Source organism: Bartonella sp. HY406 (assembly GCF_025449315.1).
In the GTDB taxonomy this organism is placed as follows: domain Bacteria; phylum Pseudomonadota; class Alphaproteobacteria; order Rhizobiales; family Rhizobiaceae; genus HY038.
In genome coordinates, this window is the sequence record NZ_CP104893.1 from 3,150,514 (window position 1) to 3,200,000 (window position 49,487).

General features: G+C 40.2%; 37 protein-coding genes, 2 tRNA genes and 1 pseudogene (1 of these 40 running past the window's edge). 19 read left to right on the forward strand and 21 right to left on the reverse strand.

The features are described 5' to 3' along the window. Positions 1-288, reverse strand: the 5' portion of a protein-coding gene (gene trxA, locus N6B01_RS13275) for a thioredoxin (RefSeq protein WP_182418220.1). 36 nt of this gene lie to the left of the window's left edge; 288 of the gene's 324 nt are visible here — the first part of the coding sequence; it begins with the start codon at positions 286-288; its stop codon lies off the left edge, out of view. Positions 289-1,033: 745 nt separating this feature from the next. On the opposite strand from trxA, the gene N6B01_RS13280 reads away from it, so the two are divergent. Continuing rightward, positions 1,034-3,130, forward strand: coding sequence for a transglycosylase domain-containing protein (locus tag N6B01_RS13280; protein WP_262079200.1), 2,097 nt, complete (start codon positions 1,034-1,036; stop codon positions 3,128-3,130). A gap of 149 nt (positions 3,131-3,279) precedes the next feature. Here the strand turns inward: N6B01_RS13280 and N6B01_RS13285 are convergent, their stop codons facing one another. Both N6B01_RS13285 and N6B01_RS13290 read right to left on the reverse strand, forming a co-directional pair. Beyond that, positions 3,280-3,945 carry an aspartate/glutamate racemase family protein gene (locus N6B01_RS13285; RefSeq protein ID WP_262079202.1) on the reverse strand — a complete coding sequence of 222 codons (666 nt, stop codon included), beginning with the start codon at positions 3,943-3,945 and terminating at the stop codon, positions 3,280-3,282. Positions 3,946-4,047: 102 nt separating this feature from the next. Beyond that, entirely contained in the window at positions 4,048-4,581 is a 534-nt protein-coding gene (locus tag N6B01_RS13290) for an AprI/Inh family metalloprotease inhibitor (RefSeq protein ID WP_182418223.1), read from the reverse strand. A gap of 307 nt (positions 4,582-4,888) precedes the next feature. Between N6B01_RS13290 and dapF the strand changes: the two genes are divergently transcribed. From dapF to N6B01_RS13315, 5 genes and pseudogenes are all read left to right on the forward strand, one after another. Continuing rightward, positions 4,889-5,764 (forward strand): diaminopimelate epimerase, encoded by an 876-nt coding sequence (gene dapF / locus N6B01_RS13295; protein WP_262080677.1) that lies wholly within the window; start codon positions 4,889-4,891, stop codon positions 5,762-5,764. Beyond that, entirely contained in the window at positions 5,764-7,038 is a 1,275-nt protein-coding gene (mtaB, locus tag N6B01_RS13300; protein ID WP_262079204.1) for a tRNA (N(6)-L-threonylcarbamoyladenosine(37)-C(2))-methylthiotransferase MtaB, read from the forward strand. Before dapF ends, mtaB begins: the two co-directional genes overlap by 1 nt. Positions 7,039-7,590: 552 nt before the next feature. Then, positions 7,591-8,511, forward strand: a pseudogene (gene ftsY, locus N6B01_RS13305) (signal recognition particle-docking protein FtsY); the annotation flags it as partial. Positions 8,512-8,652: 141 nt separating this feature from the next. Continuing rightward, positions 8,653-9,258, forward strand: coding sequence for a septation protein A (locus tag N6B01_RS13310; protein ID WP_410007268.1), 606 nt, complete (start codon positions 8,653-8,655; stop codon positions 9,256-9,258). A 50-nt stretch (positions 9,259-9,308) separates the two neighbouring features. Continuing rightward, the gene (locus N6B01_RS13315) at positions 9,309-9,683 is read left to right on the forward strand and encodes a DUF4259 domain-containing protein (RefSeq protein ID WP_262079210.1); all 375 of its coding nucleotides are present in this window, start codon (positions 9,309-9,311) and stop codon (positions 9,681-9,683) included. A gap of 4 nt (positions 9,684-9,687) precedes the next feature. Here the strand turns inward: N6B01_RS13315 and N6B01_RS13320 are convergent, their stop codons facing one another. From N6B01_RS13320 to mgtA, 4 genes are all read right to left on the reverse strand, one after another. After that, a complete protein-coding gene (locus N6B01_RS13320) occupies positions 9,688-11,556 on the reverse strand; it encodes an SEL1-like repeat protein (RefSeq protein ID WP_262079212.1) in 1,869 nt (622 codons plus the stop codon). A 334-nt stretch (positions 11,557-11,890) separates the two neighbouring features. After that, positions 11,891-13,039 (reverse strand): hypothetical protein, encoded by a 1,149-nt coding sequence (locus N6B01_RS13325; RefSeq protein WP_262079214.1) that lies wholly within the window; start codon positions 13,037-13,039, stop codon positions 11,891-11,893. A gap of 128 nt (positions 13,040-13,167) precedes the next feature. Next, entirely contained in the window at positions 13,168-13,560 is a 393-nt protein-coding gene (locus N6B01_RS13330) for a VOC family protein (protein ID WP_182418230.1), read from the reverse strand. A gap of 123 nt (positions 13,561-13,683) precedes the next feature. Next, on the reverse strand, positions 13,684-16,419 hold the full coding sequence (gene mgtA / locus N6B01_RS13335) for a magnesium-translocating P-type ATPase (RefSeq protein ID WP_182418231.1): 2,736 nt from the start codon (positions 16,417-16,419) through the stop codon (positions 13,684-13,686). Positions 16,420-17,133: 714 nt separating this feature from the next. On the opposite strand from mgtA, the gene N6B01_RS13340 reads away from it, so the two are divergent. The 4 genes from N6B01_RS13340 (at position 17,134) to N6B01_RS13355 (ending at position 19,567) form a co-directional block, all read left to right on the forward strand. Further along, entirely contained in the window at positions 17,134-17,394 is a 261-nt protein-coding gene (locus N6B01_RS13340) for a hypothetical protein (RefSeq protein ID WP_182418232.1), read from the forward strand. Continuing rightward, complete coding sequence (locus tag N6B01_RS13345; RefSeq protein ID WP_262079217.1) at positions 17,387-17,602, forward strand: hypothetical protein; 216 nt, start codon at positions 17,387-17,389, stop codon at positions 17,600-17,602. Before N6B01_RS13340 ends, N6B01_RS13345 begins: the two co-directional genes overlap by 8 nt. Before the next feature lie 280 nt (positions 17,603-17,882). Beyond that, complete coding sequence (locus tag N6B01_RS13350) at positions 17,883-18,950, forward strand: sensor histidine kinase (protein WP_262079219.1); 1,068 nt, start codon at positions 17,883-17,885, stop codon at positions 18,948-18,950. Further along, positions 18,947-19,567, forward strand: a complete 621-nt coding sequence (locus N6B01_RS13355) for a response regulator transcription factor (protein ID WP_262079221.1) — start codon at positions 18,947-18,949, stop codon at positions 19,565-19,567. The genes N6B01_RS13350 and N6B01_RS13355 overlap by 4 nt, the downstream gene beginning before the upstream one ends. A 580-nt stretch (positions 19,568-20,147) precedes the next feature. On the opposite strand, the gene N6B01_RS13360 is transcribed toward N6B01_RS13355, so the two are convergent. The 4 genes from N6B01_RS13360 to N6B01_RS13375 all read right to left on the reverse strand — a co-directional run bounded on the left by N6B01_RS13360 (position 20,148) and on the right by N6B01_RS13375 (position 24,207). Then, positions 20,148-20,957 carry an outer membrane protein gene (locus N6B01_RS13360; protein ID WP_182418236.1) on the reverse strand — a complete coding sequence of 270 codons (810 nt, stop codon included), beginning with the start codon at positions 20,955-20,957 and terminating at the stop codon, positions 20,148-20,150. Between the two features lie 461 nt (positions 20,958-21,418). Continuing rightward, the gene (locus tag N6B01_RS13365; RefSeq protein WP_262079223.1) at positions 21,419-22,177 is read right to left on the reverse strand and encodes a M48 family metallopeptidase; all 759 of its coding nucleotides are present in this window, start codon (positions 22,175-22,177) and stop codon (positions 21,419-21,421) included. A 61-nt stretch (positions 22,178-22,238) separates the two neighbouring features. After that, on the reverse strand, positions 22,239-23,135 hold the full coding sequence (locus tag N6B01_RS13370) for a DMT family transporter (RefSeq protein WP_182418238.1): 897 nt from the start codon (positions 23,133-23,135) through the stop codon (positions 22,239-22,241). A 238-nt stretch (positions 23,136-23,373) separates the two neighbouring features. After that, on the reverse strand, positions 23,374-24,207 hold the full coding sequence (locus tag N6B01_RS13375; RefSeq protein ID WP_182418239.1) for a ferredoxin--NADP reductase: 834 nt from the start codon (positions 24,205-24,207) through the stop codon (positions 23,374-23,376). A 446-nt stretch (positions 24,208-24,653) separates the two neighbouring features. On the opposite strand from N6B01_RS13375, the gene N6B01_RS13380 reads away from it, so the two are divergent. Then, the gene (locus N6B01_RS13380; protein WP_262079225.1) at positions 24,654-26,066 is read left to right on the forward strand and encodes a phosphomannomutase; all 1,413 of its coding nucleotides are present in this window, start codon (positions 24,654-24,656) and stop codon (positions 26,064-26,066) included. Positions 26,067-26,141: 75 nt separating this feature from the next. On the opposite strand, the gene tolB is transcribed toward N6B01_RS13380, so the two are convergent. The 6 genes from tolB to N6B01_RS13410 all read right to left on the reverse strand — a co-directional run bounded on the left by tolB (position 26,142) and on the right by N6B01_RS13410 (position 35,313). Then, on the reverse strand, positions 26,142-27,464 hold the full coding sequence (gene tolB, locus N6B01_RS13385; RefSeq protein WP_182418241.1) for a Tol-Pal system beta propeller repeat protein TolB: 1,323 nt from the start codon (positions 27,462-27,464) through the stop codon (positions 26,142-26,144). Positions 27,465-27,802: 338 nt separating this feature from the next. Continuing rightward, positions 27,803-28,129 carry a hypothetical protein gene (locus tag N6B01_RS13390; RefSeq protein ID WP_262079227.1) on the reverse strand — a complete coding sequence of 109 codons (327 nt, stop codon included), beginning with the start codon at positions 28,127-28,129 and terminating at the stop codon, positions 27,803-27,805. 553 nt (positions 28,130-28,682) lie between these two features. Further along, positions 28,683-29,402, reverse strand: coding sequence for a DNA helicase (locus N6B01_RS13395; protein WP_262079228.1), 720 nt, complete (start codon positions 29,400-29,402; stop codon positions 28,683-28,685). Positions 29,403-29,759: 357 nt separating this feature from the next. Beyond that, the gene (locus N6B01_RS13400; RefSeq protein ID WP_262079229.1) at positions 29,760-31,754 is read right to left on the reverse strand and encodes an SEL1-like repeat protein; all 1,995 of its coding nucleotides are present in this window, start codon (positions 31,752-31,754) and stop codon (positions 29,760-29,762) included. Between the two features lie 118 nt (positions 31,755-31,872). Beyond that, positions 31,873-33,846, reverse strand: a complete 1,974-nt coding sequence (locus N6B01_RS13405) for an SEL1-like repeat protein (RefSeq protein WP_262079230.1) — start codon at positions 33,844-33,846, stop codon at positions 31,873-31,875. Positions 33,847-33,864: 18 nt separating this feature from the next. Beyond that, a complete protein-coding gene (locus N6B01_RS13410; RefSeq protein ID WP_262079232.1) occupies positions 33,865-35,313 on the reverse strand; it encodes an SEL1-like repeat protein in 1,449 nt (482 codons plus the stop codon). A 237-nt stretch (positions 35,314-35,550) separates the two neighbouring features. Between N6B01_RS13410 and N6B01_RS13415 the strand changes: the two genes are divergently transcribed. Then, the gene (locus N6B01_RS13415; RefSeq protein ID WP_262079233.1) at positions 35,551-36,297 is read left to right on the forward strand and encodes a hypothetical protein; all 747 of its coding nucleotides are present in this window, start codon (positions 35,551-35,553) and stop codon (positions 36,295-36,297) included. Between the two features lie 105 nt (positions 36,298-36,402). Here the strand turns inward: N6B01_RS13415 and N6B01_RS13420 are convergent. Next, positions 36,403-36,477: transfer RNA gene (locus tag N6B01_RS13420), tRNA-Gly, on the reverse strand. A gap of 380 nt (positions 36,478-36,857) precedes the next feature. Here N6B01_RS13420 and holA point away from each other — a divergent pair. The 3 genes from holA to N6B01_RS13435 all read left to right on the forward strand — a co-directional run bounded on the left by holA (position 36,858) and on the right by N6B01_RS13435 (position 41,035). Continuing rightward, a complete protein-coding gene (gene holA, locus N6B01_RS13425) occupies positions 36,858-37,904 on the forward strand; it encodes a DNA polymerase III subunit delta (protein ID WP_262079235.1) in 1,047 nt (348 codons plus the stop codon). Between the two features lie 384 nt (positions 37,905-38,288). Further along, on the forward strand, positions 38,289-38,852 hold the full coding sequence (locus N6B01_RS13430) for an undecaprenyl-diphosphatase (RefSeq protein WP_262079236.1): 564 nt from the start codon (positions 38,289-38,291) through the stop codon (positions 38,850-38,852). Between the two features lie 221 nt (positions 38,853-39,073). Continuing rightward, positions 39,074-41,035 carry an ABC transporter ATP-binding protein gene (locus tag N6B01_RS13435; protein WP_262079238.1) on the forward strand — a complete coding sequence of 654 codons (1,962 nt, stop codon included), beginning with the start codon at positions 39,074-39,076 and terminating at the stop codon, positions 41,033-41,035. Between the two features lie 67 nt (positions 41,036-41,102). Here the strand turns inward: N6B01_RS13435 and nth are convergent, their stop codons facing one another. Further along, a complete protein-coding gene (gene nth, locus N6B01_RS13440) occupies positions 41,103-41,807 on the reverse strand; it encodes an endonuclease III (protein WP_262079239.1) in 705 nt (234 codons plus the stop codon). A 425-nt stretch (positions 41,808-42,232) separates the two neighbouring features. On the opposite strand from nth, the gene N6B01_RS13445 reads away from it, so the two are divergent. Continuing rightward, a tRNA-Gly gene (locus tag N6B01_RS13445) sits at positions 42,233-42,307 on the forward strand. Between the two features lie 144 nt (positions 42,308-42,451). Here N6B01_RS13445 and upp read toward each other — a convergent pair. After that, on the reverse strand, positions 42,452-43,081 hold the full coding sequence (gene upp, locus N6B01_RS13450; protein ID WP_182418252.1) for a uracil phosphoribosyltransferase: 630 nt from the start codon (positions 43,079-43,081) through the stop codon (positions 42,452-42,454). 569 nt (positions 43,082-43,650) lie between these two features. Here upp and ubiE point away from each other — a divergent pair. The 3 genes from ubiE to coaBC all read left to right on the forward strand — a co-directional run bounded on the left by ubiE (position 43,651) and on the right by coaBC (position 47,333). After that, entirely contained in the window at positions 43,651-44,448 is a 798-nt protein-coding gene (gene ubiE, locus N6B01_RS13455; RefSeq protein ID WP_262079240.1) for a bifunctional demethylmenaquinone methyltransferase/2-methoxy-6-polyprenyl-1,4-benzoquinol methylase UbiE, read from the forward strand. Beyond that, the gene (gene ubiB, locus N6B01_RS13460; RefSeq protein WP_182418254.1) at positions 44,448-46,028 is read left to right on the forward strand and encodes a 2-polyprenylphenol 6-hydroxylase; all 1,581 of its coding nucleotides are present in this window, start codon (positions 44,448-44,450) and stop codon (positions 46,026-46,028) included. The genes ubiE and ubiB overlap by 1 nt, the downstream gene beginning before the upstream one ends. A gap of 63 nt (positions 46,029-46,091) precedes the next feature. After that, a complete protein-coding gene (gene coaBC, locus N6B01_RS13465; protein ID WP_262079241.1) occupies positions 46,092-47,333 on the forward strand; it encodes a bifunctional phosphopantothenoylcysteine decarboxylase/phosphopantothenate--cysteine ligase CoaBC in 1,242 nt (413 codons plus the stop codon). Between the two features lie 109 nt (positions 47,334-47,442). Here the strand turns inward: coaBC and N6B01_RS13470 are convergent, their stop codons facing one another. Beyond that, complete coding sequence (locus N6B01_RS13470; RefSeq protein ID WP_262079243.1) at positions 47,443-49,404, reverse strand: M23 family metallopeptidase; 1,962 nt, start codon at positions 49,402-49,404, stop codon at positions 47,443-47,445. Between the last annotated feature and the right edge of the window lie 83 nt (positions 49,405-49,487).

A 49,487-nucleotide genomic window follows, 5' to 3' on the forward strand; every position in this document is an offset into this window, starting at 1 on the left:
GCTTTTAGGAGCTGCTCCAACCATATTTGATGTCACTTCACCATCCTTGAACATCAACAATGTTGGGATCGAACGAACACCAAATTGGGTTGCAAGTTCAGGATTTTCATCAATATTGATCTTGGCAATACGTACCTTGCCTTCCAATTCTTGCGAAATTTCATCAAGAGCTGGGGCAATCATTTTGCATGGCTGACACCATTCAGCCCAAAAATCCACAACAACTGGTTGATTTGACTTTAATACGTCACTTTCGAAATTTGTTGTATCCACGGTTACAGTTGTCATGTTGAAATCCTTATATAGGCCTTGATCTTTCGGAAAGGTTTAAATCAGTTCGACTTTATAAAAAAGAGCGAACGGATTTAATTTTATATTTTCATGCATTTTTGCACGGTTAAATGCATATTTAAGTCAATGCATCTAACATTGCTATAGCTTATTAATTATCATGGCTGACCTTAGGTCTTACGTCAAGAACAAGCTTGTCGCAGTGCTAAGCGAAATAGGACATTTAAAAACCTAAATTTCCTGTATGGTCATAGTATAGCATGGATTTTTATTTTCTATTAGAATTATTTTTTAATTTTAATCCTAGCTCAAGCAAATTATCATATAATTTACGCGTCTTGACCAAACAAATTTTTGTTTATCCGTGATAGAGGCAAAACCGTTCTACTAATTGGTAAATTTAACGCCAAAGCCGTTGCTAAATGAAAAGATGCTAAAAACAGAGTTTCTCGTTATATTTAGTCATTTCAATATTTGGAATCCATACGAATAGAAAACTCAAACTTTGCCATATTTTGCCGATAAATTGCCCCTAAACTATTTTAAATATGCGCAAAGTGAGATTCTTATGCTTTACGTCATACACCAACTGGTTTAGGCATTGCTTGAAGCTTTGATCAAATCCAACCTAGACTTTACGCTTTTAAAATATTTATGATCTACCATCACTTTAGGAAATTAACCACGTGACATTAGCAATAACCTTTAACTATCAAACCCTAAATTATTTAAAGGGGGCGTAATGCACATTTCTGAGGATGATCGCGTCATAAAACCGACAACTAAAAAAAGCAAAAAGTCCAAAAATAGTAGCGGACAATCGTCTTCCTCCAAACGGCGCAAGTCAAAAAAACAACGAAGTTTTTTTGGTAGGCTTTTTTATTGGAGCTTTGTTTTGGGGCTATGGGGCATTATTTTTCTTGGCGCCTATATTACCTATGTCTGGCTAAGCATGCCGCAATTATCAACTTGGACGATTCCCGACCGCCCACCCAATGTGCGTATTGTTGCGCGTGGTGGAGAGTTGATTGCCAATCGTGGTACAACCGGTGGTGAAGCAGTCACGTTAAAAAATATGAGCCCTTGGATTGGCAAAGCGGTTGTAGCTATCGAAGATCGGCGTTTTAATTCCCATTATGGTGTTGATCCAGTGGGGATTGCGCGCGCGGTCTATACTAATGTTACCAATGGTCGTGGTAAGCAAGGTGGTTCAACCCTTACACAGCAATTGGCAAAAAATCTGTTTTTATCATCCGAACGCACGCTTGATCGTAAAGTAAGGGAAGCACTTATTGCCTTGTGGCTTGAGAAAAAGCTTAATAAAGATCAAATTCTTGAGCTTTACCTCAACCGTGTTTATCTTGGCTCTGGTGCTTTTGGTGTTGAGGCTGCCTCACGGCGTTATTTCAATAAATCGGCTAAAGACGTCACTTTGCTGGAAGCCGCAACCCTTGCGGGTCTCTTAAAAGCCCCATCCAGCCTATCACCGGCGCGTAATCCCGAAGCTGCTTATGCACGCGCTAAGTTGGTACTTGCAGCAATGCGCCAAGAAAACATGATCAATGACACACAATTGCAAATTGCCCTTGCTGAACCCATGGTAAAGGCTGCATCCTATTGGTCGGGCGGCGAAAATTATGCGGCTGATTATGTGGTAAGCCAATTGCCATTTTTAATTGGTGAGGCTGACCGCGATATTATCGTGGAAACCACTCTTGACTATGGTTTTGAAAAAGCAGCTGAAAAGGCAATTAATACGCAATTATCAACATCTGGTAAAAAGAATAATGTTTCGCAAGCAGCGCTTGTCTCTATTGATAAAAGCGGTGCAATCCGCGCATTAATTGGCGGCGCCAATTATGCTGACAGCCAATTTAACCGCGCGACCGATGCTCGTCGTCAACCAGGATCAACTTTTAAACCCTTTGTATATTTGGCAGCACTTGAGCAAGGGCGCACGCCAAATTCCGTTCGTAATGATGCACCCGTAAAAATTGGCAAATGGACACCGCGCAATGCTGGCGGTAAATATATGGGGCAAGTTACACTGACCACGGCGCTTTCCCACTCGTTAAATTCGGTTGCTGCGCAATTAATTATGGAAGTTGGCACTGATGCAGTTATTGAAACAGCTCATCGTCTTGGCGTCCATTCTGGCCTCAATGATAATGCATCAATTGCCCTTGGAACGTCAGAAGTTAGCCTTATTGAAATGACTGGTGCTTTTGTACCACTAAGCAATGGTGGTTATAAGCCACAAATTCATATTATTCGCCGCATTACCGACACGAAGGGTAAAGTGCTTTATGATATTGGTGAATTAAGTGGCAGTCGCGTTATTGATCCACAAATTGTTGGCATGATGAATGCCATGCTTGAACAAACCATTTTAACCGGAACTGCAAAACGTGCTAATATTGGTAGACCTGCAGCAGGTAAAACCGGTACCAGTCAAAATTCGCGTGATGCATGGTTTATTGGCTATACAGCTGATTATGTTACTGGTGTTTGGTTTGGCAATGATGATGGCAAGCCAATGAAGGGTGTAAGCGGCGGCGGGCTTCCAGTTAATGTGTGGAAAGATTATATGGGAGCTGCTGAAAAAAATATGCCTATACGCGATCTTTTGGCGAGTTATCAAATCGAAAACGCAATTCCTGGCGGCAATGATCTCTTGCCTGATGATGATAGTACCCCATCACCTTATAATGAGAATGGCTATCATTATGATGATAGTGATGATAATTTTCCACCACCGCCACCAGCTGTTAATCCACAAGCTAACCAGAATGTTGAAATTAAGAATAAAAGCTTGATGGAAATATTAAGAACTGAATAGATTATTAAAAATGCGTGTTGGTTAAGTTTATCAGCGATCAATTAAACCAACACGCATTTAACCATAATAATTTTCAACAACAGAACTAGAAGCATTGAAGAATAATGCAATTGATTGAATCTAATGATTTTAAACAAAGGTATACATCTTTAATTTAGTTTAAGAAATTGTTGCATGACCGCCTTTAAACCAGCTTCAGGTGCAGTTAAAACCGTTGAATGATTTATGTGTTTTGCGGCCTTCATCATTGACGATTGCACAAGTACAATATTTTGATAATCGTCTTTTAATGCTTCATTCGCGACTTTGGCAATTAGTGCATTATATTCTTGCAATTGACTCGCTTTAAACAAATCCCAAGCGCCTTCGATTAAAATAATATCAAAACTATTTTCTTTGCCAAAATCTTGCGCATCAAATATTTGCTGGGTTGGTTTAATCGTTGTTTTAACACTACAAAATGCAGCTATTTTGCCTCGAAGCTTCGCCGCTTCACGGGCCAATTCTTCATCTGACCTAAAAAATATGTTTTGAGATTGTTCTTTTGCTAAAGTAACCGCAGCGCCAAGGGAAGAACAGGTTAGTAAAATAGCATCGGCATTTTTAGCTGCCACTCGCATTGCATCAGCGGTTGCTACTAAAGTGTTTGGAATATCGCAATTTTGCTCGATACGCTCGAGTAAATCAGGGCGAATAATGTGGCTTATTTCTAGGTTATAATCTGTTGCATGATCTAGTTTGCAAAGATTTAAAGCTGCTTCATCATAAAGCGCCACATTGCTTTTAGCCGTATGAAAACAACAAATTTTAACCATTTCCCCCTCCGTTCGTTGATATTAATATAAAAGAACATAAAAAAACTGGCGCATTTAACGCCAGTTCTGATCTATCCTAATATGAGCTTTTACACGTTAAACTTAGCGTGAAAGGCTAATTGGCGAACCTGACGAGGTTTGGCCACTAAAATGGGTACCATCTTGTGATGTAAGTGTTGCAACGCTTGCACCTGATGCATCAAAGAATTCAAGTTTTGAACCACTAATATTCCAAGAATTAACGCTTGAAATGGCTGAAGGGCAATTTAAAGGTGCAGAGCGGTAGCCTTGGCCAAATTTGGTCATTGGCGTTACAACTTTACAGGTCAGGCCACCAACATTGGCATTCCAAACACCTGCAATACTGGCTGCAGCAAGGTTAATACCAGTTGCTTCACTACCAAGGCTTGCAACTTGATTTTGACCATCCATGCCTGGCGCAGTTGGATAGTCGCCTGTTGGGGCTGGCAATTCAGACTGCGAAATTGATGCTGAAGGGCCAGTGCCTGTTGCTGGTGGGAATGGGCGCACATCAGCATTTTGATAATTGCCACTGCCCATACGGTCTGCCATACAGCCTGTAGTTACCAGTGCAGCCAAAGCTAACGCAACCAATGAAATTTTATTCAACGCCATGACATGCTCCATCATCCGAATCGGTCAATTTTGTTAACCATAAAAGGTTTTTTTGCTAATATTCGGTTTTCACTTATAAATGCAATGAAATTAAGCTTTTTTTTTAACAATGCGGCTTAATAGCAACACATTATAGTGCTTTTTAATAATTCTACTCAAGTTCAACTGGTATTTTTATTGCCTTTACGCCATATAAGGCACATCAATCAGATTTCATGTGATAATCTAAAATAAATCTGCCGGAATTATTAAAATGCCAGAATCTTTACTCAAGTCTGAAATGACAGCTATGCAAAAGCAAAGAGCAATGACACAACTTACCAAAATGAACGGTCTTGGTAATAAGATTCTTGTCGCTGACATGCGCGACCAAAATGTGCATATTGTTGCGGCTGCGGCGATAGAACTTGCCAGTCATGATGAAACTTCCTTTGATCAAATTATGGCAATTTATAATAGCCGCATTTCAACAACTGATTATTATATTGAAATTTGGAATAGTGATGGTTCAAAGGCCAAGGCTTGCGGCAATGGCACACGCTGCGTGGTTGAATGGCTCTACAATCAAAATGGGCAGAGCCATTTTATCCTTGAAACCGATGGTGGTATTGTGGAAGCACGCCGCCTTGAAAATGGTCTTGTTTCGGTTAATATGGGTAAGGCGCGTTTAAACTGGCAGGATATTCCAACGCAATATGCGGTTAATGATACCAACCATGTGGCAGTTGGTACTGGCCCCTTGCAGGATGCCTCGCTTGTTTCTATGGGTAATCCCCATGCAATTTATATTGTTGATAAGGATGTTTGGGATTATCCCTTGGGGGATTTAGGACCAATTATCGAGCATGATGCATTATTTCCAGAACGGATTAATATTTCCATTGTCGAAATCACCTCGCCAACATCGTTTAATATGCGCACTTTTGAGCGCGGTGCGGGCCTAACCCTTGCTTGCGGTACTGGGGCTTGTGCAGCGGCAGTTGCAGCTAATCGTCGTGGGCTTATTGATAAGCGCGCTGTGGCAACATTACCGGGTGGTGATTTAGAATTATTTTGGCAAGAGGACGGCAATGTCCTTATGACTGGGCCAACCCAATACGAGTTTTCTGGATATTTTGATCCATTATCGGGTCAATTTATCAAGAATGAAGCAAATTTGAAGATTGAAAGAGTTAATGCCTGATGGCGACTGAAATTGTTACCTTTGGTTGTAGGCTGAATGCTTATGAATCTGAAGTCATGCGCAAAGAAAGCGCAGCGGCTGGTCTTGACACCCTTGAGGGCGGCGCAATCATTTTTAATACATGCGCTGTAACCAGTGAAGCGGTACGCCAAGCCCGCCAAGCTATTCGTAAAGCACGGCGTGAAAATCCTGACGCACGTATTATCGTCACCGGCTGCGCTGCCCAAACCCTTGCCCCCGAATTTGCAGCCATGGGCGAAGTCGATTTGGTTTTAGGTAATGAAGAAAAATTGCATTCTCATTCTTATCGCCAATTGCCTGAATTTGGTGTTAATCTTTTTGAAAAAGTCCGCGTTAATGACATTATGGAGGTTAAAGAAAATGCCCCCCATATGGTTGACCTTATTGAAGGGCGCGCTCGTGCTTTTGTGCAAGTGCAAAATGGCTGCGATCATCGTTGCACCTTTTGCATCATTCCTTATGGTCGCGGTCCATCGCGCTCAGTTCCCATGGGGGCCGTGGTTGAGCAGATAAAGCGGCTTAATGGCAATGGCTATCAAGAAGTTGTATTAACGGGAGTTGACCTTACCAGCTACGGCCCAGATCTTCCAGGAAAAGCTGGGCTTGGCAAGTTGGTTGCAGCAATTTTGCGTGGTGTACCAGATCTTGAGCGGTTGCGGTTATCATCGATTGACTCGATTGAGGCGGATGACGAATTATTAGAGCTTTTAGCCTATGAAAAACGCTTAATGCCACATTTGCATTTATCGCTGCAAGCGGGCGATAATATGATTTTAAAGCGCATGAAGCGCCGCCATGCTCGTGAAGATTCAGTGCGTTTTTGCAATGATTTACGCGATAAACGTCCTGAATTTATTTTTGGCGCTGATATTATTGCTGGTTTCCCCACCGAAACGGAAGAGATGTTTGAAAATACCCGTCAGCTTATAGCCGATTGCGGTTTAACCCATACGCATATTTTCCCGTTTTCGCCGCGTGAAGGAACACCTGCCGCCCGTATGCCGCAATTAGAACGCGGCATAGTGAAAGAACGCGCTGCAATTTTACGCAGCGAAGGTGACAAAGCCTATGAAAAGCACTTGCAACAGGCAATTGGTCGCCGCCAACGAGTTTTGGTTGAACGCGATGGCATTGGCCGCAGTGAAGATTATACCTTGACCGAAATTGCTGGTGCGGTGGCTGGCACTATTATAGATTGCGATATTTCCCATGTTGAGGGTGATAAACTGATTGGTCATAGAATTGCGGCTTAACAATCTAACTTTTTTGGATTAGCAAAAACAATATTTTGATATATAGATGAGAAAAAGCCACGCCTGTGGCTTGATGTTTTTTTAAGGATTTAAAACAATATGGCTGGTTTTTTCAAAAAGGTTTTTTCTTTTGCCGATAAGACAGATGAAGAAAATGCAGGTCAAGCACCAGCATTAACCCCTTTTGAAGCCCACCAACTGGCATTAAAACAGGCGCAAGAAGAAGCGGAAGCTCAAAAAACTGCAAGTGAACACGCCACTCACCATGCCAAAGAAACCTCCCCAAAAGAGGAAACCGAAAGCCAAAGCGATTCATCAAGTCCTAAACCCGATACAACACTTGATGAAACATTTGCTGAAATTGCTCAAGATAGCATTGTACCTGCAACAATTGATACAAGCCTGCTTGTTGATGAAGCTGAGGCAGCAGATGTTGTCACGGCATTTCCGCCACAGGAATTGCCAAAAAAAACAGGGCGCATCAGTGTTGGCGCCGATATTGAAGAAGTTATTGAACCAGAAGTTGTGGTGGTAGAAGAACCTGTTGCGGTAAAGCGCTCATGGTTTGAGCGTTTGCGCAATGGCTTGTCGCGCTCATCACGTCAGCTCGGCGATTCAATTGGTGCTATTTTTACCAAACGCAAACTTGATGAAGAAACATTGCAAGATCTTGAAGATGTGTTGATTGCCTCCGATCTTGGGCTTGAAACGGCAATGCGGGTTACCGATTCCCTTGCTTCTGGCCGCTATGGTAAAGATATTTCTACCGATGAAGTGCGTGTGATTATGCGCGATGAGATTGAAAAAGTTTTGGCGCCTGTTGCCAAACCTTTAGAGCTTGATCTTTCGCATAAACCGCATGTTATTTTGGTGGTTGGCGTCAATGGCACAGGTAAAACCACCACCATTGGTAAATTGGCAGCAAAATTATCGCGTGGTGGCTTAAAAGTAATGTTGGCCGCAGGCGATACTTTTCGCGCAGCAGCAATTGAGCAATTGCATATTTGGGGTAAACGCACCAATTCACCAGTTGTTGCAACTAAGCTTGGCGCTGATGCTGCAAGCCTTGCTTTTGAAGCCTATGAAAAGGCAAGGGAAGCGGGTAGTGATGTATTGATTATTGATACAGCAGGGCGTTTACAAAATAAAACCGAATTAATGGATGAACTTGCCAAAATCGTGCGCGTTTTAGGCAAGCATGATGCTGATGCGCCGCATACGGTTTTGCAAACCCTTGATGCAACCACTGGACAAAATGCCCTTAATCAAGTCGAAATTTTCCGCAATGTTGCAGGGGTCAATGGTTTGGTGATGACAAAGCTTGATGGAACAGCGCGCGGCGGTATTTTGGTGGCTATTGCAGCAAAGCACAAATTACCTGTTTACTTTATTGGCGTTGGTGAGGATATTGATGATCTTGAACCCTTTAAAGCCAATGAATTTGCCCAAGCGATTGCTGGAAAACATGATTAAGCAAACATGATTAAGCAAGCATAAATCTCACCTGATTGAATTAAATTTAAGTAAAATCCATGACCTTAGAAAGCATGATGAATGACAAAATCAATTTTTGAACCAAATCCAGATGATGCTGCAGCGGTAAAAAAGGCGCAAATGTCGCCAATGGGTAAGTTAATATTGGAAATGGGGCCATTGGTTTTGTTCTTTTTTGCCAATTATAAAGGGCAATGGCTTATCGACAATATCAGTTTTTTTTCAAGCTTTGATAAGCCAATTTTTCCAGCCACGGCTATTTTTATGGTGGCGATTGTGGTTGCCCTTATCCTATCATGGATTTTAACCCGTACTATTCCAGTTATGCCCTTGGTATCTGGTATATTCGTGGTGTTTTTTGGCGCCTTAACTCTTTGGTTGCATAATGATATTTTCATTAAAATGAAGCCAACAATTATCAATACTTTATTTGGTATTATCTTATTTGGTGGGCTATTATTTGGTCGCTCGCTGCTTGGCTATGTCTTCGATTCAGCTTTTCGACTAGATGCTGAAGGTTGGCGCAAGCTTACTTTTCGCTGGGCATGCTTTTTCATTTTCTTAGCGGTTTTAAATGAAGTTATCTGGCGCAATTTCAGCGATGATTTTTGGGCAAATTTCAAGGTTTGGGGCACAATGCCCATCACCATCATCTTTTTAATTTTGCAAACACCGCTTTTAGCTCGCCATTCACTTGATCTTAAAGACAACCAAGATGAGTCTTAAGATTATCATATCAAAACGTATCAATAATTAATGAAATTTTGGAGAAAAAAATGGGCGCTTGGAGTGTAAAGCCTTGGGGAAATGATGAGGCGGCAGATTGGTTTGCAAATTTTTGGCAAGATAAGGATTTTTCGCCAATTATTACTCTGATTGAAAATTTTGATCCAGCCAATGAGGATTATTGCGCGTTTCGCGCTGCTTGTTATTTGCTTGAAACTTTGGGGCGGCCCTATGTTTGGCCAAGCAATAGGCTTGATGATTTGCGCCCGGTTTTAACCAAAGCTATCGAAATTTTAGAAAATATGGTCAGTCCGCCTGATGAAAACTGGTTTTTTCTTGAGGAATGGGACAATGATCCAGAAATGATTGAAGCGCTTGAGCAACAAATTGCCGCTTTAACCAAAAATCTCAATCAACTGGCCTAAAGCTTTATTCAATAATGCAATTTGTAAAAGACGATTCATAACACAATGATGCAGCCGCTTTTGCGGCTGTTATTTCTTCTTTGGTTAAGTTCTTGCCGATAGTGTTTTGTAAGTCGAGATTGCGTTGACTATAGTTGAAAGACAGTGCAAGCACGCTCCACATATAAGCTGTTTCTTTGTTTTGTTGAACGCCATTTCCCTCCATAAACATAAGTGCCAAATAATATTGTGATTCTGGCTCGCCCTTTTTAGCCGCAATGCTAAACCATTTTAGTGCTTCACTATAATTTTGCTTCACGCCATGACCGTAGTAATAAAAAAATCCAAGATTAGTTTGTGCCTTTATATAGCCCTGTTTAGCCGACAATTTAAATAAACGCGCTGATTTAGCATAATCTTGTTTAATTCCAGGATGATCGTTAAGATAGATAAGACCCAAATTATATTGAGCAGCCTTTTCCCCCTGATCTGCTGAACGGCCAAACCACTTTACTGCCTGTTCAAAATCGGGTTTAACATTGTTTTCACTGATATAAATCAAACCAAGATTATTCTGTGCAATAGCTAAGCCTTGATCAGCAGCTAATTGAAAAAGATATTTGGCTTTCGAGTAATCTTTTTTTACGCCCATGCCGTTCATATAGATTAAACCAAGCTTATTTTGAGCTTCCGGATAATTTTGCGCAACAGCACGCTCGAACCATTCAATCGCTAAGCTATAATTTTGATCGACACCAGTGCCATTTTTATAAGCGACACCCAAATTGGTTTGAGCATCCGCGAGTCCAGCTTGGGCGGCAGTGTTAATCAACGCTACACCTTTTTTGTAATCAAGCTCTACACCCCTACCATACATGTAAAGCATACCAAGATTGTTGCGAGAATTTATGTCACCTTGTTCGCTAGCCAATAAATACCATTTGGCAGCTTCCTTATAGTCTTGTTTAACCTCAATTCCTTCTTCATATATTTTGCCCAAACGATATTGCGCATTAACATTGCCCTGCTCTGCAGCACTTTTAAATAAATCGAGTGCTTTGCTTATATTTTTCTCAACTCCAACGCCGGTTTGATAAAAAACTGCAAGTTTAGTCTGGGCATATGCATCACCTTGATCAGAGGCTAATTTGTACCATTTTGCGGCTTCAATTGCACTTTGCTCGGTTCCTTTACCGGCAAAATAAAGATCGCCTAGATTTGTCTGTGCTGCAACATTGCCTTTAGCTGCCGATTGTTTGAAGAGTGATATTGCTTTAACATAATCTTGTTTAACCCCATCACCAGCACTGTAAAGACTACCAAGATTATTTTGAGCATCTGCCAAACCTTGATCTGCAGCTTTTTGAAACCACTTGGCAGCGATTGTATAATCAACAGGCATTGATTTGCCAAAATAATATAAAAGACCAATGGCATATTGGGCATTGGCATTGCCTTGCTCGGCAGATAAAAAATACCGGCGTTTTGCATCTTCAATATCTTTTTGAATACCAAGCCCATTTTCAATCATATAAGCAAGATTAAATTGCGCCATTGAATTATTTTGTTCAACTGCTAATTGAAACCATTTAAGCGCTTCTTCGTAGTTTTCGGCAACACCTTCACCTCTTAAATACATCACGCCTAAATTGCTTTGGGCATCATCTAACCCAAGTTCTGCAGCGCGGCGAAACCATTTAACGGCTTCTGTTTTATCTTTAGTGACGCCATCCCCGTTTAAATAATATACGCCCAAATTATGCTGGGCATAAGGGTCATTAAGATCGGCGCGCAGTCGTAAAGTGATATGATCGCCATAATGGATATAAAGAAAAGCAATGCTAGTAAAAGCAATGATAATAAAACCAATTACAGCAATAATAAAACGTTTCATTAAACCACCATGCAATTAAAACCCGCGGCAAAATTGCCGCATTTTAATCATTAAATGTTAATTTCAGTCGTTTTTTCACTCTGCTTTAAAGAGGAAGCAACCGCCATCCACATATAAGCTGTTTCATAATGCGTAAGCAAGACGAAACCATTGAACGGCTTAGTGATAATCAAAATAGGGGGGGATTCCCCCACTTGAAAAGTAATACAAAGGTGCGTTTCAAAAAGCAAAATAATAAGATATTTTTTCATCAATTAAGGCACTAAAAAATGGAGTTGACCTTATCCGCTTTAAACCTTTTTAGGTAAAAATGGATTGGCTATTTATGCGAAAATTATTTCAACCCTTGCGTTAACTTATTATCGATTGCATCATAAGCTTGTTGGTTTTCTTGTTGCTGAAAAAAATTAATTACAGTTTTTGTTTTTCCATCGATACACATTTTATAAAATTTGGTGGTCTTTGTAGATTTACTGTAAGTATATTCAGCCTTAATTGCTTCATTTCCTTGGTAATCAGCTTTAGCCCAGTCAAGATGGCTATTAGATTTTATAAAGGCAACGTAATCATCAAAGGTTTTATATTGGTTACAAAAGCCTAAACCATAAATATATTTAAAATTATAGCCGTCACTTATTTCAACGCGCATATTTTTTTGAGCTATTATAGTCTCAGGTCTGTCTAGTGTCTTATGATTTTCAAACTTTTGCGATAAAAAATTAAACAAATCTTCGATACCAACAAGATTTTCTTGGTTGATATGCGCCACATAAAAATTAAAATTTTCATCAATGTCAATATTCATTAACATTTTGTTAGGCTGAGGCCATAGGGCATAAAAATTGTACTCATTTTGAGCAATTTGCTCTGCAACAAATTCATTTTTAGCAAAATCGTAAAAGCCTATATTATTGAGGAGCCGCGCAATATTATCACTCTTTGTAGCCTTTCGGCGAATAATCATAATACTTTGCTCTATTTGATCTTCAAAGGAAAATCCATAAACTTCGATTAATCCAAATTTTGTACGTGTAAAAGGATGCCATTTCTCACCAATAGCAAATGTCTTACCGTCAAAAGTGAAACTTTTCTTCTCGATATAATTATTTTTAATGATTTTTATAAGATTGTTACAACTTTCATCATGGCAATCATATCTAAGTTCTGAGTAGCTTAATAAATTTTTATATTGAAAAGTGTTTTCAGCGCATGGTGATAATTTATATAAGTCAATACTTGGCTTGCATAGTAAAAGCTTATCATCACGGTCACTATTATCGTGGTCAAAAATTCTTATCGTACTCTGACCATTTGATAAATAATAAAGATTAGCCCTTTTGGCGTAGGGTATTATTTCAAAGGTCCAATCATCAGGCAGCACTAATTTTTCTATATTGGGGCCAAAAGGCATGGTAATTTCAGTTGCTTTTGATTGGCTACTAAGCGAAAGCAAAACAAATAAAACAACCAATAATCTAATCATATTTTCCCCAGTATAACTTATTAAATAATTTAAATAAAATTTTTCAAAAGATTTTAATTAATGCCAATTTAAAATTCAATTGGCATTTATTGTATTAAACTAACAAAGGTAATTATAAACCTTTAGAATTATAAAGGTTGGTCTTCGTTTTGGCAGATAGATAGAACATAACCATTACAATCTTCAAAATCGGCAGACAAACCACCTGGAACTGGCGAAACACCATTAATAATAGTAATGCCTGCCTGCTCCAAGCCATCGACAATCTTATTAATGCCACCATTGGGTAAGTTAAAAACTGTAACAGGAAAAGTTGAACCTTCAACTTCACCTTCAAAGAAAACCAACTCAACACCGTCATTTTGATTAACAATTAAAAAGGTTTCGTCTTCATCTATAAGGCGGGTGACTTTTAAACCTAAAAGATCTTCATAAAATTTTTGCGTTTCATCAAGATCATTAGCTAAAAATATCAAATTGCAAACTTTACTATCTTTCAAAAATTGTGGCTTATCACTCATGATTAATTCCCTCTTAGGTTACATATTGCCTTTTTATACAAGATGAGCCTTACAACTATATGTCAAATAAAAAATGCCCCGCAACAACTTATGCAGGGCATTTTTTAATTTAAAAATTTAATCTTAGAACCATTCACCGAATTTGCGGATATAAAATACCTTCATACCTTGTGCAACGCAGCAATAGGCAAACAATGTACCGACAAGCCATGGGAAGTAGCTCCATGGTAATGGAACAAGCCCAACATAATGACCAAGGGGTGAGAATGGAATATAAATACCAATAGCCATAATCACGCTGGTTGTTAATAGGACAGGCAAGGCAGCCGTGCTTTGAATGAACGGAATCTTACGAGTACGCAACATGTGCACAACCAAAGTCTGTGATAGCAAGCCTTCAATAAACCAACCAGATTGGAACAATGATTGCATTTCAGCCGAATTGGCGGCAAAGACAAACCACATAAGGGCAAAGGTGGTGATATCGAAGATGGACGATGTTGGCCCAATATAAAGCATGAAACGGCCAATGTTACGGGCGCTCCACTTACGGGGCTTGGCAAGATAATCCTTATCCATTTTATCCCAAGGCAAGGATAATTGTGAAATATCATAAAGCAAGTTTTGCAAGAGCAAGTGAATAGCAAGCATTGGCAAGAACGGAATAAAGGCACTTGCGACTAGAACTGAGAATACATTACCGAAATTGGAACTTGCAGTCATATTAAGATATTTCATAATATTACCAAAAGTTTCACGACCCTTGATAACACCTTCTTCCAAGATCATTAGACTTTTTTCAAGCAGAATAATATCGGCTGTTTCCTTGGCAATATCGGTAGCTGTATCAACCGAAATACCCACATCTGCATCGCGCAAGGCTGGCGCATCATTAATGCCATCACCAAGGAAACCCACTGTATGGCCATTGGCTTGCAAGGCTTTTAGTACACGAGACTTTTGCAATGGTGTCAATTTAGCAAATACAGTGCGTTCTTCAACTTTTTCGCGTAATTCATGTTCGCCCATAGCCTCAATTTCGCGGCCCAATAAAGGCACACCCGGCTCAAGACCAACTTCACGACAAACCTTGGTGGTCACAATCGCATTGTCACCAGTTAAAACTTTGACGGCAACACCATTTTCGCGCAAGGCAGCAATGGCAGGACGCGCAGTTTCCTTGGGAGGATCAAGGAAAGTTAAAAAGCCTTCAACAATAAGATCGCTTTCAATGCTAGTTTTATAAAGTTCTGCCTTTTCTTCCTCTTTCAAGCGGCGTGTTGCAACGATTAACACGCGGAAGCCATCACGATTATAAAGTTCGGCAATTTCAGTTAATTTTTGTCGTGCCATGGCATCCATGGGACGGGCTTCTTCGCCATCGCGCCAATAGGATGAAATGGAAAGCATTTCTTCAACTGCGCCCTTGGTGACAAGGATATGATCTTTTTTCATATTTTCAAGGACGATAGACAAGCGCCGGCGCATGAAATCAAAGGGAATTTCATCAACCTTGCGATATGCGCGCATAGAAGGATCATCTTGGAAAGATTGCCCAGAGTGAACAACCGCCTGATCCATCAAATTGCGCATACCACTTTGGTGGAATGAGTTAAGCCAACCAAGTTCCAACACGCGATTATCTTTGGCACCAAAATTATTGATATGGTGTTCAAGAATAATTTTATCTTGTGTCAATGTGCCTGTTTTATCGGTACATAAAACATCCATCGCACCAAAATTTTGAATGGCGTTCAACCGCTTGACCACAACTTTGCGTTTTGCCATAGATACAGCACCCTTGGCAAGGTTGGCCGACACAATCAATGGCAACATTTCAGGGGTAAGACCAACAGCAACCGCAACAGAGAACAGGAACGCCTCAAGCCAATCGCCTTTTGAAAGACCGTTAATGACAAAAACAATCGGTACCATGACCAACATAAAGCGGATAAGCAGCCAACTAACCGAATTAACGCCGCGATCAAAAGCGGTTTGTGAGCGTGTGCCCACTACCGATTTTGCCAAGGAACCAAAATAGGTTGATGGACCAGTTGCGATAACCAATGCCTTAGCATTACCACTCACCACATTCGTACCCATAAAGCACAAGTTGGGTAGATCAAGAATTTCAGTTTTTTCACTTGCTACTGCATCGGCATGTTTTTCACTGACAGCGCTCAATGTATCATATTTTTCAACCGGTAAAGCTTCACCCGTAAGAACGGCTTGAGACACGAAAAGATCACGTGAATCAATAAGACGCACATCGCCTGGAATCATGTCACCAGCTGAAAGATAAACAATGTCACCGCTGACCAGTTCTCGCATGGCAATTTCCATACGCTTTGGCTCAGATGAATTATCTGCACGGCGTAACACCGTTGCGGTTGTGCGCACCATTGCTTTTAAGGCATCTGCCGCTTTACCAGAGCGATATTCTTGCCAAAAGCGCAAAATACCGCTGATCATTACCATGGTAAGAACAATGATAACACCAGTAAGGTCTGTTTCTTCGCCAGCACGCAAGGGCAACCAATAATCAGTTACAAATTGGATTGCCGCTAGCATAAGCAGAACAAAGATGAATGGATTTTTAAAAGCAATTAAAAGCTGGATAAAGGCAGGTGGCCGCTTATCATGAGCGACTTCATTTGGGCCGTCATTGCTAAAGCGAGCTTGTGCATCGGCTGTTGTCAAGCCATCAAGGCTCGCATGGAGGTTATTTAAGGTGTTTTCAAGGCTATTTTGCGCCTCGCGTGCCGCTTGGGCATTAAAGCCACCATTCTTCCCATTAGCTTTATGCTTAGAAGAATTGGACTTTGGGTCGTTATGTGACAAATTTTTGTTGCTTGTCATGGCAAACTCCTGTCGCGCGCCTAAGCGAGCAACATTAAGGAGTTACCTTAAGGCTACTCTAACCACTTTGAGCGCGTTTTTGCATTCTTTAAATTCTTTATATTTCTGCCGACTTCGTCCTATATCGTCGGCGTCTATACTGTCGGGGTCATCCATATGACTATCTCCAGTGAAAAGCCGGGTGTTAGATATATCTGCCATTGGCAAATCCCTAAAACCAAGCTTTTACCTTGTAACTAATTCCAACTTTAAGCATTAGCGCTTTGATTTATGAATTAGTTGATCGATGTTTTTATTATTGTGCCAACAAAACTGTGATGTGTGAAACACATCACCCACTATTGTTGAAAAGAAAGGTTATTTGTTAATTAGAAAGCAAATGCTGCTGCTTAGCCTTGAGGGCCTCCATTATAAAGCCGCATCTTTTGCCTGTTGGAATTTTCATCCCAAGCTAAAACACTGATGCCACAGACTGCAGGCATAAAACAATTATCCATAATCATAGAAATGATATACCTAAGTATATGTTTTCTATGCCTATGCATGGTTGCCTTTCTTTCATGTGACAGGCAAAGTAAACAAATCCAATTTTTATGGGAAAGATGAAAATAATGCCCGACTGCGACAGTAGTTACATATTAAAAATAAGCCGTAAAAGCTTTTAAAGGTCGCAGTAAATGTGCCTTTTAAAGCTTTGGCTAGAAAGGTACTAAAATGACAATGAACACCAATCGCGGTTTTGCCCGCAATTTCTCTGCCAAAAATAATGGCCGTTTCTCAACCAATCCAGCTCAATTTATTGGTATTTACTTAAAAAGAAAATTTGCAGAAGTAGCATTGCAAAATGCAGCTCCTCAGCAGCGTCAAGTAAATGAGCTTAACATGGTTTGCAAATGGGTGCGTGATCCAGCAACTGGCCATATGGAATGCTTTTGGCAAAAAACAAGTTCCGATATGGAGACAAGATATGTTTGAAGCTATGACCCTTGCTGGTTTTGGTCAACAAATATTGGCAGCTTTAGTTGTTTTGCTCTTTGCTGGTGCAACAATTTTGAGAATCTATCTTATTTGCCCTTTGCATGCCAGCTTGAGAAAGCTTTTTTCAGATAGTGAGCAAGACCAAGAAGCTTCGAGCGGATATGGTCAATTAAGTACAATTGAAGCAACGATTGTTAAACAGTAAAGACCGACTTATTGCCTTAAAAGTGATAGGGATATTTGTCAATTTGTCCTCCCATTCCTATTCTATCCCTGCCAGGATTTTTGACCAATGAATAATTGGGTGGAGCTTGCAAATATCCCTATCACCTTTAAGGCATTTTTAGCTCTTATTTTTTTGAACATTTTTCATTTAACAAAAATCTCAATCCATATTAGCTGTATTTAGACAAGATATTACCTGGCAAAAAATTAAGACTATTTTCATTTTACAAAATGCGATAAAAAGGCATGACGACATTGGCATGAATAGGAATACAAGGCTGAAAATCAAAAATCTGTTCACCAAAGCTGCTCTTGCCCCGCTCCTTGGCATTATTTTTATTCTTGATACTATTTCAAGATTAGAAATTGCTGCGGCGGTTTTTTATATTGTTGTCATATTGATCAGCGCACGTTTTTTGAGTCAGCGCGGCATATGGATATTAAGCGTTATTTGTATTGGGCTCACGGTTTTATCCTTCTTTTTAACCCGTAGCGGCGCGCCAGAAGCAGGTCTTGTTAATTGTGTTATTGCTTTAATGGCTCTTATATTGACTAGCTATTTGGTAACGCGCGCACAAAATGCTGAAGATTTAGCATTTAAGGCAACGCAACAATTAAACCGCGTTGCCCGTATTAAAAGTCTAGGAGAATTAACCGCCTCTATTGCTCATGAAATTAATCAACCGCTTGCCGCCGCCGGATCGAGCGCTGATGCTTGTCGTAATTGGTTGAAAAAAGATCCAGTTGAGGTAGAACGAGCATTAATTGCCTTAGAACGAATAAACCGTGAAATTAGCCGTGCATCTGATGTTATTACCCGCATTCGCTCACTTGCTAAAAATGAAACGCCACATAAACAAGCCTATGATCTCAACGATATTGTTGAAGAGGCTATTGCCCTTGCGAGCCATTTAATTGAGCGCCATCTCATACACCTTGAATGGGAAAAAGATGAGCAGCCTTTGTTAATTAACGCCGATAAGGTGCAAATGTTACAAGTTATTACCAATATTATTTTGAATGCGATTGAAGCCGTACGGCAAAAAAGACCGGAAGAACGCAATATACTTGTGGTAACCGATTATTATCAACACCGTGTTCAATTATCAGTTATTGATAGCGGTTGTGGGATGAGCGACCAACAAATAACCCAAATATTCGATGCTTTTTGGACGACCAGAGAAGGGGGCACTGGCCTTGGTTTAACCTTGTGCCGTGCTATTGTTGAGGCGCATCGCGGCATTATTACAGTCGAACATAATCCGAAAGGTGGGGCAATCTTTAGCATTTCCTTACCTGAAAATAAAATTAATCGGAGTGAGCCATGACGGATACAAGAAAACTGGTTTATGTCATTGATGACGATCTTGCTGTGCGCGAAGCACTTGATGATTTATTAGCATCAGTCAATCTAGAAACAGCATCCTTTGCCGATGTGGAAACATTTTTAAGTGCCGAGCATCCCCATTGTGCATCTTGTCTTGTGCTTGATGTAAGAATGCCGGGCCAAAGTGGCATGGATTTTCACGATAAGATGAAAAATTTTGACCTCGATATTCCGGTAATTTTTATTACAGGCCATGGTGATATTGCTATGTCAGTTACCGCTATGAAGCGCGGTGCGGTTGATTTTTTGGAAAAACCGTTTCGCGATCAAGATTTATTAGAAGCAATTAACCGTGCATTGACTGTGAGCGAAGAAAACCTGCGCCATAAAGATAGTCATGTTCAATTGCAACGTCGTTATAGTCTACTAAATAGTGGTGAACGCGCTGTTATGGATTATGTGGTACAAGGCTTTTTAAACAAGCAAATTGCTGCCGAACTTAATGTGAGTGAAATTACAGTTAAAGTACGACGTGGCAATGTCATGCAAAAAATGAAGGCAAAAACCCTTGCGGATCTTATCCGTTTTGGTCAAGAGCTTCATAAGGTAGGCACTTAATGGCGATTTTATCGTGGGAGTGCATTTATTTCCAAATGCTTAAATGTAAAATACGCTCGTCATCCAAAATGAAATACCCAAAAACTGCAATTTTTTGTAAAAAAAGCACATGAAAAGCTCATGGGAAATCAGCTTTAGTTAATTGAACGGCTTTTAAAAAGCTATAACTATCGAATGACAGAGCAAAAGACGAATCATTATAGCGTCAAATGCGGCGACAAACATCAAATATGCAGCACTTCATAGCAGTGGCTTCGTTTAAATGTGCTTTAAAACATTTTTAAGAGCAATAAGTTGAACAAAGCGTCAATGTTTAACTCACCTGCAAATAAATAAATAATATCGCAATAATCTACATCAGCTAACACCAATTAAAAAAACTCAATCAAGTTTATGTTGCGAGCTCTATTTGCCTTTGGGTTATATCTAAAGACCATGAACTTTGGTGAAGAGGAAATATTTGATGAGCTTTCGATGACATCAATATTTTAACCTAAGAGGGGCAGCCCCCTAGATTATAAACGGCAATAAAAAAGCCCCGCGCAATGCACGGGGCTTTTCTAATAGAAACAAATTCAGATTAGAACTTGTAAGCTACACCAACGCGAACGTCGTTTGACTTGTAGTCAATCTTTTCTTTGAAGGTCTGGCCAGTTGTATGGGTATAAGTGTTTGTCTTATCACCATAATCAGCATAGCGGTATTCAAGACGTACAAGAACATTATCTGTTACTGCATAGTCAACGCCAGCGCCGATTGTCCAACCGGTCATTGTGTTTGAAGTGCTATAACCAAGGCTTGAGCCTGGAACTTCAGCAAGGCTTGCTGGGTTTGCACTTGTCAAATAGTTACGACCATTAGTGTCAACTTTAGTGTAAGCAACACCGCCAGCTACGTAAGGCATGAAACGATCCATTGCATAACCTACACGAACGCGAGTAGCACCAGCCCATTTTTGCTTGATGTTGCCTTCGCTGTTGTAGTTATAAGGTGACAATGGGTCAATGCCATAACGTGCAACTGAAGAGTAGCTGTCTTTTACGTCGCCCCATACGAAATCGGTTTCTGCGCCGAGTACGATGTTGTTGCCAACTTCAAAGTTGTAACCAGCATAAAGACCGCCTACGAAACCGTTGCCATCTGGGCTCCAGTTAACACCTTGAGTGTAACCAACTGGCAAGAAGCCAATGTTACGTTCAGATTTAACATTTGAATCTGACCAAGTGCCACCGATCTGACCACCAACATATGCACCAGTCCAGCTAAATGTAGGAACTGTTACAACTGGAGCTGGCTCATAAGGAGCTGGCTGAACGATATCAGCTGCGTTTGCTGCTGTTGCTGCGATAAGGGCTGCAGCTGATGCTGCGATAAGATACTTAATATTCATTTTCATTTCTCCATGCAAAGAACTGCAATTAAGTTCAATATAGTCGCTCTAGCAAAAAAGTCTGTAGTAAAAAAGCCACACCTAGCGAAATGTGCACAAACTTACCGAAAAAAGCGAAAAAGCGAAAATTCTTTAGTAAACAAAATGTTAACTCATCTCGTTTTTGACATAATTGCGCCTTTGTTCGTCCATGTTCGATGCTAAACCATGGCAAATATGCCTTATTCCTAATAAAAGATGGGCGAATCTTTCAAACTTTAAGCAGAATCGAAACGGATTCGGTCAAAAAATAAAATAATTTCTTTTTTTATTTTTTTATTTTTTTGTTTGCCAGATTGTCGGTCGTTAATTGCGAAAGAACTTTTACGCCTACTCGGTAGATTCTATCTAATGAGGGCAATTGCTGCAAATGGGCGGCTAGGGCAAATCGATTGTGAAATAAGTTACATTAAGGAATTTCCTTAGATGGATGCAAAGTCAATCGCGTGTAAACTTTGCCCATTACGTTTTAACCAAGCCCGACATTTTTTAGATTCGGGGCAAAGCTTTTCACATAGATTCCAAAAATCGCTGCTGTGGTTCATTTCAATGAGGTGAGACACTTCATGCGCTACTAGATAATCAATGACGTTGTGTGGCGCCATCATAATGCGCCATGAAAATGATAATGCCCCATCACTGGTACATGATCCCCAACGACTCGTTGTATCTTTAAAACGAATGGATTTTGGTTTGCGACCAACTTCGCTTGCATATTTTGCCACCAAAGGCGTAATCACCAATTCTGCTTGTTTTATGAGAAAATCTTTCAGCCGTCTTGGTAGATGCTTTTCTGCGCCATAAACCAAAATTTGAGGGTCGGCTTCACTATTCGGCACTAAGCTTGTTGTTCCGCGCCCTTCCAAATGACAAATGCGGTGAGGCTTGCCAAAAATCGGAATCTTGACGCCTGATTTAAGCATCGGTTCTTCAAGGCTCGGTGGTGGTAAATGGCTAAGTTTCGTCTCAAGCCAACCTTTATAGCGGTTTAAAAATTCACCAACTGCCTTTTTGCTGGTACGCGGTGGCACTGTTACCCTTAAGCCTTTGCCACCACTTACAATGCGGAGCGTTAATCTTTTGGCGCGGCTATTGGTTATAACTTTTAAGGGTAAAGTCCTATCCGACAGAACAAAGTTGTCGCTATAGGCTTCTTTAATGGTTTTAGGTTTAAAAAACATGCTTTTCATTTACTATGCAAAGAATGTGCATCATATTAAAAGGAATTGGCAATGTACAATTTTAAATTGCTGGCGCACGGTTTTTAAATGAATCAAGCTCAAGCAGTGCAACTGCAGCCAAAACGAAAATAATTGCCAAATAGCTATTTAGTCCAACATTGTGATGATATGCAAATATATCAAGGGCAAGGGCAACAATCGGTGGAACATATACAATACTGGAGGCAAAAACCGCGCCTGATTTTTCAACAATATAATAATATGCGACATAAGCCACACCGGTACTTAATAAGCCAAGGCCAATAATTAAGCCAATCCATGCTTTGGGATCGTTAAAAATTGGGGCAATATTATTTAATGGAATAAACGGTAAAAGGATAATAATTGCAAACCCTAATTGATAAGTGGTTGATGCAATGATGGGAATATTAAGCGGCATCAAAAATTTTTGTGCATAGACAAAGGAAACACCAAGGCTTAATGACGCTAGAATCATATAGCCAATACCGATCATATCAAAAGCATGGCTTTCAGCGAAGGGATTGCCAAGCAGCGCAATACCGCAAAAACCAATAAAAATAGCAAAGGCGTTGAGCCAAGTAATTTTTTGCTCTTTTAAAAATAATAAGGCACATAAAAAAGTAAAAAGTGGTGCAGTGCCACTTAAAAGACCAGCGGTGCTGACCGGTAGGCGTATCGCCCCTTCGGCATAAGCAAAATAATAAACGACCATCACCAGTAAAGCCATGATGATGAAATGGTGGCAGTATCGCAATTGCGAAACATGCAATGCTTTTTTATATAGTGCATAGAAAAAAACAGGGATAAATCCAAAAATAACGCAAAGCAAAGTTATTTGTGCAGCATCAAGATAGGGAGATGCCCATTTTATAAAAACAAAATTTGTTCCCCAAATAACCCCTAAAAAAATAAAGCTTAAAAGCGCTGTCTTATTCATGCCCTTGACCTAATTATTGCGAATATTGGATGATGGGATTAATTTTTGAACCATCCACAATACTGTTTTTTTACGATATGCGTTTTTATTAAATATTACGCAAATTCTTAACCTACAATATAAGGATAAATATCGCAAATAGGCTGTTACATTGCAATGTCAAGGCATCCCAAAGAGTTAAAGCTTTAAGCCCATTTGGGATGTCTTTTTATTGGTGTTTGACTTTCAAAGTCTTTGATTAGTCGACAAAAGCACGCTCAACGACATAAGTTGCTGGTGCATTATTAGCACCTTCCACCAAACCAAATGTTTCGCACATCGCCGCGCAATCCTTGAGCATTGCCATTGAGCCGCAAATCATCACGCGGTCTTCTTCTATATTAATTGCTGGCAAGCCAGTATCTTTGAAAAACTGTCCCGAAAGCATGGTATCGGTGATACGGCCCATATGGGGCGATTGTTCACGAGTGGTCATAGGATAAAATTTCAATTGATTAGCAAATTCACCAATGAGTGGATCTTCATTCACTTGTTTAACTAGATCACGGGCATAATCTAGCTCCGCCAATTCACGGGTTGTTTGAATAAGAATCACTTCTTGATATTTTTCATAAGTTTCTGGATCACGGATAAGGCTAGCAAAAGGAGCAACGCCAGTGCCGGTTGATAAAAGATAAAGCCGCTTGCCGGGAATTAACGCATCCAACACCAAAGTACCGGTTGGCTTTTTGCGCATTAATACTGTGTCACCTACTTTAATTTTTTGCAAATGCTCAGTAAGTGGCCCACCTGGAACCTTGATTGAGAAAAACTCAATTTCTTCGTCCCAAAAGGGGCTAGCAATAGAATAGGCGCGAAAAACTGGCTTTTCAGCATTTGGCAAGCCAATCATGATGAATTCGCCAGAGCGGAAGCGAAAACTTTCTGGCCGCGTAATACGAAATTTGAATAAGCGGTCGGTATAATGCTTAACTTCCGTCACCTTTTCAGCAAAAACATTGGCAGGAATAGGAAAAGATGGAGCAGCCTCTTCTTGTAGGGCTTCAGCAACATTACCAAGCGGCGCATTCATGGGATATATCCTTAAAATTTATAAAAAGCCTTGGCTTCATTTAATCTGGCACATAGCCTATCCACCTTATAGAAGATGTATGAGCAGTTGCCAACATTTCCATTTTATAGTGTGATATATAAAGATAAAAAACTTATCCTTCTAGCTCAAATTTAAGCAATCCTATTTCAAAATGCATTTTTTTTGGCTTTTTAACTGTATTTTATGATCTGAAAGTTTAGAAGAATTCTCAGCTAAGTCATGGATTTTACGAATCTTTAAAAGACAGGACTTATCGTAAGGCTTTATAAAAATCAAAATACTGATTTCAATCACCAAATTTATTTTTCATTTATGTGGTGACGTATGAGAAAAAGTGTCTCTTGATTTTATCAATAAAATGCAACAGCATGACAATTTAGCATAAGCAACGCATCCATTCATTCCAATTAGGGTAGATCTATATCATGGGCGATTTGAAATTTGGTACCAGCGGTTTACGTGGCTTGGTAGAGGAGCTTGATGATGAAATTTGCCAGCGTTATACGATCGCATTTTTAAGTTTTTTACGCCAATGTGAGGTTATCAATAAGGATAGTACATTATTGGTTGGTCGTGACTTGCGCCAAAGCAGCCAACGTATTGCTAATGCCGTGATGGCGGCAGCTATTGCAGAGGGGTATAAAGTTAAGAATTATGGCCGATTACCAACCCCAGCACTGGCATTATCCGCTCTTTATGAGCAAAGCCCCGCAATAATGGTGACAGGTAGTCATATTCCTGAAGATCGCAATGGTTTAAAATTCTATCGCCCAGATGGTGAAATTACCAAGGTTGATGAACAGGGAATTTTAAACTGTTTGCCTGACCATGCCCCCTATGATGACTTTGAAGTTTTACCCTATAGTTCGCTTGCCGCGCTTGATCGCTACCGCCAACGGGCTTTTTCAGTTCTTCCCTTTGCTAGCCTTTCATCAATGCGCATTGGCGTTTATCAGCATAGCTCGGTTGCCCGCGATGTCATGGTGGATATTATTGCCGAGCTTGGAGCGGAGGTAATTCCGCTTCACCGTGCAGAATATTTTATCCCTGTTGATACCGAAGCTTTGCGCCAAGAAGACCGTGACATTGCCAAGCAAGCTGTCAAGGATTATGATCTTGATGCGCTTATTTCCACCGATGGCGATGGTGATCGACCATTGCTTGCTGATAGTGACGGTAATTTTTTGCGTGGTGATATTCTTGGTATGCTGACGGCAAAATTTTTAAATGCCGATGCCGTGGTAACTCCGGTCACCTCAACATCACTTGTTGAAACCTCTAACTGGTTTTCCCATGTTTATCGCAGTAAAGTTGGCTCGCCTTATGTTATTGCCGATATGAACGAAGCCGAGCAAGATGGCTCATCAATGATTATAGGTTTTGAGGCTAATGGTGGCGTATTGCTTGGCAGCGATGCCGCTTTAGAAAATGGTGTTCTACCAGCCTTGCCAACCCGCGATGCATTATTACCGATTCTATGTGTTTTAGGTCTAGCGCAAATGAATAATTTGCCGATTAATGCGCTTTGTAAGGGATTACCACTACGCTTTACCGCTAGCAGCCGTGTGCAAGGCATTCCAAGTGAAAAAACCGAAAAATTTCTTATCCTGCTTTCCAATGGTACTGAGCGTATTCGCTTTTTTAAACCTTTTGGCACCATTAAAAGCTGGGACGCAATTGATGGTTTGCGGGTTATTTTACAAAATGGCGAAATTATCCATTTTCGCGCCTCTGGCAATGCGCCAGAACTACGTTGCTATAGTGAAGCGGCAAGTCAGCAGCGTGCGGACCAACTGGTTGCGGAAGGTTTAGAACGCGCTTTGGTAGAATTATCATAAGGATAAAAGTTTTACGCAAATGAAAAAGGCACAGAATAATCTGTGCCTTTTTATTTTTGCATTTGCTTTGAATAATTATTTTAACAAAGGTGACCAAGCTGGGTCTGATGCGTCATTTGGGGTTGGTAATTGACGTTCATTGCGGCCAGAAACATCGATTGTATAAAGCTTTGCGCCTCTGCCCTGATCTTGACGGAAGAACATGATTACGCGGCCATTTGGCGACCAAGTAGGGCCTTCATTATGGAAGCCACTAGTTAATATACGCTCATCAGTACCATCAGGACGCATAACACCGATGGAAAATTGCCCCTGCAATTGCTTGGTAAAGGCAATATAATCTCCGCGTGGCGACCAAACTGGGGTTGAATAGCTACCATCACCAAAAGAAATTGGCTTTTGATCGCTACCATCAGCATTCATCACATAAAGTTTTGGCTTTCCAGAACGGTCAGAACCAAAAACAATCTTACTACCATCGGGCGAATAAGATGCTGATGTATCAATTGCTAAGGTTGATGTAAGGCGCGTAGTCATATGTGAGCGCAAATCCATAACGTAAAGATTGGAACTACCATTATCTTGCAAAAGACTCATGACAACCTTTTGCCCATCGGGTGAAAAACGTGGCGCAATGGTCATATTGCTAAAAGGAACTGGCTCTCTTTGTCCGCTTTCAATTTGTTGCAAATAGACCCTTGGCACATTATCACTGCCATAGGCCATATAGGTAATTTCTTGCTGGGTTGGCGAAAAGCGCGGTGTTAAAACAAGCTCTTGTCCGGTAGATAAATAGCTAACATTAGCACCATCTTGGTCCATAATCGCAAGACGCTTAACACGCTTATTACGTGGACCTGTTTCATCAATAAATACGATTCGTGTGTCAAAATAGCCGCTTTCACCAGTCATTTTTTCATAAATAATATCAGCGATTTGATGGGCAATGCGGCGTTTTGAAGCTGTCGTCACAACCGAGGATATAAAATAGCGCCCTTCAAGCTGATCTTGCTTGAAAACATCCCAAAGACGGAAATCAACACGCAATTGACCGTTAGGTTGGGTTACAACGCGCCCTGTAACAAGGCCTTGTGCACCAATTTGTTGCCAATCATTATAGCGCGGAATCGCATCAGGATTGGTAATGCGCTCTAAAAATGCCGTTTGATCAAGCGGTTGGAAAAGACCCGAACGCTCAAGATCTGCGGCAATAATTTGGCTAATTTCAGCCCCTGTTTGATCACCTGATAAAAAATCAGTGATTGCGATAGGAATCGGCTTAAACTGATTAGCCGTTACATCCACAACAAGCTGTGCCTGCCCTGGTCTTATCAATGCTGCCAGCGTGCCAAACATTAAACAGATGATAAACAAGGAATGCCGTGTAAGACGAAACATGTTTGATCCGAACCTTTCAAGAAAAATAGTTTTGTCGTTTATATCAATAATATCTTTTTGTTTGTTTAATGGCACAAAATTATTTTGATTTATTTGGTGCATTTGATTTTTATAACAACCCAAAGGACGAATTATAATAAAAGCATACATAGCCTATAAATGTGGTAAAATGAACCCATTCACTATTAGGATCTTTGGTTCCACTAGCCGTGCCATAGTGACGCGATAGGCTTTACTCAATTTTGCAGCACCTGCTGCATTTCGCCAACTTTTATCATCAAGAGCAAGTGGTTCAAAATTTTTTTTTAATCAAAATGGGATTTATTTTAGCTCTTAAATTATGGAGTGACCTTATTAAAATAAACTCGTGGGCCTAGATACTTTATCATAGGCTCACCACATTTCCATTCATCGCTTACTGGGAAATACCCCATTAAAATGTCTTCATATCCATTGAGTTGTAATTCGACAAAAGAAGAAGGACGATATGATTCATTAATAAGGTCAAGATCTACATCACCAGATGGTTGATAATTAATACATTCATCTGCTGATGCAAATGATACTGAAAATTCATTATCCCAGCCTATAACTTTAATTGAATCTAGAGTGTAAAATACAATTTCAGAATTGTCTACATTGGGGTAATAAAAATATAACTTCATTTTAACTTCCTTAACAGTGGATATTAAAGAGCTGCTTTTGGCAGTTCTCTTAATACTTTTATTGGGATAAGGGCTATTATAAATTTAACTTTTAAATATATAAAAATTATTTCTAACAAGCCACCTAGCACCTTTAATGCACCTGTTTATGATCCCATCAGCAATAGAGTAATTATTGCATTAAGAGGGGATAATATCGAATTATAGTTTTTGATTTGACGATCAAACAGTGTTTGGGACTATTTTCTCTTAATTCTTACTATTGTGTATGAGTAAAGCTGCATTAATATGGCCACCAATCATACTGGGAATAGTTGTTGATGCTATGAATAATGCTATAGGTTTTAATGTGGTTGGACTAAATAATTGGCTTTTTCTCTTTGCTTTTGCAGCCTTGATACAAGTATTTTTTATCCCCTATTTTGCATAACTCATTATAGTATAATTTATCGTTGCCAACATATTGATGATGTAGATGATTGTGAGGATAATCCTATCGGTGAAATGACAATTGAGGTTGAATCGCTTGTGCAAAACAACCAATGTCTGCACATTATGCGGTTGGGCTAACTAGCTTAAGGTTTTTTTCATGCAAAAGGCATATGTTGTCAAACAAGGTAAGATCAATTGGATTAGGTAGTCGTATATCGATTAAATCAGGAAAATTGCGTCCGCTTAATTCAAATTTTCGATCAATTTGGCTGATGAAAATAAGAATAATTTTTTGCTGCATGGCAAATGTTTTTAACAAGGATATTTGTTCGATTAGTGGTGGCTTGTCATGCCTTTGGTCTAATAATTGTAAATAATCAATAATCGCAAAAGATCTCGATGGCATTGTTTTTGTAATATTTATAATATAGTTGGCGCAAATATCTTCTGAAGTATCAATGATAAGCTTTTCTAGCCATTGATTTGGCGCAACACCAATTTTTTGTAAACGTTTATGAACGTCCATTTGGTTATATTCGAGAGTGAAAAATACACCTTTATGACCAAATGCGATTGCCTCACGCGCTATTTTTAAACTTAAAAGTGTTTTACCTTGCCTTGGTCGGGCTGCCACTAAAATCAAATCACCATTTTTAAACTTGGTAAATAAATCGCCGAATTTATTACTTTGATAAGCACGCAGCAGCAAGGTCCAGCTTTTATGCCCATTTTCCCTAGCAATGCGGTTCAATGCTTTCACATGGGCGATTTTTTCTAAGCGCACCAATTGTTTGGCTTGGCGTTTTAGTTGATGAAGTGGTATTCTTTGAATATTGTTCATAAAATTAACAACCTTAAATCGCAAATTTATGACAATCCCTCCTCATATCATCTCGCGATATTAGCTGTTACTTAGATCGTTATACCTACACAAAAAGTGCTTTCCCATCTGGAGGGGGGAGGCTTGGCATAGCCTCAAATCTTCTATCACATTGTTGATAAAAAACCATATAAAAATTCATCATTATTTCAATTAAATAGGATTTTAACTGCAGGGTTCTATTTTTTAATTGAGCCTGTCTTAGATAATGAAAATTGTCGAAGGTTAGACTTTTTTTAAAAAACATGATTTTACCGAGCATATTTTTTACAATTTCTCCCCAAATAATGCGCTACCAAAACGAATGTATTACTAAAATTAATGTGTTAGCGGTGGTACATAATTATCAAGTTCTTTTAACAGTTCTTGCGCATTTTGATGGTTCTGCTCCGCCGCAAGATGCAACCATTTTAATGCTTTTTCTTTATCATAATTTGAGTTTTGCTCATTACTATAGAGTTGCCCTAAATGAAATTGTCCATCGGCATTGCCTTTTTCAGCCGCAAGACGAAACCAGTGCATTGCTTGCTGTAAATCTTGTTTTACATCCTCGCCATCTTGATAAAGTACTCCCAAATTTAACTGTGCGAATAGCTCATCTTGTTCAGCAGCAAGATGGAAAAGGCGTAGAGCTTCTTTCATGTCCTTTTCTACGCCTGTGCCAAACATATATAAAAAGCCAAGGTTAATTTGCGCGCCGGAATTGCCCTGTTCTACTGCGAGTTGATAGAGCTCTGCCGCTTTGGTTACATCTTGTTGAACGCTATAGCCTTGCTCATAGTAAATGCCGAGGTTAAACTGCGCCCAATGATGGCCTTGATCTGCCGCCAATCCATATAATCTTGCCGCTTCATCGATATTTTTTTTAACGCCTTCACCATCAGCGTACATACGGGCTAGGGCATATTGGGCGTTATCAAAGCCTTGATCTGAAGCTAATTTAAAAAACTGTGCCGCTTTTACTTTATCCTCTGCAACACCGTTGCCAGCGTCATAGATACGACCCAAATTATATTGTGCCTCCATATTGCCTTGATCTGCTGCCAATTGACAAAGACGCACCGCTTCTTGCTTATCTTGTTTAACACCTTCACCCAATTGATATAGCATTGCTAAATGTAGCTGCGCCCAGTCATGACCGTTTGCAGCAGCAAGGCTATATAGGCGTACAGCTTCTTGCTTATCGGCAATAACATCTTCGCCAGTATCATATTTAGCCGCTAAGCAAAATTGTGCTTCAGCCATGCCCTGTTCAGCGGCAAGTTTAAAATACTCCAGAGCTTGTGGTTTATCTACTGCTACCCCATCACCATCGTATAACATGCGGGCAAGATTATATGTTGCAAGGTTATTGCCAAGTTCACTTGATTTTTTTAAAAGTTTTAATGCCTCTTTTGGGTTTTTAGGAACACCATCACCGGTAAGATGCATGATAGCGAGGCTATTTAGTGCTACCGCATCATTTTTTTCGGCTGCAAGACGGTTAAGCCGTAGGGCTTCAGCAGTGTTTTTTTCTACACCATCGCCATGTTGATACATATTAGCCAAAAAAGCTTGCGCAAAATTTTGTCCTTGTTTAGCGGCCAAACGGTACCAATGAACAGCTTTTTGTTTGTCTTGCTTTAAACCTTCGCCGGTCTGATAGGCTATAGCCAATTTACACTGGGCATCGGCATCACCTTGTTCAGCTGATAATTTATACCATTTGGCAGCTTCGCTGCTATCTTTTTTAAAGCCCAAACCATTTTCATACATAAAACCAAAATAATATTGTGCGGTTCTATTATTTTGCTTTGCACTTAACCGAAATAGCCTCGCTGCCTCAACATAATCTTGTTCTACCCCTTGGCCATTTTGATACATTATGCCTAGGTTAAGTTGCCCGATACTATCGCCTTGCTCAACCGCCAAACGATAAAGGCGTATGGCTTCACTTTCATTTTGCTCAACACCATCACCATTTGCATACATAAGACCGAGGTTTACTTGGGCAGCTACAATTCCTTGCTCTGCGGCAAGTTTGCACCAATGGGCAGCTTCCTCCATATCTTGCATAACACCATTACCCGACAGATAAAGCATTGCAAGATTGGATTGTGCTTCTCCATTACCTTGCTCTGCAGCGAGACGAAAAAGCCTTGCCGCTTCTCGTTTGTCTTGGGGGATTGCCGTGCCTGATAGATACATGACAGCCAATTGCACTTGTGCCTTGGCATCGCCTTGCTTGGCTTTTTCTTGTAAATCTAAAATTGAAATTTCATCTTTAGAGTTTTTAAAAAGAAAATTTTTAACAGATTTAAAAATATTTTTCATTTTATACTCGCTTAAAGGTTTTTAAATTTATGAAGATAACAATAGGGCAGTAAAATTATGATTTTTTATTTTGTATTTTTAAAATATAATAAACGCAATAGATTTTGATTGGCATAGATTATTTTTTTAACCTTTCTAATGCATCTTCATTACCTTGCGCGGCGGCCTGTTGGTAAAATTCTAAGGCTTTTGCTATGTCTGGGGCGACACCTTTGCCAAGTTCATAAATGGTGCCAAGATTATATTGCGCAATATCATTACCTTGTTCAGCAGCAAGCTTATACCAATGCAGTGCCTGCTGCCGGTCTTGTTGGATGAACTCACCTTGTTCAAATAAAGCAGCTAAGGTTAATTGACCAAACACATCGCCTTGCTTTGCCGCAAGATGAAAATACTTTAAAGCTTCATCCATATCTTTTGAAACGCCTTTTCCTTGATAAAAAAGTGTGCCAAGCAACAATTGGGCCCTTGCATATTGTTGGTCTGCGGCGAGACGGAGTAAGCGAACGGCTTCTTGCAAGTTTTGTTTAACGCCATCCCCATCTTTGTATAATAATGCAAGTAACATTTGTGCATTAGCATTACCTTGATTGGCGGCAAGGCGGTAAAGTCTTATTGCCTCATTAATATCTTGCTTTACATTTTTACCGTTGCGATAGCATAGCGCAAGATTAATTTGTGATGCTGTGAGACCTTGTTTTGCTGCCAAATGATAATAAGCCATGGCTTTTTCTATGTCTTGTTCTACCCCGTCACCATTTTCATAAATGACTGCAAGATTATGCAACGCTTCGCTATAGCCTTGTTCGGCAGCAAGATGATATAAGCGCAATGCTTCTTTGGTATTTTGCTCTATACCATCGCCGCTTTCATATAATAAGGCTAAATTATTTTGTGCAGCTTCATGGCCTTGTGCTGCGGCTAATTGAACAAGGCGCAAGGCTTCTGCTTTGTTTACCGCACAGCCTTCACCATTGGTTAGCATAACCGCAAGCCTTGCTTGCGCTGGTGCAAAGTTTTGAAGGGCGGCTAAGCGGTACCAATGGACTGCTTTGGCAGAATTTTTTTCTAATAATTCACCTAGATCATAAATAACTGCAAGGTTCATTTGTGCAAATATATTACCAGAATTTGCCGATAGATTAAATAAGCGCAGAGCTTCAGTTACATTTTTCTCAACGCCCAATCCTTTCCTATAGGCGCTGCCTAACCGATTTTGCCCGTTACTATCACCCTGTTCTGCCGCCAATCGATATAATCTAATCGCTTCAGCAATATTTTGTTGAAGCCCATCGCCTTTTTCGTAGATAAGGCCTAAATTGGCTTGTGCGCCACTGTGTCGTTGTTTTGCTGCAAGACGATACCAAAAAATTGCTCTTTGCATGTCTTGCGGGATGTCATCACCAGCTTGATAAAGATTGGCTAGGGCAAATTGGGCTAGATCAGAACCTTGTTCAGCCGAAAGCGTGTACCATTGGATAGCTTTTCCTATATCCTTTTCAACGCCATTGCCATTTTCATACATAAAGCCTAAGCAGTATTGGGCATTTTTAAATCCCTGTTCGGCAGCATAATAAAATAGCCTAAAGGCTTCATGGTCATCTTTTTTAATGCCATCGCCTCTTTGATACATGGCACCTAAGTTTATATGGGCAATAGCGCTTTTTTGTTCTATCGCTAATTGGTATAGCCGCACAGCCTCATCATAATTTAGTGGGATGCCGTCGCCAGTTTCATACATTAAGGCAAGATTAACCAGTGCTGGTACAAAATTTTGCTGGGTTGCAAGCCTATACCAATGCAAAGCCAATTGTTTATCTTGCAAAATACCTTGACCATGTTGATAGGCAAGTGCAAGATTAAACTGTGCTTGCGCATTACCTTGTGCAGCGGCAAGGCGATAAAGCCGATTGGCTTCTTGCTTATTGGCAACAACACCATTGCCATGGTAATACATAAAGCCTAATTCTGTCTGTGCGTATTGATCGCCATTTGCAGCTTGTTCTTGCAAATCAGCAATAGAATCGCTTGGCTTTTTATCGGCAAAAAGGCATTTAAATTTTTTAAGCCAAAAATTGAAAATATTTATCATGGTTTCCCCGCTAGGCTTTTAGCTAATAGATCGCGCAATTTCTTTTAAAAATTTAAGTGCATCTTCATCGCCGCTTTCTGCTGCACAATTAATCCATTTTAATCCCTCGGTTTGATTTTTTTCAACGCCGTTGCCATGATAAATCATGCGCCCCAAATTAAATTGGCCATCACTGAGCCCTTGGTTTGCGGCAAGGCGATAAAGGCGGAGGGCTTCTTGATAATCTTGATTTACACCCAAACCCTTTTCATACATTGAACCAAGACTGGCTTGACCGTAGGCACTTTCTTGATCGGCAGCAAGGCGATAAAGGCGTATTGCTTCTTGGTAATCTTGTTTAACTCCGTCACCATCTTCATAAAGTGAGGCTAAGTTAACTTGAGCATAGGCGTTACCTTGTGCAACGGCTAATTGATAATAATAGGCGGCTTTTTCTTTATCTACGTCAACGCCGTCGCCTATTTTATACATATGAGCGATATTATTTTGTGCATATGCTAATCCTTTCGCCGCAGCGAGTTGGTAAAGGCGCAAGGCTTCTTGCTTATTTTGTTCAAAATATTCACCGTTACTATATTTTACCGCCAAATTATACTGCGCCTCAGGACTTCCTTGCGCTGCTGCTAATTGGTAATAACGAATAGTCTCAGTTATGTTTCTCTCAAAATCCAAGCCATCATGATACTTTTCTGCTAATGCCAATTGTGCCGAAATATTGCCTTGTTCCGCGGCTTGTTTCAAAAGACGTTCGCATTCACGGTTATCATGTTCAACGCCTAATCCGTGATTATAAAGCCCTGCTAGCATGTATTGGGCTTCATCATCGCCCTGTTCTGCTGCTAAGCGATAAAAATAGACAGCTTTTTCGTAATCTTGGTCAACGCCTTCTCCATCCTTAAAAAGGTGCGCAAGCGTGCGTTGGGCTTGTAAATGACCTTGTTCTGCGGCCAATTGGTATAACCTAACCGCTTCGCTAATATTTTTTTCAATGCCATAGCCATGTTGATACATGAGGGCTAAATTAATTTGCGCAACTTCATTGCCTTGCTCTGCGGCTAAATGATAAAGTTGCGCTGCCTCTTCCAAGTAATCGGGAATATTTTGATCTTGCATATATAAAAGTGCTAAATTAACTTGCGCGGTAGCATTACCTTGGTTAACAGCAAGGCGTAACCATTCCATAGCTTGTTGTTTATCTTGAGTTACACCTTTTCCCTTGAGATGAAGATAACCCATATAGGCTTGTGAGGCAGCATCACCTTGTAAAGCTGCTTTGCGGTACCAGTAAGCGGCTTCGGTAGTATTTTGAGGGATGCCATCGCCACGCTCATAATTTCCAGCAAGGCATATTTGCGCTTCTAGGCTACCTTGTTTTGCTTGTTTAATTAAATGTGGAAGTATAAATTGTTTAAGAGGAGCTCTTAAAGATTCATCGTTTAATATTTTAAAAAGCTCATCTTTGTCCACAAAAATGCTCCAGCACTAGTAATTTAAGTCTGATCTTATTTTATCGACTATGTATAATTAACCGCTATAATGACTTTTAAGCAATAAATTTTCTTCATTGTTTAAATTATAGATTGAGAAATAAGCGATAGACAATAGCTATTGTTCTTTTGATATTTTATGCTCTTTAAAGCTTGTGAAAGAATAGAAAAAATATTCAATATTTACGAGTTTTAATTATAAACGAATGGAATTATTATGGAAAATTCTAATCGCTTTGAAATAACTGATGGGGTCTTATTAGAAATTACTGAAAATACAGTGTTTTCAGACGCAATAATCCGCTTTAAGTTAGCGCCTACAGGAATATTTGCTTATTTGATAAAATCTCAAAACATCGACATTTGTACTCCATATGATATATTAACAAGCCAAGATATTTTTTGCTTTGATAAAAATGGGGAGTTCTCTTCGGTAAAATGTGCTTCTTCTAATCAAAATAGGAAGACAAAAATATATGACCGCCTTGATTATAAAAAAATAAGATTTGGAAAACTATCTTTATCTGGCACATTGCTGCCTTTTGAGGGAACATCATTTAGATATTTAAATCAAGATGAAAGATATTACCTTTGTTTTTACAAGATTGAAGATTTAAAAAATTCAGAAATTATTTTTTTATCTGATGATTTTGCTTTTATTATCAAAGATAGAAAATATGTTGGGTGGTATTTGAAAAATCCACTAAATTATTTATGTGACAAGCATATTCAACCCAAGCTACCATTTACTGATGTTAACGATGCTGATTATGAGGTATTTAACATTTTTTTAAATGTATTTTCTGACAATCGACTTTATGAATTAGATGAAGATTATGATAAATTAGCAGTTGAGATTTGGACTACTATTTCTAAAATTGCGCCTAAAATTCAAAACGAACAGCGTCGTCAAATATTTTTAAATGCAGCCAGATATTATTATGATTCGAACGTTTTTGAGTAAAACTTAATTTATTTTGAAAATTTATGATTCAATGACAATTATTGACTATTAAAGTTTTCACTGCATCTATTGGGAGTTTGTTAATAAATCAGTTTTTTAGGAAACTGGAGCGGGCGATGGGATTCGAACCCACGACCCCAACCTTGGCAAGGTTGTGCTCTACCCCTGAGCTACGCCCGCTCATTTAGCGTATCGAAGCATTGCGCTTCGTTTCAAGACTGGCGTTATATGCCGCAATGGTGTTGAGAATGCAATAACAAAATTTGTTTTTTATAAAAAAAAATACAACCACTTGTTTTTATGATAAAATTTATCAATCCATATTATTAGAATTTTTGATAAAATTTTGCCTTGGCAAAGATTTGATTCTTTTTTTTAATATAAGAACACTTATATAATAAATTCAGATCCTTTTAGTTTTGCTTGTGAGATGGTATTAAAAAAGACAACCACCAATTTATCGCAGCTTATGAGGCTGATAAATGCTTTTGCTGTTGCTTAACCAAGCATCAAGCCTTAAATCAAAACTACATTTATTAAATCAAAGGATTCTTAGCAAAATGGCGCAACGAAAAGCCCATGAGGTGGATGGTTTTATTCTCAAGCCCTCATCAACTTTTCCCATTGTTCTGGTCTATGGGCCAGATAAAGGTCTTGTGTCCGAACGCGCAACACTGTTTGCTAAAAATACTGGCATTGATTTACAAGATCCGTTTTCAACTTTAAAAATTGATGCAAGTGAAATTGATAGCGATCCTGCTCGCCTTGGTGATGAAGCTCGCACCGTGTCGCTTTTTGGTGGTCAGCGTTTAATATGGGTACGCAATGCAAGTGCCCAAAAAGGTCTTGCCGACGCGGTTAAATGGTTAATAGCAACACCGCCACAAGGCGCTTACGTCTTAATCGAAGCTGGGGATTTGAAAAAAGGCGTGACTGGCTTACGCGGTATTGTCGAGGCTGGTTCTTGCTCCATGGCACTTCCTTGCTATAGCGATAATCAAAGTGGCATTGATGCGCTGATTGATCAAGTGCTTGATGAATTTTCCATGAAAATATCTATGGACGCGCGTAAATGGCTGTGTGAAAGTCTTGGTGCTGACCGCTTGGCATCACGCGGCGAATTGGAAAAACTCTGCTTTTATGCCAAGGGCCAAGATGAAATCAGCGTAGATGATGTTGCTCATGCGGTAAGCGATGTCAGCGCGCTTTCGCAAGATGAAATTATTGATAGTGTGCTTTCTGGCAATATTGATAGTTTTAACCAGCATTTTGATCGGCAGGTTGAAAGCGGCGCAGCCTTATTTCTTGTATTAAGTGCAGCGCAAAGACAATTTCAACAATTAATGCAAATGCGAGCTCAAATGGACAATGATAGGGCATCAGCGAGCCAATTGGTAAAATCCGCTCGTCCGCCAATATTCTTCAAACGAGCACAAATTGTAGAGCGCGCATTAAATAGCTGGACGATGCCGCGCATCATTCGCGCCATGGAGCGGCTGCAAAACGCCGTTCTTGAAAGTCGTAAATCGGCGGCACTTAGCGTGCCAATTATCCGTCAAACATTGCTGGCTTTAACGGTTGAGGCTGCCCGTTCATCACAACGTTGATAAAATGATAAGCGAACATTGACGTTTTTAAATGCCCTATAAATTTTACGGTCTTGGTGGATTTTATATTGGCTTTTTATGAACTCTTATCTTCATTTGGCACAATATGCATTAAAACTTGCGAAGACTTATTTTGGGCTCTTTTTTAAAAAGCCAGTTGAATAAGAGTTTGAGCGTTTACTCAACCTTCAAGGTTTAAATTTATATTTTAGATTGGATAATTATAATATATGCCTAGTTAAAGTCAAAAATAAAACTTACGAGTATGTGGTATACACCACGTACTCCAAAATTTGAGATGGCGAAGCCTATGTTTATTGGCAAGCGTTCATCTTAAGCATTTTATTATAAAAATTAAATGCGCTTATTATAAATGGACAAATTATGCTTTCAACGATTGATACATTTTTAGCTCAAAGCCTTGCTGGCAACAGTGAAACTCCAACATTGATCATTTGGTTTGGAATTTTTTGCGCCAAAGGGCTGCTTTATTTTATACCGCTTCATTTATTACTTTTATGGTTTGCAGGGGGGAAGTTTGAAAGACTAGCCGCTTTGACAATTGTCGCAAGTATCATAACCGGCTTATTTATTGGTTATTTAATAAGCCTTGGATTTTATCGAGAACGCCCCTTCGTCGCTGGTATTGTTGAAGCACTTATTCATCATTCGCCGAATGCGTCATTTCCGTCTAATCACGCTACCATTTGTGCGGCTTATTTTTTCAGTCTTTATTTATTACGCTATAAAATGGCGGCAAAATTTGCGCTCGGCTTATTAGTTCTTGTCTGCTGGGGACGTATTTTTGTTGGCGTTCATTATCCTTTTGATATTTTGGCAGGCATTATCATTGGTGGTCTTAGTGCTTATGGCTGCACCCGCTTTGTTTTGCCTAGAATTCCAACGATTTTAACTGCTTTTCCAACTCAAAAAATGGAAAATAGATAAGCTGCTATTATAATTTAACAAAGCTGATAAGCCTAAATCTGTTAAAATGCATTTATTTTTGTTTTAAAATGCTAGCAATGATTCTTACTTATTAGCCTTGCTTCGGCAGAATATATTATTAGAATCTAATGTTTTAGGTGATGGCGTTTTTAAATCACTTGTAAGTCAGGCGTAATGCCGATAAAATGCGCCAAAAGAAATAAAAAGGTATTTTGACCAATATGGCAAAAAAAACACAGAAATTGTCAGAAAATGACATGACGCTAATCAAGCGCTTGCTTAGTGAAAATTTTCGCAAACATTTTTTTCACTATTTTCTAGCAATTATCTCCATGCTTATCATTGCAGCGACAACTGCCTTTAGCGCTTATATTATGAAGCCAATGGTTGACGGCTTGGTTGTTGACAAGAATAAAAGCCATGTTTTTATGGTGGCAATCTTTATTGCTTGTATTTTTGTTGTGAAAGGTTTTGCAACATTTTTTAATTCGCTTTATCTAGCAAGAGCCGGTAACAGCGTTGTGGCTGAGCAACAAAAGAAGGTCTATGCGCGTATTTTATCGCAAGGAGTTGCGTTTTTTCAAAAAAATGCACCAGCTGATCTTTTGATGCTGGTCACCAATTTTTCGCAAATGGCGCGTGGTGTCATTGATTTATTGGTGACGACCTATGTCCGTGATCTTTTCCAAGTTGTTGGTCTTTTAGCTGTGATGCTTTACACAAATTGGCTATTAACTAGCATTTCGCTTCTAATTGGGCCTTTGGCATTTTTGGGTGTGCGTATCCTTACGAAAAAAGTTAAAAAAATTATGGCAAAGGAAATGGCCTCCTTAACCGCCATTATTCAAATTATGCAAGAGACATCTATTGGTATTCGGGTGTTGAAAGCCTTTGCGCTTGAGCCAAAGATGCAAGCGCGTATGAACAGCGCGATTAGTGATGTTGAATCGCGCTCAAATTCCATTGCGTTTTATAGTGCGGCAACCGCACCGGTTATGGAAACCCTTGCCGGTCTTGCTATTGCTGTAGTCATTGCTTTTTCAGGTGTAATGGTGATTGATCATGGGGCAAGCCCTGGTGATTTAATGTCATTTATTACCGCTCTTCTTCTTGCTTATGAGCCAGCCAAACGTATTGCCAATACACGTGTCAAACTTGAGACTTTGATGATTGGTGTTCGCATGCTCTATCAAGTTATGGATCATCCTTTAACCCTCGTTGAATCCAAAAATGCCAAGACTTTAACTGCATCAAAGGGTGAAGTGGCTTTTTCTGATGTTAAATTTGCCTATCCTGAGGGTGATGACGTTCTCCATGGTATTAGTTTAGCAATTCCTGCCGGTAAAATGACCGCTCTCGTTGGCGCTTCAGGGTCAGGTAAATCGACGATGATCAATTTGATCATGCGCCTTTATGATCCAACACAAGGGCAAATTTTTATAGATGGTCAAGATATTAAGGAAGTAACCTTTGCCTCATTGCGTGATGCAATGTCCTATGTTGGACAGGACACATTTCTTTTTAAAGGCAGCGTAAAACATAATATTAGCATGGGGCGCCCTGATGCTAGTGACGAGGAAATTATTGCTGCGGCCAAAGACGCCAATGCTCACGAATTTATTGTTAAACTTCGTGATGGTTACGATACCGATATTGGTGAAAATGGTGGCAATCTTTCTGGTGGCCAACGCCAACGTATTGCCATTGCGCGCGCCATGCTACGCAATGCGCGCATTCTTATTCTAGATGAGGCAACCAGTGCCCTTGATTCAGAATCTGAAGCATCTGTACAACAAGCCTTGGATCGTCTTACTGATGGTCGCACCACAATCGTTATTGCCCATCGTCTTTCAACCATTGCCAATGCCGATAAGATTGTTGTTATGCAACACGGTAATATCATTGAGCAAGGGACACAAGCCCAATTGCTCGCCAAGGAAAATGGTGTTTATGCACGCCTTCATGAATTGCAATATCGCAATGGTGGGATCGGCAGCAATGAAAGTTTGGAAGATCTTATCAATGAAAATGACGATCTATCAAAAATCGAAGGTTATAGGATAGCAACGGCAAAATCTGCACCAGAGCAACTTAACCAAACTGATAAGGAAACGGCTGAAAAGGATGATCTTCAAGATGTGCCAATTGGAACACGCGGTGGTCCGGCAATCCAACGTAGCTAAAATTTCACCATAGGCACAAATTTTATATCTTTATTAAGGGGTATTTTGTTTGAATACGAAATGCTCCTTAATTTATAACCATGATAGGCGCAGGAATTGCATTGGTTTTAACTGCAGCGTGACAAATATCTGCAATTATGCAAGCTTTGCATTCTGGTGTTCGCGCCTTGCATACATAGCGGCCATGTAAAATCAACCAATGATGGGCATTTTTTAAATAGGCTTTTGGAATAATTTTTAATAATTTTTCCTCAACCTCGTCAGGAGTTTTCCCCGGCGCAAGCCCAAGGCGATTACCAATGCGAAAAATATGGGTATCCACCGCCAATGTGGGCTTATCATAAATAATATTTAACACCACATTAGCCGTTTTTCTGCCAACACCAGCAAGGGTAATCAAAGCATCACGGTTATCCGGCACTTGACTATGAAAATTGGCAATGAGTGATTTTGACAAGGCAATGACATTTTTAGCTTTGCTGCGCCAAAGCCCTATAGTGCGGATATATTCGCCCAACCCTTCCTCGCCAAGCTCCACCATTTTTTCAGGTGTATCGGCAACTTTGAATAATTCCTTTGTCGCCTTATTCACACCAATATCAGTTGCTTGCGCCGATAATGCAACCGCAACAAGCAAAGTAAAGGCATTGGTATAACGCAGCTCACTTTCAGGATTGGGGCGCTGCAATGAAAAGCGATGGAAAATTTCTTCAATTTCCTCTTTGGTATATAAAGTACCAGCAACGCGGCGTGCTTTTTTAATTGCAGTCATTATTGAATAGGTCCAATTGTAATGAGGTGATTTCTTTACTTAGAGCATTTTTAAAAAACTGTGAAGCAATTTCCAAAATCTGCATTGATAGCTTTTGCAATCGCTTTATGTCTATAAGATGATATTAAAAGTCGCATTTTTAAATAGCAGCGTGTAGTTTTTCCTAAAACTTTAGCGTATTGGACAACAGGCATTGATTGTCATTTGAATTGAAAGAGGATGAATATAGTTTAAAAGCTAAAACTTATCCCCAACCGATAGCGTTCATTGCCAAATTAATGCTTATTTTTGTCATAAAAGGCGAATTTTAAAAAATATTTGCATTTTTATACATTTTTTTGAATTTTTGCTATTGCATTCTCAACACCGTTGCGGCATATAACGCCAATCTTGAACGAAGCGCTATGCTTCGATACGCTAAATGAGCGGGCGTAGCTCAGGGGTAGAGCACAACCTTGCCAAGGTTGGGGTCGTGGGTTCGAATCCCATCGCCCGCTCCAATTTTCACAAAACATATATTAAAACGTAAATTCTTTGTTTGGCAATTTGAATTGTCACGTTTTTTAGTTAAAAAATAAAGCACTTTTATTGTTCAGTATAAAAGTGCTTTGTAGAACTAGCTTTGTAATTATTAGATGAATTACCTATTTGGTTCCAAACATGCGATCGCCCGCATCACCAAGCCCCGGTAAAATATAGCTATTTTCATCAAGACCATTATCAATGGATGCTGTGTAAATATCAACATCGGGGTGTTTTTCTTGCAAAAATTTCAAGCCTTGCTGAACAGCTAAAACGCAAACGAATCGAATTTGGTCGGCGCCACGCTCTTTAAGACGTGAAATTGCCGCAGCTGCCGAATGCCCTGTCGCAAGCATTGGATCAACCACAATGACCAAGCGTTCACCTAAATCTTCTGGTGCTTTGAAGTAATATTCAATTGGCTCTAATGTAGTATGATCGCGGTAAAGTCCAATATGGGAAACCCGTGCCGATGGAATAAGCGATAACATGCCTTCTAATAGGCCTTCACCCGCACGCAAAATTGAGGCAAGCACAAGTTTTTTTCCATCAAGCACCGGTGCTTCCATTGGCATCATCGGTGTTTCGATGGTTGTTGTGGTCATCGGCAAGTCGCGTGTTACTTCATAGCCCATGAGTAGGGCGACTTCACGCAATAATTGACGAAAATCACCGGTTGACGTTTCCTTTTTGCGCATCATAGTTAGTTTATGGGCAACGAGCGGATGAGAGATAACATGAACTTGTGACACGGTTATTTCCTAAGTTTTACAGTTAGCAATTTTAGTTTATATATGATGGGCGTATTTGATTGGGTTTAAAAATCAAATGGAAATGACGAAATTTTTTTTCAAGAAGGTATAAATTTTGTCAAAATCTTATATCATGCTTTAACACGTTTTTAAATGACGCAAGGTTTAATAAAAAATATTTCTAAAATAAATTTGGCGTTAAAATCAATGGCTGTTTTCTGCAATTGCATTGATAAATAAAATAAGCAATTAAGGTTTAGCGACGCTTATTTTTTATTGGCTTTTATCGAGCATTGCAGTTCAGTGCAGTCTATAGTAGATAGAATAAATAATTTGAATTTGATGAAAAAATGAAGCAGTGCAAAATGGTTTTCCCAAAATGGTTTTTGTTTTTGTTTGTGTATTCACTAGATAAGATAGGCAGTTTCATCAAGTTTATGGCTTTTAAAGATGTGCCCATTTAAAAGGTTTTGTAAAAGAATTCGTTTTTGGCTTTTTTGGCTAAATAAACACGTTTTTTTGAGAGATGATTTTGGGCATGGTGAGAACATATCAAAAGGGTTTTTAAAATGGCAACCGAAGATATCAAGGATAGCAATTCCCGTGTGGGCGCACTTGGTGGCATGGAAAATTCTTTTGGCTTTAAAGCTGTAAAAGAAGAAGAAAAGCAAAATATGGTCAATAGTGTTTTCCATTCTGTTGCCCGTAAATATGATATTATGAATGATGTAATGTCGGTGGGCATGCATCGTTTATGGAAAGATGCCATGGTTGCTTGGCTATCACCGCCTCATCTTGATGGCTGGACAGTGCTTGATGTTGCAGGTGGTACGGGTGATATTTCATTTAAAATTATCGAGGCATCTGGTCGCCATGCCCATGCAACGGTTTTAGATATTAACGGTTCCATGCTAGAAGTTGGCCGTGAGCGGGCCGAGAAAAAGGGGCTGCTTAATCATTGCAATTTTGTTGAAGCCAATGCAGAAAAGCTGCCCTTTGATGACCGTCAATTTGATGCTCATACGATAGCCTTTGGTATCCGCAATGTGCCGCACATTGATAAGGCGCTTTCTGAGGCTTTCCGTGTGTTAAAGCCGGGTGGTCGCTTCATGTGTCTTGAATTTTCCGAAGTTGAACTACCAATTCTTGATAAGGTTTATGATCTTTGGTCTTTCCATGGTATTCCACGCGTTGGACAAATGATTGCAGGGGACGCTGATTCCTATCGCTATCTTGTCGAATCTATTCGCAAGTTTCCGCGACAGGATGATTTTGCCGACATGATCCGCACAGCTGGATTTTCTAAGGTTAGTTATCGTAATCTCACTGGTGGTATTGCCGCCATCCACTCAGGCTGGAAAATTTAATGTCAAAATTTCTTGCATCCTTGCGTTTGATGCGGGCTGGTTATGTTCTTGCTCGTGAAGGCGTGTTAAGTGCCCTTCCAGCCGATGGACTAACAGGGTTGCCAGCCCTAGGTCATCGTGTCGCTAAATGGATGTCACGTGGTAGTGCAAAAAATAGCGAGCGTTCCGAGCGTATTTCTAATGCAATGAATAGGCTTGGCCCTTCTTATGTCAAGCTTGGACAATTTTTAGCAACCCGTCCTGATATTGTTGGCCGTGATGTTGCCGATGATTTATCTTTGCTGCAAGATAAGGTTAAAACCTTTCCACAAGCTGAAGCTATTGCGCAAATTGAAGGTTCGCTTGGCCGCAAGATTGATGATCTTTTTGTTGAATTTGGCGAACCAATTGCGGCCGCATCGATGGCGCAAGTGCATCCGGCTTGGATTTTGGATGACAATGGCAACCGTAAAAAAGTGGCTGTTAAAGTCATTCGCCCTGGTATTCGGCGCCGCTTTGCTCAAGATCTTGAAGGATTTTACCTTGTAGCAAGAACGCAAGAGCGTTATGTTGCAGCATCGCGGCGGTTACGCCCGGTTCAAGTGGTTGAAAATCTTGAACAGACAACCCGTCTTGAAATGGATTTGCGCTTAGAGGCTGCGGCTCTTTCTGAACTTGGTGAAAACACCAAAAATGATCCAGGTTTTCGCGTTCCAACCGTTGATTGGGAGCGCACTGGCCGTGATGTTTTGACAATGGAATGGATTGACGGCATTAAAATGTCGGATCGTGATTCCTTGGTTGCAGCTGGTTTTGATCTTGAGGCGTTATCGGTCACTCTGATCCAATCTTTTTTACGCCATACTTTGCGCGACGGTTTCTTTCATGCCGATATGCATCCAGGCAATTTATTTGTCGATAAGGATGGTATTATTGTTGCGGTTGATCTTGGCATTACCGGTCGGCTTGGTAAAAAGGAAAAGCGTTATCTGGCTGAAATTCTTTATGGTTTTATTAAACGTGATTATTACCGCGTTGCTAAAGTCCATTTTGAAGCGGGCTATGTGCCATCGCATCATAGTATCGAAAGTTTTGCGCAAGCTAACCGCGCGATTGGTGAGCCAGTGCATGGCCAATCTGCCGAAACTATTTCGATGGCACGGCTTTTGACGCTGCTTTTTGAAGTAACAGAACTATTTGACATGGAAACGCGGCCAGAACTTATTCTCTTACAAAAAACTATGGTCGTAGTTGAAGGAGTGGCGCGCACATTAGATCCTCATCTCAATATGTGGAAAGCTGCCGATCCTGTAGTATCTGACTGGATCATGCAAAATTTAGGGCCCTTAGGTTTGGTAAAGGATTTGCGTGATAGTGCCATTGCTGTCACCGATCTCGTGCGCAAAACGCCAGAACTTACCAAGCGTTTTGATGAAATCACCGCCGGCATGGCACATATGTCAAAACATGGCATTGTTCTTGATGAAGCAACATTAAAGCGTCTTGCTCGCTATCAATCCCGTAGCGGACGATTCATGCGTTATGCCATTTATATTATTGCCGCTTGTATTCTTTACATCACTTTAAGAATGATATTTTAGCTTCTATTTCAATAGTGGCTTTGGCTGTATAAGTCATAGACAACGACATAAGGCATGTATTCAATGGATTTAAACGATAAAAAGATATTATTGATTATTGGCGGTAGTATTGCCGCGTATAAATCCCTTGATCTTATCCGCCGCTTGCGAGAAAATGGTGCAACTGTCACGGTTGTCATGACAAAGGCCGCGCAAGAAATAATTACACCACTTGCGGCTGGTGCTTTGAGCGCCAATCACGTTTACACCGATCTTTTTTCGCGGCTTGATGAGCAAGATGTCGGCCATATCCGCCTTGCTCGCAATCATGATCTTATTATTGTTGCACCTTGCACTGCAAGCCGCATGGCAAAAATGGCAATAGGCATTGGTGATGATCTTGCCGGTGCGATAATTTTAGCGCGAAACTGCCCAATCTTATGCGCACCTGCCATGAATCCAATGATGTGGAAAAATCTAGCAACCAAGCGAAATCTTAAAACTCTTCAAGATGATGGTTTTTTCTTTATTGGCCCTGAAAAGGGCGAGATGGCTGAAGCTTATGAAAATGGTCTTGGCCGCATGAGTGAGCCATTGACTATTGTTGAGGCTGCTAAAAAAATTTTATTAGATAAAAACGACCGCCCCTTATCTGGCCATCATATCATTGTGACATCAGGCCCCACCCATGAACCAATTGATCCCGTGCGGTATATTGCCAATCGCTCTTCAGGAAAGCAAGGGCATGCAATAGCCAAGGCTCTTGGTTATTTGGGCGCTAAGGTAACACTCGTTTCTGGTCCTGTTAGTGTTGATGATCCACAAAAAACTCCTTTTTTGGATATTGAAACCATCCATGTAGAAACAGCTCATGAAATGCTACAGCAAGTTGAGATTGCTTTGCCGGCAGATGTAGCTATTTTTGCTGCAGCCGTTGCAGATTGGCGCATGGATAGCCCAAAAAATCAAAAAATGAAAAAGCAGCAAGGGCAAGATAGCCTTACTCTCTCCATGGTGCAAAACCCAGATATTCTTGCAACGATTGCTCATGGTGATAATCGCCCAAAGTTGGTTATTGGTTTTGCCGCAGAAACCAATGATTTGATTAGCTATGCCCAAAAAAAATTAGAAAAAAAGGCTGCTGATTGGATTATCGCCAATGATGTTTCAATGAATGAAAAAGGCGAAAGCATTATGGGGGGCGATGAGAATCATATTCATATTGTGCAAAAGGATAAGGTTGAGGAATGGCCGCTTCTTAATAAGCAGCAGGTGGCCGAAAAATTAGCCGAAAAAATTGCAGATTATTTTGCTTCTCAAAGATGACAGTTTAAAAGCTTTATTCTCTATATTATTCAAATGCATATGTGTAAAATGGGCGGTAGTAACCGCCCTTTATTTTGTTGATAGTGCTAAAAATAACTCAAATTCTAACCTATGAATTCGATAAAGGTGCAGATGAAGCTACTTGCGTGCTGCGAGGGCCATTTTTCATTAAAGCATCAATATGATCGCGCTCACGTTTGAAAGCGATAAGATCATCACCGCGAAGAGATTCTTCATCGGGAAGGCGGATACGCATCGGATCGACTTTTGTGCCATTCACAACAATTTCGTAATGGAGATGTGGCCCGGTTGAAAGTCCGGTAGAGCCAACAAAACCGATAACTTGCCCTTGGCGCACATGCATGCCGGGCTTTAACCCTTCTGCAAAGGCACTTTGGTGGGAGTAACTGCTAATATAGCCGTTGGCATGTTGGATTTCTGTGTGGTTACCATAACCACTACTCCAGCCTGCTTTTAAGACAATACCATCACCGGCAGCAACAATCGGTGCTCCTCGTGGAGCTGACCAGTCAACACCTGTATGCATGCGCACATAGCCAAGAATCGGATGGCGTCTTGGGCCAAAGGGCGAGCGAAACACACCATTGGGTACTGGTTTTCTTAATAAGAATTGCTTGGAGTTACGCCCTTCGCGGTCATAATAATCAATTTTCCCGTCTTGGGATTGAAAGCGGTAATAGCGCTTTACTATGTCGCCAAAAGTTGCTGCAACATATAAAATTTCTGGATTTGCATTAGCCAGCGTCTTATCTGGTTTTGGATAAAATACCTCTAAAGAATCAGTGGCTGATATATTCGATTGCATATCAACATCATTTGCTAGCATACGTACTAATTGACGTGCGCTATCCTCACCCATATTGTAAGATAGAGCAGCTTGTACAACAGCATCATAGACCGAAGGTAGCTTATCTGTGGCAACACGAATGATCGGCATATCACCATCAAGAGCAGAAATTAAAAGCTCTGTCGTTTCAGGTTCTGCGCAGCGTATAAAATTATTATTATCGTCAAGCGCGATGCTCATAACATGTTTTTTGTCATTATAAATACTAGCGCGTACTATAGAGCGTTTTCCGGTTTTATCGGTTTCAACTCCAAGTCGTAAAATGCTACCGGCAGGTAAATCGTCTCTCTTGGTCATCGCGTTAAGAGCATCGGCGATGCGATCGGCATCCTCGCCTATAAAGTTTGCGCGATTTAAGATATCAATTATCTTTTCATCACGGATAAAGGGTAAAATATCCTCAGAATAGTTTTCAATAGCTTGGCGATTATTCGATCCCATTGCGATAGAGACGTTTTCTTGGAAAATCCTGACATCAAGCGCATCAGAAAAGCTGACCGATCGGCTTAAACTCTTGACTTGGGCTGGATCAATATAATGCAATGCGGCAACTTGTGCGACACCAGTACCCAATGAACTAGCCGCAACTTTTACCGTGTGCTCCACTTCCTCGGTGCTTAATTGGTCAATAACGTCTGAAAACTGCGCATCGAGGGGGAAGTCGCGCATGGGAAGTTTTTCCTCCGGTGCAGCTGGCACAGCATAGGATATTGATGCAGTATTGGTAGCTGCAATCGGCGCAACATCTTCAAAAAGGTTTAACGCATTAAATTTGGGGTAGTTGTAAGTTTGGTCATGTTCTTCAGCAAGCGGCATATTAACAAGTTCAAATGCTTGAGCTTTTACAATTTCCTTGCCGCCTACTTTTTGCACCATAGACAATTCAAAGCTACGATTGTCATTAAGTGGAGTTTTAGGCTTGATTGGTATAAGGCGATCACCTTTGACACCACCTGATTTTGCAATGACCCGTTTTGGAATTTCATTGCGGCCAAGTAGTTCGGGTGGGGTAGCTAACTGTTCGTGCCCATCAAGAGCCGCGAATAAAGCGACCCCCATTAAACTAAAAGAAGTAAGACCAGTTAAAAGTGTTCCAACAAGCCATCGTGCGGATATCTGACGCCGATCAGGGCGCCGGTTACCATTAGCGATTATGGCTGGTTCATTACCAGGATCAACTTTTATATTCTTGTGCTTACCCATCCGCTTTAAATCAGTTCCATTTTTCAATTAACCATTAAATGCGAGTTACAAGTGCAAATCTAGCACTTCCTCAAAGTCGGTAT

Coding starts and splice junctions, on each gene's coding strand:
- N6B01_RS13470 (WP_262079243.1), bottom strand. CDS start 49,404: ATGGGTAAGCACAAGAATATAAAAGTTGATCCTGGTAATGAACCAGCC.
- mgtA (WP_182418231.1), bottom strand. CDS start 16,419: ATGACAAGCAACAAAAATTTGTCACATAACGACCCAAAGTCCAATTCT.
- N6B01_RS13310 (WP_410007268.1), top strand. CDS start 8,653: ATGTCGCCAATGGGTAAGTTAATATTGGAAATGGGGCCATTGGTTTTG.
- mtaB (WP_262079204.1), top strand. CDS start 5,764: ATGGCGACTGAAATTGTTACCTTTGGTTGTAGGCTGAATGCTTATGAA.
- N6B01_RS13390 (WP_262079227.1), bottom strand. CDS start 28,129: ATGAAGTTATATTTTTATTACCCCAATGTAGACAATTCTGAAATTGTA.
- N6B01_RS13350 (WP_262079219.1), top strand. CDS start 17,883: ATGAATAGGAATACAAGGCTGAAAATCAAAAATCTGTTCACCAAAGCT.
- N6B01_RS13370 (WP_182418238.1), bottom strand. CDS start 23,135: ATGAATAAGACAGCGCTTTTAAGCTTTATTTTTTTAGGGGTTATTTGG.
- N6B01_RS13375 (WP_182418239.1), bottom strand. CDS start 24,207: ATGAATGCGCCGCTTGGTAATGTTGCTGAAGCCCTACAAGAAGAGGCT.
- N6B01_RS13400 (WP_262079229.1), bottom strand. CDS start 31,754: ATGAAAAATATTTTTAAATCTGTTAAAAATTTTCTTTTTAAAAACTCT.
- N6B01_RS13280 (WP_262079200.1), top strand. CDS start 1,034: ATGCACATTTCTGAGGATGATCGCGTCATAAAACCGACAACTAAAAAA.
- N6B01_RS13340 (WP_182418232.1), top strand. CDS start 17,134: ATGACAATGAACACCAATCGCGGTTTTGCCCGCAATTTCTCTGCCAAA.
- N6B01_RS13345 (WP_262079217.1), top strand. CDS start 17,387: ATGTTTGAAGCTATGACCCTTGCTGGTTTTGGTCAACAAATATTGGCA.
- N6B01_RS13330 (WP_182418230.1), bottom strand. CDS start 13,560: ATGAGTGATAAGCCACAATTTTTGAAAGATAGTAAAGTTTGCAATTTG.
- tolB (WP_182418241.1), bottom strand. CDS start 27,464: ATGTTTCGTCTTACACGGCATTCCTTGTTTATCATCTGTTTAATGTTT.
- holA (WP_262079235.1), top strand. CDS start 36,858: ATGGCGCAACGAAAAGCCCATGAGGTGGATGGTTTTATTCTCAAGCCC.
- N6B01_RS13320 (WP_262079212.1), bottom strand. CDS start 11,556: ATGAAACGTTTTATTATTGCTGTAATTGGTTTTATTATCATTGCTTTT.
- dapF (WP_262080677.1), top strand. CDS start 4,889: ATGACACAACTTACCAAAATGAACGGTCTTGGTAATAAGATTCTTGTC.
- N6B01_RS13285 (WP_262079202.1), bottom strand. CDS start 3,945: ATGGTTAAAATTTGTTGTTTTCATACGGCTAAAAGCAATGTGGCGCTT.
- N6B01_RS13415 (WP_262079233.1), top strand. CDS start 35,551: ATGGAAAATTCTAATCGCTTTGAAATAACTGATGGGGTCTTATTAGAA.
- nth (WP_262079239.1), bottom strand. CDS start 41,807: ATGACTGCAATTAAAAAAGCACGCCGCGTTGCTGGTACTTTATATACC.
- N6B01_RS13355 (WP_262079221.1), top strand. CDS start 18,947: ATGACGGATACAAGAAAACTGGTTTATGTCATTGATGACGATCTTGCT.
- N6B01_RS13360 (WP_182418236.1), bottom strand. CDS start 20,957: ATGAATATTAAGTATCTTATCGCAGCATCAGCTGCAGCCCTTATCGCA.
- ubiB (WP_182418254.1), top strand. CDS start 44,448: ATGTCAAAATTTCTTGCATCCTTGCGTTTGATGCGGGCTGGTTATGTT.
- N6B01_RS13380 (WP_262079225.1), top strand. CDS start 24,654: ATGGGCGATTTGAAATTTGGTACCAGCGGTTTACGTGGCTTGGTAGAG.
- N6B01_RS13325 (WP_262079214.1), bottom strand. CDS start 13,039: ATGATTAGATTATTGGTTGTTTTATTTGTTTTGCTTTCGCTTAGTAGC.
- N6B01_RS13315 (WP_262079210.1), top strand. CDS start 9,309: ATGGGCGCTTGGAGTGTAAAGCCTTGGGGAAATGATGAGGCGGCAGAT.
- N6B01_RS13430 (WP_262079236.1), top strand. CDS start 38,289: ATGCTTTCAACGATTGATACATTTTTAGCTCAAAGCCTTGCTGGCAAC.
- N6B01_RS13435 (WP_262079238.1), top strand. CDS start 39,074: ATGGCAAAAAAAACACAGAAATTGTCAGAAAATGACATGACGCTAATC.
- ubiE (WP_262079240.1), top strand. CDS start 43,651: ATGGCAACCGAAGATATCAAGGATAGCAATTCCCGTGTGGGCGCACTT.
- N6B01_RS13405 (WP_262079230.1), bottom strand. CDS start 33,846: ATGATAAATATTTTCAATTTTTGGCTTAAAAAATTTAAATGCCTTTTT.
- N6B01_RS13290 (WP_182418223.1), bottom strand. CDS start 4,581: ATGGCGTTGAATAAAATTTCATTGGTTGCGTTAGCTTTGGCTGCACTG.
- N6B01_RS13365 (WP_262079223.1), bottom strand. CDS start 22,177: ATGTTTTTTAAACCTAAAACCATTAAAGAAGCCTATAGCGACAACTTT.
- coaBC (WP_262079241.1), top strand. CDS start 46,092: ATGGATTTAAACGATAAAAAGATATTATTGATTATTGGCGGTAGTATT.
- N6B01_RS13395 (WP_262079228.1), bottom strand. CDS start 29,402: ATGAACAATATTCAAAGAATACCACTTCATCAACTAAAACGCCAAGCC.